This window comes from Mesorhizobium sp. P160187, from assembly GCF_057766425.1.
Window position 1 is genome coordinate 615,465 of record NZ_JBYMDX010000004.1, and the last position, 53,541, is coordinate 669,005.

Consider the following 53,541-nt stretch of genomic DNA (forward strand, 5'->3'; position numbering starts at 1 on the left):
AAGCATCAGATGACGCCCAGGGCAAGAAGCGCCGTCGCGGCAAGCGCGGCGGCAAGCGCAATCGTCGCGAAGACGGCACGGAGACCGAAGCCGGCGAAACCGCCTCGGTGGCCGAGGCCGCTGAAGTCGGAACGGCCGCAAGCGAGCCCGTAGCAGCCGTAGCGGTTGAAGAAGCAGCGGCTCCCGCCGCGGCGAACGACGACGCTCCAGCCGAAAAGCCGAAGAAGAAGCGCGCTTCAAGGGCAAAGAAGGCTGTGGTGGAAGTCGCCGATGAGACGGCGGCCGAGGCTGCACCGGAAGCTGCCGTCGAAGCAGCCGCCCCCGCTGCGGCCGATGCCGCCACGGAAACGACCGACGACGAGCCCGCCAAGGCTCGCCCGTCACGGCGCAAAGCCGTGGCCGCGGATACCTCCGCGGTGCCGGTGGTTTCCTCCAGCGTTGCCGACGAGGCAAAGGCCGAGGAAAAGCCGAAGCGCGCCGGCTGGTGGCAGCGGAAGGGCTTTTTCTAAGCTATTCAGCCGATTAAGATAGGTTCCTGACAAAAATCCCGCGCCGTTCAAACCACGGCGCGGGATTTTTGCATGCACGAATGACGGAAGGCGTCAGGGGGCGAAAATCGACCAGTTCATCATCCTGGCCAGTTTTTCCAAGGCGATCGACCCCAGCTTGGAATTGCCGTTGGCGTTCAAGCCCGGCGACCATACGGCGAGCGAAGCAACACCCGGCACGATCCCCAATATGCCACCGCCGACGCCGCTTTTGCCGGGAATGCCGACACGGAAGGCGAAATCGCCGGAACCGTCATAGTGGCCGCAGGTCAGCATCATGGCGCCGATGCGCCGCGCCCGCTCGGCAGACACCACGGAGTGCCCGGTTGCCGGGTTTCTGCCGCCATTGGCGAGGAAGCGGCCGGCCAGCGCCAATTGCCGGCAGCTCATGGCGATGGCGCAATGGTGGAAGTACACGCCCAGCGCCAGCTCCGGTGCATGGTTGAGATTGCCGAATGATTTCATGTAGTTGGCAAGCGCGAAGTTGCGATAGCCGGTGGCGCGTTCGGAAGCCGCGACCTCGCGGTCGATGATGATGGTTTCGTCATCGGCAAGGAACTGGATGAAGCGCAGGATTTCGCCGATCGCCTCGCGCGGCTGGTGGCCGGCAAGCAGTATGTCGGACACGACGATGGCGCCGGCATTGATGAACGGATTGCGCGGAATGCCGTTCTCATGCTCGAGTTGCACGATCGAGTTGAACGGATTGCCCGACGGCTCGCGTCCGACACGCTGCCACAGCGCGTCGCCGACATTGCCGAGCGCCAACGTAAGCGTAAACACCTTGGAGATGGACTGGATCGAAAACGCCTGGTCGGCGTCGCCGGCGACCAGCACGCGGCCGTCATTGGTCACGGCGGCAATGCCGAATTTCTTCGGATCGACCTTGCCGAGCTGCGGAATGTAGGTGGCGACGTCACCGCAATCGGTGCGCTCGGCCATCTCGGCGGCGACATCGGCCAGCGCTTGTTCAAGATCCGGCATGCTCGTCCCCGCTTTTCAGCCAGCGCTCGATGCGCGCCATCGCCTCGACCATGTCGTCATGGCTGCCGGCATAGGAAAAGCGCATCGTGCGGTGGCCCTGAAGTGGATCGAAATCGCGGCCGGGCGTCGCCGCCACATGCGCCCCGGCCAGCATCTTGCGCGCAAAGGCCATGCTGTCATTGGTATGCCGGGTAACATCGCAGAAAGCGTAGAAGGCGCCGTCCATCGGCGCCGCCAAGGGAAATCCGAGTTCCGGCAGGCGCCGCATCAACAGCTCGCGGTTCCAGGCGTAGCGCGCCTTTACCGCTTCCAGCTCTTGCGTCGCCTTGAAGGCTTCGATCGCCGCGATCTGCGACAGTTCCGGCGGCGAGATGTAGAGGCTCTGGGCGATGCGCTCGATCGGCCTCACCAGAGCTTCCGGCAGCACCATCCAGCCGATGCGCCATCCGGTCATGCAATAATATTTCGAGAAGGAATTGATCACCGTCACGCCTGAGCCATGGGCCAGCGCCGTGGTGTCGGGCGCGGCATAGGCCAGCCGGTGATAAATTTCGTCCGATATCACCGCGATGCCGAGTTCTTCGGCTGTCCTCACCAGTGCCGACAACTCGTCGACGGGAATGACCGCACCTGTCGGATTGGCCGGGCTGGCGAACAACACGCCCTTCAGCGGTTTTTCCCGGTGCGCCGATTTCAAATGTTCGGCATGAAGATAGGCGTCGCTGCCGAGCTCGATCTCGACGATCTGGATACCGAGCGCGGCCATGATGTTGCGGTAGGCCGGATAGCCGGGTGCTGCGATGGCGACGCGGTCGCCGGGATCGAACATCGCCAGGAATGCCAGATTGAAGGCGGCCGACGATCCCGTGGTCACGGCGATCCGGTTCGGCGCGACATCGATCCCGTAATGGTCGCCACAATGCGTCGCGATCGCCTTACGCAGATCCGCCAGACCGAGCGTGTCGGTATAGCCGATGCGTCCGATCCTCAGCGCATTTGCGGCTGCTTCCCTCACGCCCACGGGCGCCGGATCGGATGGCTGGCCGACGGCCATGGACACGACAGGCACGCCCGTCGCCTTCAGCCGGTTGGCTTCGGCCAGAATGTCCATGGCGTGAAACGGCTCGACTTCACCGCGGCGCGACAGCGAAACTACCATTTGACCTCAATCTTTCCGTCCGGCCCGCCGCTCAAAGCCATCAACCGGCGGCAGCGCCGCACAAATGCCCGATTGATGTGAGGATCACAAGTTCGCCTAGTTTCGGTGCCGTGACTTTTCATCGTTCGCCCGCTCGTTTACCAGTGGACCTCATGCTGAGCCGACCCAAATCGACGATGTCCAAATCTTCCATCGGGAAGACAGCGCGCGGCTTCGCGACGCTTTTGCTTGCCGCCGCCGTCGCTGTCACCGGCTCGGTGACGGCCTTCGCGCAGGCGGTGCCGGTCGTGCGCGATGCCGAGATCGAGGCGCTGGTGCGCGACTATGCGCGGCCGATCTTCAAGGCGGCCGGTCTTGCCAATGACGGTGTCGATATCGTTCTGGTCAACGATCAGAGCTTCAACGCCTTCGTTACCGGGCGCCGGCTGTTCATCAACACCGGCGCGCTGATGCAGGCCGAAACGCCCAACGAGATCATCGGCGTCATCGCCCACGAGGCCGGCCACATCGCCGGCGGCCATCAGCAGAAATTGCGCGACCAGCTCGAGCGCGCCAAGACCATGGCCATCATCGCCACGCTGCTTGGCGCCGGCGCCATCGTTGCCGGCGCCACCACCAACAGCCGCGGCCTTGCCGGCGCCGGCATGGGCGTGGCTGCGGGCGGCGGCGAGATGGCGCAGCGCAGCATTCTTGCCTACCAGCGCACCGAAGAGTCGACCGCCGACCGCTCTGCCATCACCTATCTCAATGCCACCGGCCAGTCCGGCATGGGCATGCTGAAGACCTTCGCCCGCTTCCAGAGCGCGCTGTCGCTTTCCGGCACGCAGGTCGATCCCTACCGCATCAGCCACCCGATGCCGCAGGAGCGCATCGCCAATCTCGAAGTGCTGGTCAAGCAGAGCCCTAACGTCGACAAGGTCGATCCGCCGGCACTGCAGCAGCGGCACGACATGATGCGCATCAAGATCGCCGCCTATATGGGCGGCCAGGCCGCCGCCACGCGGCTGATCCGCAAGGCCCCGGGCAGCCTCGCCTCGCGCTATGGCGAAGCGCAGATGGCCTATCTCTACGGCAATCTGGGTGCAGCACTGACCAAGGCCAATGCATTGATCAAGGAACAGCCGAAGAACCCCTACTTCCAGGAAATGCGCGGCGACATACTGATGAAGGCCAACAAGCCCAAGGACGCCGCGGACGCCTATGCCAAGGCGGTCAGCCTCGATCCGGTGAGGTCGGGCCTGTTGCCCGTTTCCCTCGGCCAGGCGCTGATGGCCATCGGCACGCCCGACTCGCTGAAGAAGGCGGTGGTGCAGATCAACAACGGTCTCGGGCGCGACAAGGAAAACACGGTCGGATACCGCTATCTCGCCCAGGCCTATGGCGAGCTTGGCAACATTCCGGCGGCGGAACTCGCCACCGCCGAGGGCCACTTTTATTCCGGCGATTACACGAATGCGAAAATTTTCGCCATGCGCGCGCAAAAAGACTTGAAGCGCGGCGAGCCCGGCTGGATTCGGGCGCAGGACATCATAAACTACAACCCTTCAGGCAAACTCAAGAAATGAACCTTTCGGTCGCCCGCGGCGACTAGGATAGACCGGAACCGGTAAAGAGGATGAGACGATGAACAAGGCAATATTGCTCGGCACGACGGGAGTGGCGGCTGCTCTTGCCATGCTCGCTTTCGGGTTCGTCGCCGGCAGTCCGCAGGTGGCCAAGGCCGGCACGGCGCAGACCGTGCAGACCGCCTCTGCCGACACCAAGATCGATCGCACTGAGGTCGAGGGCATTATCCGCGACTATCTCCTGAAGAACCCCGAAGTGCTGCTCGAAGTGCAGGAGGCGCTCGAGGCCAAGCAGAAGGAAGAGCAGCGCATAGCCAGCCTCGGCGTCATCGAGAAGGCCAAGTCCGAGATTTTCAACTCGACCTTCGACGGCGTCGTCGGCAATCCGAAGGGCAAGGTCACCATCGTCGAATTCTACGACTACAATTGCGGCTTCTGCAAACGCGCCATCGACGACATGCAGGCTCTGACAAAGGCCGATCCGGAGCTGCGCTTCGTGCTCAAGGAATTCCCGATCCTCGGGCCGGATTCGCAAAAGGCCAGCGTCGTCTCGATGGCTTTCCACCTGATGCATCCGGAGAAATACGGCGAGTTCCACAACGCCCTGCTCGGCGGCCAGGGCCGCGCCACCGAGGCGGCGGCCATCAAGGTTGCGCTGTCGCTAGGCGCCGATGAGGCGAAATTGCGCGAGAAGATGAAGGACCCGACCATCACCGAGGCCTTCTCCAAGACCTTCGACCTCGCCAACAAGCTGGCCATCACCGGAACGCCGTCCTATGTCGTCGGCAATGAAGTGGTGTTCGGCGCGCTCGGCCAGGAAGTGCTGGCCGAAAAGATCGAGGCGGCGAAAGCCGCGCTCTGATCTTGCACGCGAGCCTTCTCACGGGCACATTTCCGCCTGTTGTGGACAGTGAAAGATCGCACTTGTGCTCTTTCCGCGGGCGGCTATGCCCATTATAGAAGGCCCTGCGCGCCGGCTTGAGGCCGGCGTCGGAAAAGGTCGGCATTTTTGAAAACGATTTTCGTCCTGAACGGCCCCAACCTGAACGCGCTCGGCAAGCGCGAGCCGGGCATCTATGGCGGCAAGACGCTTGCCGCGATCGCCGACGACTGTAAGCAGGCGGGCGCCGCCCTTGGCCTCGAGATTGATTTTCGCCAGTCGAACCATGAGGGCGACCTCGTCGACTGGATCCAGGAAGCCGGCGACAAGGCAGCCGGCATCGTCATCAATCCGGGTGCCTACAGCCACACCTCGATTGCCATTCACGACGCCATCCGCGCTGTCGCGCCGCTGCCCGTCGCCGAAGTTCACCTCTCCAACATCCACGCGCGGGAACCATTCCGCCACGTCTCCATGGTCGCGCCGGTCGCTGTCGGCATGATCTGCGGGTTCGGGCCGCTTGGCTACTCGCTGGCGCTGCAGGCGCTGGCGGCACGCCTATGACCGGCCCACAAACAGAAGGCTCGAAAATGTCGATAAAGAAGACCGGTGTTGACCAGCAACTGATCCGCGATCTCGCGGGCATACTGAACGACACCAATCTCACCGAGATCGAAGTCGAGCTCGGCGACCTGAAGGTGCGCGTGTCGCGCCAGGCGCCGGCCGTCCACGCCATCGCCGCACCGCAGGCCGGTTATGCTCCGGCAGCGCAGCAGCCCGCGGCGGGCGCGGCTGCCGCACCAGCAGTGGCCGATCCGTCCAAGAACGCGGTCCCCTCGCCGATGGTCGGCACCGCTTATCTCGCGCCCTCGCCCGACGCCAAGGCCTTCATCGAAGTCGGCCAGAAGGTCAAGGAAGGCCAGACGCTGCTGATCATCGAAGCGATGAAGACGATGAACCAGATCCCTTCGCCGCGCGCCGGCACGGTGACGGCGATCCTGTTCGAGGACGGCCAGCCGGTCGAGTACGGCATGCCGCTCGTCGTGATCGAGTAGAGCGGGCCGGATGTTCCAGAAGATCCTCATCGCCAACCGCGGCGAAATCGCGCTTCGGGTGCTGCGCGCCTGCAAGGAACTCGGCATCCAGACCGTGGTCGTGCATTCGACCGCCGACGCTGACGCCATGCATGTCAGGCTCGCCGACGAAAGCGTGTGCATCGGTCCGCCGCCGTCGCGCGACAGCTATCTCAACATCCACCAGATCGTCGCAGCCTGCGAGATCACAGGCGCCGATGCCGTGCATCCGGGCTATGGCTTCCTGTCGGAAAACGCCAAGTTCGCCGACATTCTCGCCGCCCACAACATCACCTTCATCGGCCCGTCGGGCGACCACATCCGCATCATGGGCGACAAGATCGAGGCCAAGCGCACCGCAAAGCGGCTCGGCATTCCGGTTGTGCCGGGCTCCGACGGCGCCGTCACCGATCAAAAGAAAGCCAGGCGCATTGCCGCCGAGATCGGCTATCCCGTGATCATCAAGGCATCGGCAGGCGGTGGCGGGCGCGGTATGAAGGTCGCCCTTACCGAGGCTGACCTCGAGATCGCCTTGCAGACAGCGAGCACGGAAGCGGGAGCCGCCTTCGGCGACGATGCCGTCTACATCGAGAAATACTTGGAAAAGCCGCGCCACATCGAGGTGCAGGTATTCGGCGACGGCGCCGGCCGCGGCGTGCATTTCGGCGAGCGCGACTGTTCGCTGCAACGCCGCCACCAGAAAGTCTGGGAAGAGGCGCCCTCGCCGGCCCTCAACGCCGAGGAGCGCGCCCGCATCGGCAATATCTGTGCCAAGGCCATCGCCGACCTCGGCTACTCCGGCGCAGGCACCATCGAATTCCTGTACGAGAATGGCGAGTTCTACTTCATCGAGATGAACACGCGGTTGCAGGTCGAGCATCCGGTGACGGAGGCGATCACCGGCATCGATCTCGTCCACGAACAGATCCGCGTTGCCTCCGGCGGCGGGCTTTCGGTGCGCCAGGAGGACATCAAGTTCAACGGCCACGCCATAGAATGCCGCATCAATGCCGAGGACCCGCGCACCTTCACGCCTTCGCCCGGCACGATTACGCATTTCCACACGCCTGGCGGTCTCGGCATCCGCGTCGATTCCGGTGTCTATTCCGGCTACAAGATCCCGCCCTATTATGACAGCCTGATCGGCAAGCTGATCGTGCACGGCCGCAACCGCGTCGAATGCATGATGCGGCTGCGCCGGGCGCTCGACGAATTCGTCGTTGACGGCATCAAAACGACGCTGCCGCTGTTTCGCGACCTGGTCGGCAATGCCGATATCGCCAATGGCGACTACGACATCCACTGGCTGGAAAAGTATCTGGCCAAAGAGGAATAGCGCCCGACTTGCCGCTATGATGCCGCGATGACCCGTCCTTACGCTCCCGGCTATCGCATTCCGACCGACCTGTTGCTCAAGGCCTATGCCTCGGGCGTCTTCCCGATGGCCGAGAGCGCTTCCGACCCGGAAGTGTTCTGGGTGCGGCCGGAGACGCGCGGCATCATACCGCTCGATGGCTTCCACACGCCGAAGAGCTTGCGGAAGACAATTCGCAAGCACCCGTTCGACATCCGCTTCGATTTCGATTTCGAGGCGACGATCGACGGCTGCGCCGAAAAGCGCGAGGAGCGCCGCTCGACCTGGATCAACGCGCCGATCCGCGAAGCCTATATCGAGCTGCACCGTCTGGGGCACTGCCATTCGGTCGAGGCATGGCGCGAGGAACGGCTGGTCGGCGGCCTCTATGGCGTCTCGCTCGGTCGCGTGTTCTTCGGCGAAAGCATGTTCGCCCGGGAAACCGACGCGTCCAAGACCTGCCTGTATCATCTGGTCGAGCGGCTGAAGGCGCGCGGCTTTGCCCTGCTCGACACGCAATTCACCACTGAGCATCTCAAACGCTTCGGCGCGGTCGACGTGCCGCGCGTCAAATACGAGAAGATGTTGGCCGACGCGCTGAAGGGCGAAGCCGTTTTTTATCCCTGACCGGAGACCGAGCGGCCGAGCCGGCTCGACCGGTGAAAGGGGTCAGCCCTTCGCGGTTTCCATCGGCGTCTGCGAATGGAACATCATCTTCCAGCCGTTGACACGATGAACATAGCCGGTGCTAACCAACGCGGCGTAGGGCTCGCCGTTTTCTCGTGTCGCATGAGCCTCATAGGTCAGCATGATAATGTCGCTGCCGGGCTCGATGATACCCTTGAGGTCGATCTGAAGGTCGCGCCAGCGGTTGGGCTTGGTCGCGGTCTTGGCCAGATCGGCATTGTCCATTGCCTGTGCCATCTCAGGAAATGCTACCAGGCATTCTGTGTCGACATTGGCGGCGTAGTAAGCTTCGTCGCCCGTCCAGAACCCCTTTTCGAGTTCGAGCAGGTCGTCTTTGCTGGCCGTGATCCGTTTGCTGTCCGACATCAGAATATCCTCCAAGCGCATAAATGCGTCATCGTCCATGGCCCAACGCATAGTTGCCACCACGGTTCCGGAGGATCAGTTGGTGTTGGTCGCGTCAGGTTCCGTAGGGTCCGGCTGTTCGGCGGCCGGAGCAGCGGCGGGCTTTGGCTTGGACGTGTCGACCTTGGGCGTCTCGGCATTGGCCGCGTCGGGCGGCGGCACATCCGACTTCTGCTTGCAGCCCTTTAGCCAGACGTCATAGACGGCGTGCTCGACGGCGTTTAGGCCGGGGCTCTCGGCGAACATCCAGCCGGTGAAGATGCGGCGGATCTTGCGGTCGAGCGTGATTTCGTCGACTTCGACGAAGGAATCGGTCTTCGGCTCTTCATTCTCCGGCCGCGAATAGCAGATGCGCGGCGTCACCTGCAAAGCGCCGAACTGCACGGTTTCGTCGATGTAGACATCGAAGGTGATGATACGGCCGGTGATCTTGTCGATGCCGGCAAATTCGGCGACCGGATTGGTGATGCGATCGGAGATTGCGGGTGCTGCCGCAGGCGCCTGCGCCGCGGCAAACGCTGTCGGGAACATGGCGACAGCGCCAATTGCCGCCAGTCCGGCCATCGATGTCAGGCTGAAAATGTTCATGCGGAGATACCGGTGGTTTGGGCCCGGGTGATTCTGTCACGCCCAAGGCTATTCGCCGTTGTCATATCAGCAAGCAGCTAAACGCCAATTGTGGCGACAAAGGACCGGCCGGCGGTCAAGAACCAGGCGTCCACGCATCGTAGTCGCCCGTCACCTGCGGACGGTGCTGATTGGTGAGCACGGAACCCTTCGGGCGATAAGCCGCCGGTGTTCCCGTGAGGTTCGGCTCATGCGCCTTTTCCCATTCGCGCGGCCGATAGTCGTCGCTTGGCGGCGCCACATCGACGCGGTGATGCATCCAGCCGTGCCAGCCCGGAGGGATCGCCGACGCCTCCGAATAATTGGCGTAGATGATCCAGCGGCGGGTGCGGCCTTCCGAATCGACGCCGCCTTCGTAGTAGACATTGCCGGCCCCATCCTGGCCGACCTTGTTGCCGTGGCGCCAGGTGTGAAAACGGGTTCCCAGCGTCTGGCGGTTCCACCAGGTGAAAAACTGCAGAAGGAAAGTTTTCATTCAGATCCTCGCGGGCGCGCGGCGGTGGCTGTTCCCTGCTTATGGCGTCAGGCCTTGGCGAAGGCAAGGGTTTTGCGGCGCCTGCGGCACTGACGGCATGCCCAAACGCTCGGTCATTGGCCGATCCATTTCGCACCTGCGAACCGACGCTTGCCAAGCCGGCTGCGTCTTCCTAAAGCTCTCATCGCCCGGCGCTGCCGCATGACCCCGAAAATCGAAATCGATTTTCGGAAAGGATCATGCGCAAACCAAAGTGCTACAGCGTCCTTTGCGCGTCCACGGGACGCGCGGCGCTGTAGTCAACGCCGGCTGCGGGAGGTGAGGAATGGCCTTAGCTGTCGCCAGGATCAGTGCGGAGACAATACGCGCCCGCAAGGGCGGCGTGCCGGTCGTATGCCTTACCGCTTACACCTATCCCGTCGCCCGCCTGCTCGACGATCATGTCGACCTTCTCCTGGTCGGCGACAGCGTTGCCATGGTGCTGCATGGCCACAAGACCACGCTCGGCGCCTCGCTGGAGATGATGATCGCCCATGGCCAGGCCGTGATGCGCGGTTCGTCAAAGGCCTGCGTGGTGGTCGACATGCCGGCCGGCAGCTACGAGACTTCGGCCGCGCAAGCCCTTGCCTCGGCGCGCCGCATCTCTGAGGAAACCGGCTGCGAGGCGGTGAAGCTGGAAGGCGGCGTCGAAGTCGCCCTCCAGATCGCCGCAATCGTCACGGCCGGCATTCCAGTGATGGGCCATATCGGCTTGCAGCCGCAATCGGTGGAAAAGGACGGTGGCTACAAGATCAAGGGCCGCACGCCGGAGAATGTGGCCGCGCTCATGCGCGACGCCGACGCGGTCGCAAAGGCCGGCGCGTTTTCGCTGGTCATCGAAGGCACGGTCGAGACCGTTGCCGCCGACCTCACCCGGCACATTACCATTCCTACCATCGGCATCGGCGCCAGCCGCGATTGCGACGGCCAGATCCTGGTCATCGACGACATGGTCGGCCTGACGGTCGACCGGGTGCCGAAATTCGTCAAGGAATACGCCGATTTGCGCAGCGCTGTCGCCGATGCCGCGGCGCGTTATGCGGCGGAGGTGCGCAGCCGCACCTTCCCCGGGCCGGGCCACGTCTTTTCAGCCGCGAGCGACAAGGACAAGGCATGAACCGGCCCCCCATCCGCCAGCCGCTCGTCGTCGACACCGTGCCCGGCCTTCGCGCGCAGATCCGCGAATGGCGGCGCGAAGGCCTGAGCGTCGCCATGGTGCCGACCATGGGCGCTTTGCATGACGGCCATATCTCGCTGGTCGGGGCTGCGCTCGCAACGGCCGATCGCTGCGTCGTCTCCATCTTCGTCAACCCGGCCCAGTTCGCCCCCACTGAAGATCTCGACAAGTATCCGCGGCAGCTGGCCCGCGATCTCGACCGGCTGACCGAGGCCGGCGCACAGCTTGCCTTCACGCCTACGGTTTCCGAAATGTATCCGGCAGGCTTTGCGACGAAGATTTCGGTCGGCGGCCCGTCTTCTGGCCTGGAATCGGATTTCAGGCCGACCTTCTTCGAGGGCGTCGCCACGGTCGTGGCCAAGCTCTTTCTGCAAGCCCTGCCCGACTACGCCATCTTCGGCGAAAAAGACTACCAGCAGCTTTGCGTCGTCCGAAAGCTCTGCCGCGATCTTGACCTTCCGGTGGAAATCGTCGGCGCGCCAACCGTGCGCGATGCGCATGGCCTGGCAATGTCGTCGCGCAACGCCTATCTCGACGCCGCCGAGCTCGACGTCGCGCGACAGCTCAATGTCATCTTGCGCCAGACGGCGGCAGCGCTCGCGGCCGGTGCCGATGAAAACGGCGTGACCGGTAAAGCCACTGCCGCGCTTCTCGAGGCAGGCTTCGACAGCGTCGACTATGTCGCCGCGCGCGAGAGCCTGACGCTCACCTCGTGGCGGCGTGACGGCGATGGCCGCCTGCTTGCCGCGGCGTGGCTTGGCAGAACCAGGTTGATCGACAATGTGGAAGTTTACTCATTTATTCCCTGAAAAATTCCAATTCCGTTCACTTTGATTTGTATCGCAGAGCGGCCCGAGCGCTCTTAGACAACGGCTCATCAGGTACGTTCTGGCCAGCCCGTAAGCGCTCACGATACACCGAACGCCGCTGTGAGACGTTTCACAGACGTAACCAAGCCGGCTATGTTGTGTGCGACCCCAGGCAGAGACAGTGTGTGACCTGCCACTACGCTGCAATCCTTACGAGGCTCTACGTGTCTGTCCAGGCCAACATAGTCGGTCGCGCCCTGCCGCAGATCGTCGAGGCAATCTACGATTCGATTGTCGATGTCGGCCGTTGGCCATCGACGCTTGAATCAATCTGCAAATTGGCGCTCGGCCGGCTTGCCATGCTGGCGGTCGTCGATACGGCGAGAAACTCGGCCCGGTTTTCGACTTCCTGCGGCGATCCGGTTCTGCTTGAGCCGCTGCAGCGCGACTACGCCTGCGAGGTGCCCTTTTTCAAGGCGGTGCCGAAGATGGAAGTCGACATACCGTTGACCGTCGACAGCGTCTACGCCCTGCAAGGCCCTGACGCCCGCCAGAACTGGCTCGAAAGCCGCATCGTGCGCGAGTGGGTGGAACCCAACCGTCTCGACGATTTCTTCTGGGTAGCGCTGATGAAGCAGCCGGCGCGCACCGGCACGCTGATGGTGGTTACCGACAAGGACAGGCCCCAGATTTCAGCCAGGGATATCGACCTGATGTCCAGGCTCGCCCCCCATGTCCGGCGTGCGGTGACCATCGGCGACCTGTTCGAGGCCGAGCGGCGCAAGGCCGACATCTTTCGCTCGATCCTTGAGAGCCTCGACCATCCAGTGCTGATCGTCGCCGACGATATGCAGATCATTTTCGCCAATCCGGCAGCCGAAGCCCTGCTCACCGAAACCGCCTCAGTGTCCTCGGTGCGCGGCCAGCTGTCCTTCGCTTATGCCAACGCCAACACCGCCATCGGCCGCGCCGTCCAGCTCGGCACGCGCGACGAATTCGCGCTCGGACCGTCCGGCATCAACATTCCGCTGGTGAAGGCCATGTCTCCGGCGGTGGCGCATGTCATGCCTCTGGCGCGACGCGACATTTCGGCCCGCATGTCGCCGCGCGCCGCCGCGGCCATCTTCATTGCCGCCGCCGGCGCCGCATCAGTGCCGGCGCTGGAAGCGATCGCTGCGCTGTTCGGACTGACCGCAGCGGAAAAGCGTGTCGCCGGCCATGTCGCCGCCGGGCTGACACGGCGTGAAATCGCGGCTGCCAGCGGCGTCTCGGACGGCACCGTCAAATCACAGCTGGCAACCATCTTCGACAAGACCGCCACCGGCGACCAGCGAGAGCTGGAACTCCTGATGCGCGAATTGACGCCGCCGCTGCGCTCGGCCTGAAGCCATACTCGGAGCCAATCATCAAATTTTTCAACTATTTGCCGGTACGCAGGCGTAATCCACAATACCAAGCCGGCATCGTTGCAATTCGGCCAAAATCATGGTGCGGTTCTGCTCCGGTCCGGAGACGGTGCATCGTGCACGACCGGACGTGGAAAACCATTTCCTGGGCGGTCCCCGAACTTGATACCGACACGAATTGAACGGCTGCTGCCTTACCTCTTCCTGCTGGCCCTGCTTTGCATCGCGCTCGCTTTCCGTCCGCTACTGCCGGTCGACGAGACGCGTTATCTCAGCGTCGCCTGGGAGATGTATCTCGGTGGACATGTCTTCGTACCGACGATGAACTTTGCGCCCTATCTGCAGAAGCCGCCGCTGTTGTTCTGGCTCATCGATCTCGTCTGGAACATCTTCGGTGTGAGCCGCGCGGCGGCGATGCTCGTCATCTTCGCTGCCTCGTCGCTGGTCATCTGGCTGACGACACTTCTGGCCAAAACCCTGTTTCCCGAGCGCCCGGAAATCGCCAGTCGCATCCCCTGGCTGGTGGCCGGCAGCACCGTCTTTGTCATCTATTCGACCCTGATCCTGTTCGACATGCTTTTGACGGCCTGTGTGGTCGCCGCACTGCTGGCGTTGCTGGGCTTCGCCAGGACCGGCAACCGCTGGCAGGCGGTGCTGGCGGGTCTCTTCATCGGGCTCGGCGTGCTGGCCAAAGGCCCGGTCGTGCTCATTCACATCGGCGCGCCCGTCCTGCTCTATCCCCTCTGGCGTGACCGGCGAGCCGGCCTTGCCCCTTTGCAGTTCTTTGCCGGAGCCGGCCTGGCAATTCTCGCCGCCCTTGTCCCGGTCGCTATATGGCTGGCGCCCGCGACCATCCTGACCAAGGGCAGTTTCGTCTACGATCTCGTCTGGAACCAGTCGGCAGGTCGGGTTACCGGAAGCCTGCACAATTCGCATGGCCGGCCGTTTTACTTTTACCTGATGCTGTTGCCGCTCATGTTCGTGCCCTGGGCCTTTATCCCCCCGGTGTGGCGGCTGAGGCCGGTTGCCCGGATACGCAGCCTGATCGACACCAAATCCCCGGATCTGCGTGCCCTGCGCCTGCTGTCGTTCTCGTTCATTGCGGTGCTGCTGGTCTTCAGCGCCATATCCGGCAAGCAGCCGCACTATGTCGTGCCGGCACTACCGTTCGCGACCATTCTGCTGGGCTATTTCATGGCCGAGATTTCAGTCGCCAGGCTGAGGGCGACGGCCTTTGTCATGCTTGCCCTTTTCGCCATCGGCCACGCCGCCGCCTCGGCGACCGTGTTCAAACGCTACGATCTCACGCAGCTGGCGAGCTTCATCGACGAACGAAAGGACGCCGACTGGGCCGTCGCTTACGACTATCAGGGCGAGGTCGGTTTCCTTGGGCGAATAGAGAAGCCATTCGAGAACGCCGACAAGCCTGAGGAATGGCTCAAGTCTCATCCCGGCGGCTACGTCATCGAAAAGCAATCGAAAGATCCGGGCACATCCGAACAGATCGCCTTCCGGCAGCCGGTGGAACGCGGCTATCTGGTCGTCCTGAAGGGACAGCACTGAACGTTTCGCCGGACGCCTATCCCAGCGGCTTCTCGAAGATCAGCGCCGGCAACCCCGAACCGCCGCCGCAATCGGCTGTGCTGCCGACCGGCAAAAATCCCTTCGAACGGTAGAAGGCGATGGCCGGCACGTTGGCCTCTTCCACCTCGACGCGCAACCTGTTCGCCTCGGGAAAGCTGGCTTCGACCTCGTCCAGCAAGGCCTGGCCGATGCCTTGCCGCTGGCAGGCCGGCAGTACATAGAGCTGGTTCAGCAGCACGATCTTCGCATCCGTCGTTGCGGCGGCAAAAGCCATGCCGCCGATACGCTTGCCGTCATCGGCGACCAGGAATTCCGAGTTCGGCCTTGTCAGCCGCGCCTTGAGCGAGGCGATCGAATGCCAGTCGTCGGTAATTTCGGTCACCCGCTGGGCGCCATAGATCGTGTCGTAGGTTGCGTGCCAGGTTTCGACCAGCAGCGCGCGGACGGCGGCAAGGTCACGTTCGCTGGCGGTGCGGACGAACATTGTTCTATTCGATACCGAGCTTGGCCTTGACCAGATCGTTGACCGCCTGCGGGTTGGCCTTGCCGCCGGTGGCTTTCATCACCTGGCCGACGAACCAGCCGGCCATGGTCGGCTTGGCGCGAGCCTGCTCGACCTTGTCGGGGTTGGCGGCGATCACCTCGTCGACCGCTTTCTCGATGGCGCCGGTGTCGGTGACCTGCTTCATGCCGCGGCTTTCGACCAACTGGCGCGGATCGCCGCCCTCGTTCCAGACGATCTCGAACAGATCCTTGGCGATCTTGCCGGAGATGGTGCCTTCCTTGATCAGGTCGATCACGGCACCGAGCTGCTCCGGTGTTACAGGAGCATTTTCAATGCCCTTGCCGGCCTTGTTAAGCTGGCCGAGCAGGTCATTGATGACCCAGTTGGCGGCAAGCTTGCCGTCGCGGCCCGAGGCCACCTGCTCGAAATAGTCGGCGATCGGCTTTTCCGACACCAGGATCGAGGCGTCGTATGTCGACAGGCCAAGTGAGGAGATCAGGCGCGCCTTCTTGTCGTCGGGCAGTTCCGGCAACTCCTTGGCCAGCGCGTCGACATAGGCCTGGTCGAACTCCAGCGGCAAAAGGTCGGGATCGGGGAAGTAGCGGTAGTCATGCGCCTCTTCCTTGCTGCGCATCGAGCGCGTCTCGCCTTTGACGGCGTCGAACAGCCTGGTTTCCTGATCGATCTTGCCGCCATCCTCGAGGATGGCGATCTGGCGGCGCGCCTCGAACTCGATGGCCTGGCCGATGAAGCGGATCGAGTTGACGTTCTTGATCTCACAGCGCGTACCGAATTCGCCGCCGGGCCTGCGAACGGAGACGTTGACGTCGGCGCGCATCGAGCCTTCGTCCATGTTGCCGTCGCAAGTGCCGAGATAGCGCACGATGGTGCGCAGCTTGGTGACATACGCCTTGGCCTCGTCGGCGGAGCGCATGTCCGGCTTGGAGACAATCTCCATCAGCGCCACGCCGGAGCGGTTGAGATCGACATAGGACATGGTCGGATGCTGGTCGTGCATCGACTTGCCGGCGTCCTGCTCCAGGTGCAGGCGCTCGATGCCGATCTCGATGTCCTCGAACTCGCCCTGCCGGTCGGGACCGACCGAAATGACGATCGTGCCTTCGCCGACGATCGGCTGCTTGAACTGCGATATCTGGTAACCCTGCGGCAGGTCGGGATAGAAATAGTTTTTCCGGTCGAACACCGACTTGTGGTTGATCTGCGCCTTCAATCCGAGGCCGGTGCGGATCGCCTGCTTGACGCATTCCTCATTGATGACCGGCAGCATGCCGGGCATGGCCGCGTCGACCAGACTGACATTGGCATTGGGCGCCGCGCCGAAAGTCGTCGACGCCCCGGAAAACAGCTTTGCTTCCGAGGTCACCTGCGCATGAACCTCGAGGCCGATGATGACCTCCCAATCGCCGGTGGCGCCGGGGATAAAACGTTTGGCGTCGGGCGTGCGGGTATCGATAAGGGTCATGGTGGCCTGCGCTTTTGGCTCGCGAAAACTGCGATTTTCGCGAATTTGGGTAATCGGTCTTCGCTAGTGCAAACCGCTTCGCGAGACAAGCGCCCAAAGCAGCGCAGAGCAGCGGGCTGGCTTTTCAGCCGCTTTCGGCCGCTCGGCACCGATAGAATGAACGCCGCCGGCCGGTATTCCGGTCGGCGGTCCTTTCGTCAGGTCAGGCCGTTGCGATATAGGCCCTGATTTCGTCGGCCTCGCGCTCGACATCCTCGATGCGGCGCTTGACCACGTCGCCGATCGACACGATGCCGTCGAGCAGCCCATCCTTTTCCACCGGCAGATGGCGGAAACGGCCTTTGGTCATGATCTCCATCACCTCGTTGACCGTGTGGTTCTCGTTGCAGATCTTCACTTTCGGCGTCATCGCCGAGCGTACCGTTATATCAAGTGCGGCAGCGCCTTCCCTGGCAACGACCCGCACGATGTCACGCTCGGAAAGGATGCCGACGATCTTGCGATCGCCATTGGTGATGACCAGTGCACCGATCTTGTGGTCGGCCAGGATTCGAATGGCTTCGCTGAGCTTTACATTCGGCCCGAGCGTGAACACGTCATGGCCTTTTCTCTCGAGAATTGCCTTAACCGTCATGGCGTCCTCCTCCTCCTGCTTGGCTAGCCAGCTCCCGCCCTGACCGGCTTCACATAAGAGTGAACATCGTGCGCCGTGATCGGTTGCTTTTCAAGTGTGCCAGTGGGGTGGGCCAGTGGGGTGCCCCAATAGAGTGCGCTAGTCGGGGGTGCGCTGGTCGTCGGGGATCTCCCATTCAGGCGCCCGCCAGCGCCGGTCGAACCAGCGCAACCCGAAGAAGCCGGCGACGAGGCCGCCAATGTGCGCTTCCCAGGCGATCTGGCCGGGTTCTCCGAGCCCGAGACCGTAAAGGCCGGTGGCGAGATTGATGACCATCCAGGCGCCGAGAAAATTGACGACGCCGCGCATGCGCAAAACGATTGCGATCGGCAGCACGGGACCGGCAAATGCCGCCCTGCCGGAGGAGCGGTCGGTACGGAACCCGAAGCGAGCCGCCGCACCCATCATGCCCGATATCGCCCCGGAAGCGCCGACCAGCGGTGCTTCGCCATATGGATGGACCGCCCAGAACAGCACCACCGCGGCCAGCCCGGTGGCGGCGAAAAACAAGGCGAACCAGAACCAGCCGAGACGGTTGGCCAGCGGCGACCCGAAGGCGGCCAGCGCAACCATGTTGATGGCAATGTGGGCAACGCCACCATGCATGAAGGCATAGGTGAAAGGACGGGTGAAGAGGAACCAGTCGAAACCGTATTGGCCGGTGTAGAGGACCGGAATGAAGGCGCCGTCGGTGAGCAATGTTATCTGCTGCTCTTCGGTCAGCACATATTGCTGCAGCAGGAAGACGGCAACGCAGATGCCGATCACCGCCAGCACCGCCGGTGGCAGGTTGAACACCGGCTCGCGGCGCGGCGGCGGCGCCTCCTCGGTCTGTTCGGTCTCCAAGGGGCCGGCCGGTTCGCTCATATGCTCTGATCCAGGGATTTGCGTGTCGCGAGCATCTAGGCCATGCCCGGACAAATCACAAACTACGAATCACAAAGCGCGAATCACAAACCGCGAATCAAAAAGAAGCCGTCCAAGGTTTCCCTTGAACGGCTGGTCGAGCCCCCTGCTCCCCTAAAACTATTGACCGAAGTGCTGTTGGTCGTCGCGAAACGACCGCTTCTGGAGTGGTTTTGGTGTGCCATGGCGAGCCTGTGCGCGCAACGTAAACCATTTGTTAACCTTAACGTCCCCGACCCGTGAACAAGTCTTAACGACGCTGGCACGCATCCTGCTCCGGAACGCATGTAGGTCATCGGAGGGCGCCCTTTCTGTTCACCGATGGGACCATCAGACGGCAGAATGCGCGGAGTTTCATAGCATGAACCAGAACGGATCAATCGCGCTGTTCCATTATTGGAATCGCCTGCGTGGTGGACGTCCTGCCCCAAAGCGTTCGGAGGTCGAACCGGCCGACATCAAGGCGCTTTTGGCCGACACCTTCATCCTGGAAAGGGATACGCGCGGCGAAGCGGTGTTCCGGCTTGCCGGCACCAGGCTTTGCGCCGGCTACGGCCGCGAGCTCAAGGGGTTTTCGTTCCCCTCGCTATGGCGTGAGAAGGACCAGCGGCTGGTGTCGCGCCTCATTCACGGCGTTTTCGAGCAGAAATCCGTGGTGTCGATCACTTATGAGGGATTCAGCCGCAACGGCCGTTCCAACCACTTCGAACTGCTTGCGCTGCCGCTCGATGGCGGCGTCGAGAACCCGCGCTGCCTCGGCGTCATCAGCGCCGTGGAAAAGCCGTTCTGGCTGGGCGCCGACCCGATCACCGATGCGCTGATCGATGCCATCCGCGTCATCGATCCCGACAAGGACCCGATGTTCCTGAAAAACCGGCCGGAAATATCCGTTCCGTCGTTGGCTCCCGAACTCGAAGCGCCGGAGACCATCTCGGCGCTCGGTCGGTCGCGCCGTATCCGCCACCTCGTCGTGTTCGACGGCGGGCGCGAGCAATAGTCTCCAAGCCGGCGCTAATCTTAACTATCGGGGGCCCACTTTTCCCCTTTGTTAACCTGCTTGGCTGTAGTTTTTGCCGAGATTCCACGCACGACGCGGGAATGCCAACGGGGTGTAGGCAGTCATGAGGTCAGCGGCGGTCGAATACGCACCGTCCCGCGCCGAAAGGCGTAACTTTCAGCGCGTCCGGGTCAAGATCTACGGGCGCTTCATGCTGGAGGACCGCACCGAGCACCCTTGCCAGGTCGTCGACATGTCGCCGGGCAATGTCGCGTTGCGCACCGAGCGCGTCGGCATGCCGGGCGAAAAAATCATTGCCTATATCGATCATATCGGCCGCATCGAGGGCGTGGTGACGCGCACCTCGCAGGACGGCTTCGCCATGACCGTCATTGCCTCGGATCGCAAGAAGGACAAGCTTGCCGCGCAGTTGACCTGGCTCGCCAACAAGCATGAACTCGACCTGCCGGAAGACCGTCGCCACGAACGCGTGGCGCCGCGCAACCCGACAAGCGTCCTGCAACTCACCGACGGGCGCCAGTATCAGTGCCGCATCATCGACCTGTCGCTGTCGGGCGCGGCGGTCGAGATCGACGTCAAGCCGGCGCTCGGCATCCAGGTCATGCTGGGCACCATGCGTGGCCAGGTGGTGCGTCATTTCGAGGATGGCGTCGCCATCGAATTCGCCGTCATCCAGCGCCCGGAAACGCTCGATTCCGAGTTCAACGCCCCGCGCGCCTGAACGATCGGCAACAGGCAGCAAAAACGAACCGGCCCTGCGCGGCCGGTTTTTTGTTGCCGGCGTTCCGCCTGCCTCTCCAGCTTGTAGCGGCACGCAGCAAATCCACGGCTCCACCCGGAAATCCGCGCCCCGACACCGCGGTTTTACGCCGAGACCTGAACGATTTTATATTAAAATAGGTCAAATTTTACGCGTATTCTATTGAGCTTTTACTCAATGTCTACTTCGGGTTTTTGCGTCAAATAAATCCAGCGCTGTCATTGTCTCCTCAAACGGGGAGACTGACCAATGGCGAAGATTTGGGGCAAGCTGTTGCTCTTGGCAATGGCGATGCAGCTTTCCGCTTGGGGAACGGCGCAAGCAGCAGGACCGGCCTACATGCACACTGGCGGCCGCACGACACAGCCGGTCGGTCACTACGAATTCTGCCAGAAGCTGCCGCAGGAGTGCGCTCAGCGCACGCCGAAGCAGGCACCGGTCGAACTGACCCGCAAGCTGTGGGCGGCGATCGTCGACGTCAACAATTCGGTCAACACCCGGATCGTGCCGCGCACCGATATGGAAATTTGGGGTAAGGAAGAGGTCTGGTCCTATCCCGACAGCGGCTTCGGCGACTGCGAGGACTATGCGCTGGAGAAGCGCCGCGAATTGATGGCGCTCGGCGTTCCCGCCGGCAATCTCTTGATGACCGTGGCGCGCCAACAAAATGGCGACGGCCACGCGGTGCTGACCGTGCGCACCAGCCTCGGCGAGTTCATCCTCGACAATCTGGAGTCCAAGGTGCTGTCCTGGACCGACACCGACTATACATACCTGAAGCGCCAGTCCGACCAGAATTCCGGCGTGTGGGTGACGATCAACGACGGTCGCGCCGACGCGGTTGCCAGCGTCCGCTAGGACGCCATCACAGAGGTCAAGCACATCGAATAATGCGACGTGCCTAACGAGAAAGCCCGGTCGAGTCCCCACCCTCCCCGTCCCCAACGACCGGGTTTTAAGGAGCCGGCCCCGTCCCCGGGCCGGCTCCACCATTTCTGGACCATGATCCCGAACCGGAGGACCGCGTCAGCGAAAGCGAGAAACGATTTTTTCTGCGCTGACCTGCCGTTCGGAAAAGATCATCGTCAAACAGGAATAGAGTTCAGGCCTCTTTCAGCCCGGCCTTGAAGCGCTTGCCGTTGGCGACATATTGCGCGGCCGAGGCGCGCAGCTTGGCGACCGCGGCATCGTCCAGCGTCCTGATCACCCGCGCGGGGGAGCCGACGATCAGGCAATTGTCGGGGAACTCCTTGCCTTCGGTGACCAGTGCGCCGGCGCCGACCAGGCAATTCCTGCCGATCCTGGCGCCGTTGAGCACGATGGCGCCCATGCCGATCAGGCTGTTGTCGCCGATCGTGCAGCCATGCAGCAAGGCGCGGTGGCCGATCGTGCAGCCCTGCCCGATCCTCAGGGGAAAACCGGGATCGGTGTGCATCACCGTGTGTTCCTGGACATTGCTGTCGGCACCGACGACGATCGCCTCGTTGTCGCCGCGGATGACTGCGCCAAACCAGAAGCCGGCATTGCGGCCGACGCTGATGTCGCCGATCAAGGTCGCATCGGGCGCAATCCAGTTGCTGCCGGCATCCTCGAAGCGGGGCGCTTTTCCGTCGATTGCATAGGTCGGCATTTGCAGTCTCCGATTCGTCGCAGGCCGGGACAAACCCTAGAACAATCCGAGGAAAACCGCGTGCCGGTTTTCCCCCGCAATTGCCTCAAGGCAAATACCGCGCCAGCGATTCCACCGAAAGCTGAAGCGCACCAGGAGAGCCAATGCCCCAGGAGGCAATGGCGATCAGCACGATGCCCAGCGCCAGCGCCCAGGCGATCACCGTGCAGCCGCAGGACACCAGCATCAGCATCGAAATACGGCCTTCGCGCCGCGCATCGAGCGCATCGTTGGCGAGCATGAACGGACCGGCGCAAGCGGTCGCGGCCAGCGAGCGCAGGATGTACGCCGGCGACACATAAGGCTCGGCAAAGGCAAGCCGGCGGCCCGCCGCCAGTTCCATCACGGACCCGGTAAGCCCGCAGGCAGTGAGGCCGACGGCAGAAGCGAAGAGAACGGGCAGCAGCAGGCTCATCTTTACCTTCCGTTTACCATGAGATCGCACAGTCGCGTCCAGCGCAGCAAGAGCCGTGCCACGGCATGTGTGCCGCCCAGGGACAGACGGCGGCGACGATGGGGATTGCGATGAAGCAGGCAGCGACCGCCGAAGGGTTCAACGTCGTCGATTCCGTGCTGATGAAGCGGGTGTTCTATGCCTTTGCCGCACTGGCGCTGCTGTCGCTGGCGATCAGCCTTGGCGGAAAATGGTTCGGCCGCTCGATCGCCATGGCCGGCTACACCGACGACACCACAGTCCACAGGGTGGTGATTGGCAACAATGTCATTGCCGTGCCGGCCAACGCCATCCGCTTCCTGCAGGCGCGGCGCGACGGCATCGCTTCGCGCCTCGACCTTTATCTGCGCTATCCCCAGATGGACGGCTACAGCGAAGCCGCACGCGAGGATTTCAACCACACGGGCACGGCCAAGAACATCATCTTCCTGTCGTTCGAACCGCAGATGATGTCGCGCGACATGAGCGGCCGTTTCGTGCCGATCTATAGCGCGCTCATAAGCCAGCCCGGCGCGCCCGGCCCCGGCGGCACGACGATTTACGGTTTTACGGAAAAATCAGGCTATCTCAACGAGGTGCTCGCGGTCGCCGGCCGGGCCGGCAAGGACCCGTTCGTCGCCCGCTGCCTGAGCGGACCGAGCGCCGAGGAATCGCTGGCGCCCTGCGAGCGCGACATCCAGGTCGGCGACAGCCTCAGCCTGACCTACCGCTTTCCCCGGGAGTTGCTGGGCAACTGGCCGGCGCTTGACGCCGCTATCGTCGCCGAGGCCACGCGCGTCCTGAAGACGGGGCGCTAGCCTGCCTCTGTTCGGGCGAAGCGAAGCGGCGCAGAAGTTACGAACGTTGGCGGGACAGCACCCCCCTCTGTCCTGCCGGACATCTCCCCCGCAAGGGGGGAGATTACGCCCCCATCACTACTTTCGCCAATTATCGAGGTTGCAGAAGAAGAGCCGAGGAACTGCCGATCTCCCCCCTTGCGGGGGAGATGTCCGGCAGGACAGAGGGGGGTGGGAAGGATCGCCGAGGCTTGCTCTTCATCTCCCCACTTCGTTGGAGATAGGCAACTCCGATCCCCAGTTCCGCGATCAGGCCAGATCGATGTCGAGGATCGCCATCGAGAAATTATAGTCGCCGTCGTCCTCGTCCTTGAAGACGATGCCGAGGAACTCGTCGCCGACATAGACCTCGGCCGAATCTTCCTTGCGCGGCCGCGCCTTCACCTCGAGTTTGGGATTCTGGAAGACGCGCTTGAAATAGGCGTCCAGCTTTCTGATTTCGTCCGGCTTCAAAAGTCTTCTCCGATCGTCGGGCTTGCTCGTTGGAACGCGCTTCTGGCACGTCGACAATGGCGATGTAAAGGCAAGCCGGCTGGATAGAACGCGAACCCTGGGGCCGGATGATTTCAGGTCGAATCCAAATCCGCCTCTAAATCAAGGAGGTAGAGCATGATGTCGTCCGAAAACCGCCTCACACTTTTCGGCATCATGCTTCAGAGGCAACGGCGCCGGCAACCGGACTTCAGTCCGGCGCGCCGGGTGTTGCAAATCAGATGTCGAAGCTGACGACCTGGTCCATCGATTGCGACGGCAAAAGCTGGTCCATCTGGCGCGAAGGCTGGTCGCAGCCGGTCTCGCCGACGACGCGGGCCGGTACGCCGGCAACCGTCTTGTTGTGCGGCACCGGCGACAGCACGACCGAGCCTGCCGCGATCTTCGAACAATGGCCGATCTCGATATTGCCGAGAATCTTGGCGCCGGCGCCGATCAGTACGCCGTAACGGATCTTGGGGTGGCGGTCGCCGCCGGCCTTGCCCGTGCCGCCCAGCGTCACGCCGTGCAGGATCGACACATCGTCCTCGATCACCGCCGTCTCGCCCACGACGAGGCCGGTGGCGTGGTCGATGAAGATGCCCTTGCCGATGCGGGCGGCCGGGTTGATGTCGGTCTGGAACACCGAGGACGAGCGGCTCTGCAGATAGAGCGCGAAATCCTTGCGGCCCTGATTCCACAGCCAATGTGCCAGCCTGTGCGTCTGGATCGCATGGAAACCCTTGAAATAGAGCACCGGCATGATGAAGCGGTCGCAGGCCGGATCGCGGTCGTAATAGGCCTGGATGTCGACACGCACGATCGACGACCATTCCTTGTCGTCGGCCAGCATCGACTTGAACGTCTGGCGGATGAGGTCGGAGCCGATGTCCTGATGCGCGAGCCGCTCGGCGAGCCGATGGATGACAGCTTCCTCCAGGCTCTCCTGGTTGAGGATGGTCGAATAGAGGAACGCCGCCAGAAGCGGGTCGCGGTTGACCGCTTCCATCGCCTCGTCGCGGACCGAACGCCAGATCGGATCGACCGGCTGGACCATTGTGGGGCGAGAAATGCTGATGCTGTTCATCGACGTCTTGTCCTGCGTCCTGGCCGCTTGCCTATTCTCCGGCGGCACATATAAGCCAGATCATAGCACGATTGAACTCAATTTTCCTTAGTGCTCGGTGAAATGGATTTGGTTCACGGAAATTCAAGCCGCCATGGAAAACGAACCCTTGATCGACGCTCCGCTGAAACGCGCGCTCTCCGCGCTCTATCAAGCTCCGGATCGCCACTATCACAACCTCGCCCATATCGAGGCGTTGCTGGCGCTGGCGGACGAATATCGAGCATCGCTGCATGATTCCGGCGCCGTCGAAGCCGCAATCTGGTTCCATGACGCCATATATGACAGCCGCGCCAAGGACAACGAGGCCAGGAGTGCAGCACTTGCGCAGGACAAACTTGCCGCCCGCACCGATCCGGAGCGCCTCGGCCGCATCGCGGCGATGATCGTCGCCACTGCCACGCATGAACTGCCCAGCCTTCAACCACGGGGCCTTGCCGATGAGAACGCCCTCCGCGACGCAGCGCTTTTCCTCGACATGGACCTGGCGATACTGGGTGCGTCAGCCGACGCTTTCGACGCCTATGAACAAGCGGTCCGACGCGAATATGGCTGGGTCGAGGAGCCTATGTGGCGCGCCGGCCGCGGCGCGATTCTCAAGACTTTCCTCGCGCGCCAGCATATTTTTCACACGCAGGAATTCCGCCACAGGTTCGAGCCCCAGGCCAGGCAAAACCTGGCGCGGTCTCTAGCAACGCTCAAATCCTAATCCGGAAATGTCTCCATGCGCTGCGCATAGGCTTTGAAACCGGCGCGCCGGTAAACCGCTTGCGCGCCAGGGTGATCGAAGGTGTCGGTGTGAAGCCAGACCCTTTGCGGCGCATGCAACCAGACGGCGCGAAGCGCCTGGTCGAGCAGGAATGGCCCAAGCCTGCGGCGGTGGAAGACGGGGATCAGCCCGAAATGAACCAGCTCGACCTCAGGCTGGCCGACGCCGTTGAATTCGCACAGGCCAGCGGCCACGCCCTCGAGGCGCAGCACGTGGATATGTGTCGAGGGCAGCGCCAGCAGGCGCTCGAGGTCTTCCGCCGGCATGCGCAGCCGCTGGTCCCATTGCACGGGCTCGCCGACCGCGTGGTAGAGGCTGATATAGTCGGCCACATCAAGTGTTTCACGCGCCACCGTGGCGCCCGATAGCGGGCAGTCGAAAGCCGGCGCCGAATTCGGTTCGCGCATGTCCATATAGGTGACGAGAAGGTCAACCAAAGCGGCACCGCCTCCGGCTGCAAGCTAGACGAAGATCGATCACCTGAAGGCGCCAACGGACTTGGTGGCCGCCCAAACAAAGAACAGGCCGATCACCAACGACAGCTCGTTGAGGATGATACCGACGATGCCGAGGACACGATTGTCGTTTGAACGTCCCAGTGCCATCAAGCCAAAAACCACGCCGGTGATGTGCGCCAGCGGCGCCGCAACGAGAAACACCACCAGAAAAACCCCGCCGAGGACGTTTTGAGCGGCCAGCGACGCCTCGCCTGGCATCAACGCCAGCGTGACCACCGCCGCAAAATCCATTGCGAACGCCAGCAGGGCCAGGATCACCGAGCGTTTGCCCAAGCTGCTCCGCCCCGCCACGCCGGGCATTGCTATCGTGCTTCTTCCCCATCCGGCCATTACTCGTCCCCGATCAGGTGAAAGCGCCTATCGTCGATGCCATTGCCACAAGCAGCAGGAAGCCAACCGCCAAGGAGCCGCCGTTGAGCAGGATGCCGACGACCCCAAGCACGCGGCTATCGTTCGAACGCACCAGCGCCATCAGCCCGAAAATCAATCCGGCAATATGCGCCAACGGCCCTGCCAGCAGGAAAACCGCCATGAAGAAACCCGTGGCGATGTTCTGGGCACGCTCGGATGCGTGGGTCGGAAGCGCCACCATTGTGGTCAGCGCTATCACACCGGCACCGAAGGCGAGCAGCGCCAGGATGACGGAACGCTTGCCGAACTTGCTTGTCACGACGGCGCCCGGCAGAGCGTCGGCGCGTCTTCCCCATTGTGCCATTGTTTGCCACCCCTCGCCGGCCGCCCAATTCATATCGCCCGAAAATCGCTTACCGGTTAAAGCGGATTTTCGGCATAAAACTCCAAAACCCGCTGCTTGAAGGTCTTGTCGCCCACAGCCAGCATATGGTCGCGGCCATCTATGTGAAACACCTTGGCGTTCGGCATCAGCGCGGCGAGCTCGTCGGGCGAGCCGCCGATATCGTCTGTCGTCCCGACCGCAATCAGCGTTGGTTGGGCGATGCGCGTCATGTCGTCTTCGCTGAGCAGTTCGCGCGACGTGGCGATGCAGGCGGCCAGCGCGCGGCGGTCGCTGCGCGTCTGATCGGCAAAGGCGCGAAACGAGCGACCGCGCGGATGGCTGGTGGCGGCCGGATCGTTGGCCAGCAGCGCCTCGGCGATCGGATCCCAGTCGCCGACGCCGTCGACCATGCCGATCCCGAGCCCGCCGAAGACAAGCGTCGCCACCTTGTCGGGATCCGACAGTGCCAGGAACGCCGCGATGCGCGCGCCCATCGAATAGCCCATGACATGCGCGCGGCCGATGCCAAGATGGTCGAGCAGGGCCGCCGCGTCCGAGCCCATCTTGGCCGGGGTGTAGTCGGCCTCGTCATAGCTTTTCGACGACGAGCCGTGGCCGCGATTGTCGAACGCGATGGCGCGATAGCCGGCATCGTTCAGCGTCTTGAACCAGCCGGGCGATACCCAGTTGACATAGTGGCTGGAGGCAAAGCCGTGGATCATCAGCACCGGATCGCCCGCCCCCAACGCCGGCCGGCGGTCGAGGAAGGCGAAGTCGAACCCGTCATGGGAGAAGAATTGCATCGGGAGCGGCTCAGCCGGCGCCGGGCGTGGGCGCGTTGCCCTTGTCCGATGGCGGCATGCCGGGGCCGGACACCGTGCCGACGGCCGGATGGCGCAGCAGATCGCCATAGTCGATGCCGTTTTTGGCGGCGGTGCCAGCCTTGAGCTCCAGCACGAAGCGCACTGGCACACCCGGCGAGATGACTGCATCGGACAATGGAGTGCCGTGTTTGACGGCCCGGACCTTGCCGTCCTGTCCAACAAAGATCAGGTCGAGCGGCATCGGCGTGTTGTGCATCCAGAAGCCGACCTGCTTCTGCATCTCGAAGACGAACAGCATGCCATGATTGTCGGCCATATCCTGGCGATACATCAGGCCGGCCTCGCGTTCCGAGTCGGTGTCGGCGACTTCGATGGAAAAGGATTTATTGCCCCCTTTCGTCGCCACGACCAAGGGTGTCGGATCGACGGGAAGGATCATCGCCTGACCGTCGGCGATCGTCTGCTGGGATGCGGTCGGCTGCCCGGAATAGAAGTAAGCGCCTGCGGCTACCGCAACGATGACGCAGAGCGCGCCCGCTGTCAGCCAGTTCCTGTACGCCATTGGAAATCCTCGACCAAAGACCATGATCCCTAAAAGTGGTCTCAGGTATTCGGATAAGATCGTGGTGAAACCAAGAAAGAGCCGTCCTGATTTCCTCAGGAGGGCTCGCGTCCTAATGCGCGACCGGCAAGGTGCCCATATCGGGGTGAATCTCGGCAGCCATGAGGCCCTTGTCACCGCGTCCGAAACGCACCAGCACGACCTGTCCGGGCCTGAGCTCGGTGATGCCATAGCGGCGCAGCGTCTCCATATGGACGAAGATATCCTCGGTGCCCTCGCCGCGCGTCAGAAAGCCGAAGCCCTTGGTGCGGTTGAACCACTTAACCAGCGCCCGCTCGAGCCCGCTTTCCGGCGTCACCGCCACATGGGTGCGCTGTTCCTGCATCTCGGCCGGATGGACCGCGGTGGCGGTGTCCATGGACAGCACCCGGAACGCCTGCAAACCACGGTCGCCGTGCTTGACAAGGCACACGACACGCGCGCCCTCCAATGCAGTCTGAAAACCGTCCTTTCGAAGGCAGGTGACATGGAGGAGGATGTCGCCCGAAGAACCGTCATCGGGTAGTATGAAACCGTAGCCCTTGGCCACGTCGAACCATTTGATGGCGCCGGCGATTTCGACAAGGTCGGCGGTATCGCCGCCACTGTCGCGCTTCAGGGCGTCGTCAAGGTTCTCATCCCGCCTCGTGAAAGAGGCCTTATCCCCCATAAGAACGCCCCCTTTTTTCAAGAAAACCGCAAGTGATTCTTGACATTAGATTAACACCGCCGCTTCCGGGGTGTGCAAGACCTGCCGTGCCTTTTTTCACGGTTGAATACAGGAATAGCTGACTTGTTGTTTGCCGGCGTCGCTGCCGACTGCAACGGCGATCCATCAAGGCGGTCAACCGGTCGGCAATTTGCATCGGATTTTGCCGAAATCGGCAACCACTTGTGTCCGGCGCTTTTGTCAGAGCAATCTGATTTTTCCAAAACCGGTGACCACTTTTCCAGTCCGATGCTCGTTGCCCTTCGGCGGGGTGGACCTTATGTTGCCTCGCAACCCAAACATCCCCGAGGAAATCCCATGCGCTACCTCCACACAATGGTCCGTGTCGCCGACGTCGATGTCTCGCTCGATTTCTACTGCAACAAGCTCGGCCTTCAGGAAGTGCGCCGCTACGAAAACGAGCAGGGCCGCTTCACGCTGATCTTCCTCGCCGCCTCCGAGGATGTAGAAAGCGGCATCACTGAGAAGGCGCCGCTGATCGAACTGACCTACAATTGGGATCCGGAGGAGTACAAGGGCGGCCGCAATTTCGGCCATCTCGCCTATGAGGTCGACGACATCTACGCCACATGTCAGCATCTGATGGACAATGGCGTCGTCATCAACCGGCCGCCGCGCGACGGCAACATGGCCTTCGTCAAGTCGCCGGACGGCATCTCCTTCGAACTGCTGCAGAAGGGCCCGGCCAAACCCAAGGCCGAGCCGTGGGCATCGATGCCGAACACCGGCACCTGGTAGCGATCACGCCATCTTGAGCGAGGCGGCCGCGCCGACAAGCCGGCCGCCTTTGCCATTTCGACCAACGGCACCTATTTACCTGCCTGTCGCGCCAGCCAAGCAAAGCCAGTGCCTCATCCAGGAGAATTCGTTCATGCCGACCAGCCGTGCCGATGTCACCACCGCGTATGCCAGCCGCTATTTGCAGCAGTTGTGCAAGCACTGGGCGCACAAATTTCCCGTCGAGTTCGATCCGAACCACGGCACCATCGATCTGTCGCTCGGCCGCACGGTTCTCGATGCCGATGCGGCAGCGCTGCATATCACGGTGTCGACGGATGAAAGCGGATCGCTGGAGCGCATGGAGAGCGTCGTTGCCGATCACATCAAGCGCTTTGCCTTCCGCGAGGAACTGACTTTCGAGTGGAAGCAGGCTCCGGCGACCTGATCTGCTGTCAGCCGCAACGCCGAACGCCGGAAGCTGCCAGCCCCGGACAACGTTATGGCGTCACTTGGTTGCGACGCCATCTGAACCGTCGGAACGACGGATCGCTCAGAACTTGTAGTTCAGGCCGATCTTGATCGTATGGGCGTCGATCTTCACCTTTGCGTCGTTGCCCTCGATATCTGTCAAACGGACCTTGCCGAAGTCGAAGTACTGGTATTCCAGCTTCGTGGTCCATTTGTCGGCGAAGGCCCATTCGACACCGCCACCGATCGTATAGCCAAAGCGGCCTCCGCTCCTCGATGCGCTGCTGTCCAGGTCGGGCACCCCGTCAAAATCGAAAGTATCGCCATAACTCAATTTGTAGTGAGTCGCCGCCGCGCCGCCCTTGGCGTAGATCAGCAGCCTGTCGGTGGCGTAGCCCAGACGTGCCGTCAGATCGCCATAGACGCCCAGTTTCGCCGATCCGAAATTGTCCGGCTCTTCGACGATAGTCCTGTCGCCGTCGAGGCCGAGATAGCCCAGATCGGCTTCGACGCCATAGACAAATGCTCCGAACTGCCAGTTGTAACCGGCCTGAACGCCGCCGAGGAAGCCGTCGGTATCGACGTCATGGGTCTGACCAAGCTCCTCGTCGAAGAAGGAATCCGTCTGGTCGACCGCGTCACCGCGTCCCCAGCCATAGCCGGCGTTGATGCCGACATAGCCACCCGACCAGACAAACCCTGCCGGTACGGTCTCAATCACGTCGGCGGCGAACGCCGCGCCGCAAGCCGAAATCAGGAAAGTGGATGCGAGAAGCAGACCTTTCATGAAACTCCCCAATGCGTCGGAAAGAGCATAGCACAGACATGCAGTATTGATTAAGCTGCCCAGGCCGGATAATCGAAAATTGTTGCATAAAAACAACTGTTTAGCCGAGACTTAATTAGCATCGCAACCGCAACGCAGATTTAAGCGATTCAAAGCGAACGCGCCATCTGCAGCAGCGCCAGCACCGACCGCCAGTTGCGCGCGGTGCCTGGCACTTTCAGCACGCGCGGGATCAGCCCGGCGAACACCGATTTGCCCAGCCCGTCTGGCGCCTTGAGGTAGAGCACGTCGCCCTTGACCTCGAAGCTTTCCGGGCCGGTGCATTTTTCGGCAAGCCTGGCGATCTCGTCCGCCGTCGGCTGGCGCTCCAGCGTGTAGGCGTGAAGCTTGGTCGGATCGCCGGCGACTTCCGGATAAGGATTCTCCTTCACCAACCGTTCGAACCAGGAGAGATCGCGCACCATGATGCGCGAGTGAAAGCCCCATTTTTTCTCGAACGCCGTTTCGATTTGTTTCGCCAGCGTGGCGGCGTCGCCCTTCCTGGCCCGGAACACGACATTGCCGCTCTGTACATAGCTGGCGACGTCGGTGAAACCTAGCGCCTCGAATAACGCCCGCAACTCCGCCGTCTTGACGATGCGGTTGCCGCCGACATTGATGCCGGAAAACAGCGCGACGAAGACAGTGCCGCTCATATGATGAACCCCGCCAGGGTCTCGTTGTCGGTGATGTCCTGATAGTGCACGCCCTCGGCCTCGAAATTCGCCCTCAGCAAATCGAAGTTTCGCCGGTCTTTGGTTTCGATGCCAATAAGCACAGAGCCGAAATTGCGTGCCGATTTCTTCAGATATTCGAAGCGGGCGATATCGTCGTCGGGACCGAGCAGTTCGAGGAAGTCCCGCAGCGCGCCCGGCCGCTGCGGAAAGCGGATGATAAAATATTTCTTCAGCCCCTCGAAGCGCAGCGCCCGCTCCTTCACGTCGGGCAGCCGCTCGAAATCGAAATTGCCGCCCGACACCACCGCGACGATGGTCTTGCCGCGGATTTCCTTGCGCGAAAAATCCTTCAACGCGTCGATCGCCAAGGCACCGGCCGGCTCCAGCACCACACCTTCGATGTTGAGCATCTCGATCATGGTGGCGCAGAGCCGGTTCTCGGGGATCAGCCGCACCGCCTGAGCGGCGAACTCCTTGAGGTGGCGCAACGGCTCGCGGCCGATCTCGGCCACCGCCGCGCCGTCGACGAAATTGTCGACATTGGCGAGCCGGACGCGCTTGCCGCTGGCGAGGCTCTGATGCAGGCTCGGCGCACCGGCCGGTTCGCAAAAGACGTAGCGGGCGTCACGTTGCTGATCGGCGAAATAGTGCGTCACCCCCGCGGCCAGGCCACCGCCGCCGACCGGCAGCATGATGATGTCGGGCATGCGCGCGCCCGGCATCTGGTCGGCAATCTCATAGGCGACCGTCGCCTGCCCCTCGATAATATCCTTGTGGTCGAAGGGCGGCACCATATGCGCGCCGGAACTTTCGGTGAATTCGAAGGCGGCGCGGTAGCAGTCGTCGAAGAAGTCGCCGACCAGCCTGATCTCGACGAAATCGCCGCCGAACAGCCGCGTCTTGTCGATCTTTTGCTGCGGCGTCGTCACCGGCATGAAGACCACGCCCTTCTTGCCGAAATGGCGGCAGACGAAGGCAAAGCCCTGCGCATGGTTGCCGGCCGAGGCGCAGACGAACAGCTCGGCCTCGTTGCCGGCGGCAAGCGCCTTGCGGAAAAAGTTGAAGGCGCCGCGGATCTTGTAGGAGCGCACCGGCGAAAGATCCTCGCGCTTCAACAGCACCCGAGCCCCCGTCTTCTTCGACAGATAGTCGTTTTCCTGCAGCGGCGTTTCGGGAAAGATCTCGCGGATCGCGGCTGCGGCGGTGGCGACACGGGAGGAGAAACTGTTCATGGCGCCGTCACCTCTGGATCGAATGGTTCGAAGGCGAAGCCTATTGCACAATTCGCCGTTTGCAGCCACCGATGCGGCGCGGCCGCTTTGACGCGCCAGCAGGAATCCATTGGAGCCATCTTCATGCCTGTTTCGGCTGTCGCCCTGAAGACCATAGACCTTCCTGAATTCGGCGAACCAACAGTGATGCCGCTAGTTCAGCGGCGGACCTACGAAGCGCGCATCGAGGCTCTGCTGGCGCGCGGCGCCGAGGCCGGGCTCGACGCCTTTGCCGTCTATGGCGACCGCGAGCACGCGGCCAATGTCGCCTATCTCAGTGGTTACGATCCGCGTTTCGAGGAGACGCTGCTGGTCATCGTTCCCGGCAGCCAGCCAAAACTTCTCGTCGGCAATGAGGGTTGGGGCTATGCCGAAATCTGCGACGGGCCTTACCAGCGCGTCCTCTACCAGACCTTCTCGCTGCCGGCGCAGCCACGCGACCGCTCGGCCTCTCTATCCGACACGCTTGCCGCCTGCGGCCTGAAAGCCGGCCAGAAGATCGGCGCCATCGGCTGGAAGCCGTTCGGCCCCGGCGATGGCGGCTTTGGCGAGACGACGCTCGACCTGCCGTCCTTCATCGCCGATACGCTGCGCACACTGGCCGGCGACAGAGGCGCGGTGGTCAACGCCGCCAACCTGTTGATGAACCCATCCGACGGCCTACGCGCCATCAACGAGGCAGACCAATTGGCGTCCTTCGAATTCGCCGCGACCTTTTCCTCGCAGGGCCTGCGCAATGTGCTTGGGAATATTGAGCCCGGCATGAGCGAATTGCAGGCCGCGCGGCTGATGGGGATCAACGGCCTGCCCCTGTGCTGCCACCCGATGCTGTCCGCCGGCAGGCGTGCGCCCTACGGCTTGCCTAGCCCGCGCCTCGACATCATCAAGCGCGGCGATCCCGTCACCATGGCCTATGGCATCCAGGGCTCGCTCAACGCCCGCGCCGGCTTCCTGGTCGAGAGCGCGGCCGAACTGCCGCGCGAGATCGACGACTATATCGACAAGCTGGTCGCGCCCTATTTCGCCGCCGTCGTCGACTGGTACGAGACCATCGGCATCGGGGCTGCCGGCGGAGCGCTTTGGAAAGCCGTGCATGACCGCATAGGGGACCCGTTCTTCGGCGTCTCGCTCAATCCCGGCCATCTCGTCCATATCGACGAATGGATGCATTCGCCGGTGTTTTCCGGCTCGGACATCAAACTGCGGTCCGGCATGGCGCTGCAGGTCGACATCATTCCGGCGACCGGAACCAGCTATTTCACCACCAACATCGAGGACGGTATCGCGCTTGCCGATGAGGCGTTGCGCGAGGAGATCGCGGCCCGCTATCCCGAGGCATGGCGCCGCATCGAGGCGCGCCGCGCCTTCATGGGCGATGTGCTCGGCATCAGGCTCAAGCCCGAGGTATTGCCCTTCTCCAACATCCCTGCGTTCCTGCCGCCATTCTGGCTTTCGCGCAACAGTGCGATGACCGTGGCTCGACGCTGACCACATTTCGGCTGGACACGACTTACTTCTGCCGCACTCTCACTGTCCGGGAGGTGCCGCGGGGGTATATGGGCCTTTTGGCCGGAGTGGAATTTTTGACGTGCGTTTGAAGACGATTTGCATTCTTGCACTTGCCCTGTTGATCGCCGGCTGCGGCGGCCGCAAAACCGAGGAACTGCTCGGCAGCGCCGTCATGTCCACGCCGGTGACCGAAATCTCGGGCAATCACTCGATCTTCATTGCCACCACACGCAAGAAATCCGACGATCCCAACAAAGTTTTCGACGGCGAACGCTCGGCGACGCTGAACTACGCCCGCGTCACCGTCACCGTTCCCGGCATCCACCAGACCGGCCAGATCGAGCGCCGCTCGCGCGGCAGGTCCAACGACCCAGCGAAGTACTTCATGGCCTCCGAGGTCGTCGGCTACGATGCGCAGCCGAAATTCTCCAGTGCGCTCAATGCCGACATTGCCGCGCGCGGCGGCCGCGTCATGGTCTTCGTGCATGGCTACAACACCGGCTTCGACGACGCGGTCTACCGCCTGACCCAGATCGTCCACGATTCCGGCTATCCCGGCACGCCGGTGCTGTTTTCCTGGGCATCCGGCGCCAGAACCACCGACTATGTCTATGACAAGGAAAGCGCCAGCGCCGCCCGCGATCAGCTGGAGGTGACATTGCGCATGCTGCAGCAGTCCGGCGCGCGGCGCATCGACATCGTCGCCCACTCGCTCGGAACCTGGGTGACCATGGAAACGCTGCGCCAGATGGCCATCACCGGCGACCGCGATCTCGGCGGCAAGCTCGGCGATGTCGTGCTGGCCTCTCCCGACATCGACGTCGACGTCTTCAAGAGCCAGATGCGCCGCTACGGCAAGCCGGACAAGCCGTTCATCCTGCTGCTCTCCGACGACGACCGTGCGCTGCGGCTCTCAGGCCTGATTGCCGGCTCGCGGCCACGCGTCGGCGACTACAAGGATGCCGCCGACCTCGCCGCTTATGGCGTCACCGTGGTCGACCTTTCCAAGGTCAAGGGAGGCGACAGCTTCAACCACACCAAGTTCGCCGACAATCCCGAACTGGTGAAGATGATCGGCCAGCGGCTGCGCGAGCATGACGGCTTTGCCAGCGACCAGACGGTGACCGACCGCATCAGCGCGCTCGGACAATAAGGCTGTCGCCTCGCGGCGACCGTCGCCGCGTGAGGTCGCGAATGCCGCTCGGCCCGATCACTTTCAACTGGACCGGACCGGTCTCTGCCTCTACGACATTGAAATCGGCGCCAATGCGCCAGCGGGAGCCCGCTTGAACGAGCGATGGAAGACTGTCCTGGTCCTTGCGTTCGCGCTAGCTGCCGCCGGCTGCGCCGGCCCGAACACCCATGACCTGTTGAACGAGACGACGGTTTCGGTGCCTGCCTCCGACATCGCGGCCACCCACGAAATCTTCGTCGCCACCACCCGCAAGCAGGCGACCAAGGACCCACGCCAGGTGTTCGATGGCGATCGCTCGCTGACCACCAGCTACGCTCGCGTCGACGTCACCGTGCCGAAGGTCCACCAGGTCGGCGCCATCGAGCGCGCCAAGGGCTCGGCCAATTCGAACCCGGCCAAGCAATTCACCGCCACCGACGTCGTGCGCTATGGCGACGCCTCGCAATTCGCCAAGGCCGTCGGTGCCAACATCACCATGAATGGCGACCGCGCGCTGGTCTTCGTCCACGGCTTCAACAACGGCTTCGACGATGGGGTCTACCGGCTGACGCAGATCGCCCACGACACCGAATATCCGGGTACGCCGATCTTGTTTTCGTGGGCTTCGAGCGGCAAGACCACGGGCTATATCTACGACAAGGACAGCGCCAACGCCGCGCGCGACGACCTCGAAGCGACGCTCAGGATGCTCGCCAAGACAAAGGTCAAGAGCATCGACATCATCGCGCATTCGATGGGAACCTGGGTGACGATGGAAGCGCTGCGCCAGCTCGCCATCACCGGCGACCGCGATCTCGACGGCAAGCTCGGCCGTGTCGTCCTGGCATCGCCCGATATCGATGTCGACGTCTTCAAGAAGCAGATGATCCGCTACGGCAAGCCCGACAGGCCGTTCGTCATCCTGCTTTCCGCCGACGACCGTGCTCTGAGACTGTCCAGCCTGCTATCCGGCGACAAGCCGCGCGTCGGCGACTACGGCAACGCCGCCGACATTGCCAGTTACGGCGTCGTTGTGGCCGACCTCAGCCAGATCAAGGGCGGCGACCGCCTGAACCACGCCAAATTCGCCGACAACCCGTTCCTGGTGCAATTGCTCGGCGACCGTCTGCGCGCTCCAGCCGGCCTGGCATCGGACGAACCCACGCAGGGCCAGATCGACAATCTCGGCCGAGGCCTCGGCAAGGCAGTCGGATCCGTCGCCGAGATCATCATCACCACGCCATTCAAGGTGCTGACCATCGCCACCGGCGGATGAGAGCCAAGCACCGGGGCTGATCTCAGATAAACAAACCTACCTTCTGGAACGTCGTCACGTCGATCAGGCCGACATCGGAAATCCTGAGTTCCGGGATGACGACCAGCGCCAGCAGCGAGTGCTGCATGTAGGCGTTGTTGAGCGAGCAGCCCATCTTGCGCATTGCTTCGGTGAGTTTCTCGGCCTTGGCCGCCACGATTTCGGCGCGCTCGTCCGACATCAGTCCGGCGATCGGCATTTCGACAAGCGCCAGTTCCTTGCCCTTCGAAAACAGCACCACGCCCCCGCCGACCTCGCCCAGCCGGTTGACGGCCAGCGCCATGTCTTCCTTGTTGGTGCCGACGCAGATGATGTGGTGGGCATCATGCGCCACGCTGGAGGCCATGGCGCAGTCGCCCATATAGCCGAAGCCGGAGACGAAGGCGTTGGTGACGCCGCCTGTGCCCTTGTGGCGCTCGACCAGCGCGATCTGGCAGATGTCGTTGCGGCGGTCCATGGCGACCAGCCCGTCCTCGACCGGCAGGTCGGCCTCCAGTGCCCGCGTCGGCGCCTGGTTTTCGATCACGCCGATGACCCGCACCCGCACCTCGTTGGCGCCCTTGGGCGCCGCAATGTCGAAATCGCCTGGCTTCAGCTTCTTGCCGAGCTTGACGGTGTTCTTCGCCGATTTGGGGTAATCGTAGGCCGGAATGTCGATCTCGAGCTTGCCGCCCTTGGCCAGCCTGATACCGCGGCCATAGACCTCGTCGATGGTCATGGCGGCAAGATCGGAGACGATCAGCAGATCGGCCAGCCGTCCCGGCGCGATCGAGCCCAGTTCGCGCTCCAGCTTGAAATGCTGGGCGGTATTCAGCGTCGCCATCTGGATCGCCGTCACCGGCTTCAATCCCTGTTGGATGGCGTGGCGCACCACCCGGTCCATATGGCCTTCATGCACCAGCGTGCCGGAATGGCTGTCGTCGGTGCACAGGATGAAGTTGCGCGGGTCGAGCCCGCTCTCCGTCACCGCCTTGATCTGCGACGCCACATCGTACCAGGCCGAGCCCAGCCGCAGCATTGCCTTCATACCCTGGCGCACACGGGCGATCGCGTCCTCGGCACGCGTGCCTTCATGGTCGTCCTCCGGCCCGCCGGCGACATAGCCATGGAACGGCAGGCCGAGATCGCGCGACGCATAGTGGCCGCCGACCGTCTTGCCCGCTCTCACAGTGGCGGCTATCTCGCCCGACATGACCGGATCGTTGGCCACGACACCGGGAAAATTCATGACTTCGCCGAGCCCGATGATGTTTTCCCAGGTCATCGCCTCGGCGACATCGGCGACCGTCAGTTCGGCCCCGGCATGCTCCAGCCCCGGCGCGGACGGCACGCAGGACGGCATCTGGACATGGACGTTGATCGGCATGGCGACGGCCTCGTCATGCATCAGCCGCACGCCGGGCAGACCCAGCACATTGGCGATCTCGTGCGGATCGATGAACATCGAGGTGGTGCCGTGCGGGATGACGGCGCGGCAGAACTCGGTCACCGTCACCATGCCGCTCTCGACATGCATGTGCGCGTCGCACAGGCCGGGCACCAGATAGCGGCCGCCGGCATCGACCACCTTGGTGCCCTGGCCGATGGCATGGCTGGCATTCGGCCCGCAATAGGCGAAGCGGCCGCCGGCAACGGCGATGTCGGTGCCGGCTATGATTTCGCCGGAGTGCACGTTCACCCAGCGGCCGTTGCGAATGACGAGATCGGCAGGCTTGCGCCCCGTCGCGACGTCGACCAGATGCGTCGCCATCTCGGTCCAGGGTTTGGGTTTCGTCGCCGACGGCTGCTTGGCCATGAAAGACTCCTGTTTGCCAGACTGTGCCAAGCGGGCAAGGTTTTGGCCAGCGATCACGGACGAAATCCGCTCGATGAGATTCGCCCGGGCGGATGCGCCGCACCTGCTCACCCCGATGGCAGGCATCAACGGTGCAGTCATTCAGTTTGGCTTGTGCCGGCACTTATGTTACCATTCTGGCCATGGTGCCGATTTGCGCCGACGACCCGCCGCGAGGCGGGTTTTTGTTATGATGAGGCCGAGACCTCCTGAGGTGAAGTCATGATCCGGTTCCTGAAAGCATTCGCCTTCGTCACCCTGTTCCTGATCTCGTCCGGCTTTGCATCCGCCGAGGAGCGTTGGCAGACCTTGCCGGAGCCGGCGGCGATGCCCAAACAGGATCAGAGCGGGTATGCGCCGGTCAACGGCATTCAGATGTACTATGCCGTTTTCGGCGCCGGTGATCCGATTCTCCTGATTCATGGCGGCCTTGGCCATGGCGACATCTGGGCAAGCCAGGTGGCGACGATGTCCAAGACGCACAAGGTTATCATCGCCGACAGCCGCGGCCATGGCCGCTCTACCCGCACCGAGCAAGCTTACGGCTATGACCTCATGGCGTCGGACTATCTTGCGCTGCTCGACTATCTCAAGATCGACAAGACCGCTCTTGTCGGCTGGAGCGACGGCGGCATTATCGGCATCGACATCGCGCTGCATCATCCGGAGCGGCTGACAAGGCTCTTTGCGCAGGCCGCCAACGTCACCACCGATGGCGTCGATCCGGGTGTGCTGACCAACAAGACCTTTGCCGCCTATATCGACCGCTCGGGACGCGACTACAAGAAACTGTCGAAGACTCCCGACCAGTACGATGCCTTCGTGGCGCAGATCAGCCACATGTGGGAGTCGGAGCCGGCCTGGACCAAGGAACAGCTCGGCAAGATAACCACGCCGACCGCGATCGTTGCCGGCGACCATGACGAGGCGATCAAGCGCGAACACACCGAATACATGACCTCCGTCATTCCGGGCGCCAAGCTCATCATCCTGCCCAACGCCAGTCATTTCGCCATGCTGCAGGCGCCGGACGAATATAGCCAGGCGGCGCTGGACTTCATCGACGCCAAATAGCGCCCCCGAAATAGAGCACCCCAGCACAGCAACGGGTGCTTCCGATTGTTGAACAATGGGTTCCGTTTTGCGGCGAATAGGATTACCTTCCGGCAAGGCGCCTTCTTAACCGCCTTTTCGGAGAACTCGATGCGCTGTCTGACCATTGCCAGTGCCGGATTTCTGATTGCTCTGGCCGCGCCGGCATTCGCCGCCGACCCGATGGCGGTGCCGATGACCGAACCAGGCTTCGACTGGACCGGCTACTATGCCGGCCTGCAGGCCGGCTACGGCTGGGGCCAGTCCGACATATCAGTGACGGAAGGCGCGCCGTTTTCCATCTCGCCCGACATTGACGGCGGTTTCGTCGGCGGCCATGTCGCCGGCCTGTGGCAGTTCGATCAGGCGGTGCTCGGCGCCGAGGCGGAGCTCAGTTATTCCGCCATCGACGGTACGGCCGTATCAGGCCTTGGCAGCACGTTCCGCACGGACATCAAGTGGTTCGGATCTGTCAACGCCAAAGCGGGCTTCGCCATCGACCGCGTGCTGGTCTACGGCGTCGGCGGCGTCGCCTTTGCCGGCATCGAAACGTCGCAAGTCGCGGGCGCGTCGTTCGCCGGCACACGCACGAATGTCGGCTGGACCTTGGGCGCCGGCGTCGACTATGCGCTGACCGACAAATTCATCGTCGGCGCGCAATATCGCTATTACGATTTCGGCTCCGAGCACTATGACGTGGCGGAACCCTTCAACGATCGCGATCAGGATGTGAAGCTGAACGCGGTCGGTATCAATCTCAGCTACAAATTCTGAGCGTTCTCGGCGACTGAGATTTTCGCGACAACCAATTGTTTTGAAATCACGAACCACCTTTCATGAGTTCGACACTCGGCAAAAGATGGCTTGACGGGTTTTCGCTGGCGTCTGAAAAGGGCTGGCCTGCGGACGTGGCGGAATTGGTAGACGCAAGGGACTTAAAATCCCTCGATCTCTGATCGTACGGGTTCGATTCCCGTCGTCCGCACCAATTGAAATGCTTAGGATTCGTTCTGTACGAACTCACTGGCTACCATAGAAAAGGCTGACGCAGGTAGCCGCAGGGGCAGCCGGGATACAAAGCCGGAAACTGCCATGCTGGATTTTCAAGACTTGGTCGCTCATAGGGAAACTCTGCTAAATCAGCAGTTGAGGCCGAGATGCAGGAAAGCCTAAGCCTAGACTTCAAGACACCTGCGGTCGGAAACAGGGGCCCGCTTTCACACCTCAAGAACAACCAACTAAGGATGGTCGGGCGGCGTTGGCAAAAGCACTGTCAGCCTTCATCAATTCGGCCGGTGGTGTTTTGGTGTTCGGTATTGGCTGCCGTAAGGACATGAGAAATACCCGTCGTCCGGCCTTGACGGTCATTATGAGATCAGGATGTGGCTGCACAACGTCTCAAAGAGCTTTGCGAGCCGGCCACCTATTGGCCAGGGCAATCCTCTTCGAGTGTAAGCCGCAACTCACAGACCTTTTCATATCGATGCCACTGGGGCTTGGCTTTGATAAAATCGCATTGGCAGAGAAGAGGGACAAAACTGAAGAGGTTTTAACACTCTTGCTGGAATACCTGCTGCAACACTCCTGTCGGTAGCGACCGACCGCGCGGCCAGGCCAAGGCACTCCCTTAGGAGCCGGCTGGGGCCGCAGCGGCCTCAACCCGGTGGGCATGCTCCGTCGCGATTTTAAGAAGAGTTGCAGCCGTTTCCTGTGGCGTCCAACCTTGCGCTTCTGACGCAGTCACCAAGGCCGCAAACGCGGCTTCTAATGCGACTTCACAGTTCACCTCACGGTCTGGGCTATCCTCTGGCAATATCGGGGGTTCGACGGATTGGGACATTGTGACTTCTTTCAAAGGGGGAAAACCCGCCGCCCCAGCCTTTTGCCACTAGAAAATTTCAGCAAAGGATCATTCCAGCTATCAGCAGCGTGATTAGAACTGACAACGGCACGGCCAGAAGACCGACCAACTCAACATTTCTTGTGTTTTGTCGCTTGTCCATCTTCGTCGCCCGCATGTCGTTGGCTTTGGCATCTTGCCGTCAACGTGCAGCTGTTGGAACCAACCACAAGTGCCGCTGATCGGAGATTCAGTCGGTGCTGCATATTAGCAACACATTGTGGAACGATCGGGCGGCATCAGCCAATTGCTTTTGAATGCCCTTGCACTTGCTTCGTACGATTCCGTACAGTTTCCCCCATTGGGGAGGCGGCCGATGGACCATGACGAGGAAGGCTACAGCATTGACGCCTTCGATTTCGATGTGGTGTGCGAGACCTTCAGGAGATCCGTTCGGGAGCTGAACCTGGCTGAAGAGCATTGGGTAGACCACGCGAAGGCGCTCCTACGGGAATTCACCGACAGCGCACCTGATGACGACATGATTAGCCGGATCGTCGGGCGCTAGTGGCCTATATACAGCCCTAGTTGGTTAGAATCGTACCCCGGTCCTGCCACGGAAACCTTTTCCAAGGTTTGCCGCGTCATAGAGGCGTCACAGAAGCTCTTGGAACAGATTGCCCAGCGCGGAGGGCCCTATGACGAAAAAGCTCGCCACCGTGAGGCAGCGGGCAGTTTTGGGACAAACAGAAATGGGAACAATGGACCCCCGAATTGCCAACGGGCCATCGCCAATGCCGTCAGAGAGCCCTGCCTGGACGTGTGGCGTCCTGTCCGGCCCTCGCCATTGATTTCGTCGGCAAGCTTGTCTTTGGCCTCGTCATAGGAGTTGGCATCGGGATGGCAATCGCCGGCTGCCAAGGATGCCGGGCCGCTGGCCGACCCATCAGTTAGGCGTCCGTAGCCAGAGCGTTATAAAGCAGCAAACACGCCAGGATAGGAACGGCGCTGCCTAGCAGCTGGTCTGCCGTGAGGCCGGAAAAATAGACAAGATGAAACGTCACCATCGCTGTACCAATCACGGTCGGAACACTGCCGAATTAACCGTTAGCCGACGCTAATGTTCCGCTCTGGACTCACTACTGCTTTGGAAGAATCCTGCCGCAGCGATCAGCGCCCCGCCGACCTTGATCTCAACGTCGGTGCCACAAGGCTTTCCTTCGTTCGCATGGTTCGCAGAGATTAGCACGATCGCATACTCTCATCTCATCCGGCGTCGTCTCCCTCACAAAGCAGCGCCGGTAAGGCTCGGCGACCTTCTTGTTTGTCCCGTGTGCCAAAGGAGGTCGCCGGGCCTGCCGTTGCTCATCTTTGCTGGTGGTTGCTCCTGATGGCTGCGCTTGGCGCCGTCGCCCTACTGCTACCTGCGGGGTAAGGCCGGCGAGCCCTCTTGTCAGGCAGTCCGGCATGTAGGATTATAGTCCTCGTTGCGGCGACCCCTCAATGGAGAGCGCCAATGGCCAGAACCAAACCTTCGGAACAACTTTCCCGGGCTGAAATCGAGCGCTTCCTGGCGGCAGCCGAAGCGCTGCACAAGAGCATCGTCGGGCCGCTCCTGGCCTACCACGGCGAGCACTACCAAGCTCTACGTAAGGTCCATGGACCCCTGTTGAAGTCGATCGAGACCATCACCGGCCAGAAGGCGAAGTTCATCCAGTGGAACGGGACAGGACCGGCACAGCCCCGGGACAAGCCTCCGGGCTAAGTCTCCTCCCGGAAATCCAGCAGCTTGGCATGGCGAAGCTTCTCCTCGCCCTTCAGGAACCGCACGCGGCCGACCAGGCCCGGCTTTAGCCATTCGGCCTTGTCACTTTTGAGCCCTTTCGGCGCCGGCCCGCCAATCTTGCCTTGCACGCAGTCCCATAGGCGCTGGCGCTTGTCCGCCTTGAAGGTGACGTAGGCGCCGCCGGCATAGTGGCCTTTGTCGGCCATCAGCACCATGGCAGGCTTGCCGGGCTCGCGCAGCACGCCGACGATGTCCATCTCCTTTTCGGCATAGCACTTGATCTTGCGCCAGTTCGTCGTCGGACCCGACCGATACTTGCTGCCCTTCCGCTTTGAAACGATACCTTCAAGCCCAGCCTGGTCGACCAGGTGAAAGACGACGTCGCCAGTGCCCGGCATCGCTTCGCTGAACTGGATTCGACCGCCGTCCGGGATCAACGCCCGGAGGATCTCGCGACGGTCTTCCACCGGCGTGTTCCGCAAGTCATGCCCGTTCAGGTGCAAGAGGTCGAATGCTAGCAGATACAGATCGCGCGAAGGCTTGCGGCTGGTCGCGGCTGATTGATGCGCATGGAAGTCGGATAGGCCAGCCTCATTGATCGTAATGGTCTCGCCGTCGATGATGAAGTCTTTCGCCTCGATCGCTTCCGCCTCACCGGCAAGTTGGATGTAGCGGCCCGTCCAATCATAACCGTTCTTGGTGATCAGCCGAATCCCGTCATCATCCTTGATGACCTGGGTGCGGTAGCCATCGAATTTGATCTCATGAATCCAATCATCGCCCATCGGCGGCGTGTCGACCAGTTCGGGTTCCATAGGCTTGATGAATTTCAGACGCATGCACTGACTCTCAGAACTGCGACTTCAATTAGCAATTGCTAAATTAGTTCCGGAACATTTTAGACGAATTGGATGTTTGAAGGGCTATGAAGATCGAAGCCGACCAATGCCGGGCAGCGCTGACGCTCATCCGGCGCACAATGGAAGAGCACTGTCCTCCTGGCGTGCTGCCGAGCGAAGAGATGGTCAATGGGCTCTATGGTCCGGAACTGATCCATGAGGCGGAAGCCATTGCCGCCGGCATCGTCGCAACCATTGACCAGCTGCAATTGCCCGTGATGAAACCGCCGTCCCCTAGTATCAAATAGAGACCGACACAGGGAAGGTCGCTTGGCCGCGCGATCGTGGGCTCGCAACGACCGGCGAGGCGATGCCGGCCTCACCAAGGGTTACAGCCCCTCGACCAGCAGCGAAGGCGGCTCGCGGCAGTGCAACGCCCGAAGTGTTTCGAGACGACGATGTCCACCGAGCGTAGCCAGCGCGCGTTGTGCTGCAAAAGGACCGAGGCAGCGGCACGGCCGCCCGGGCTACTCCAAAGGCGGCTCTTCGCTCTGTGGAGCCAAAACGGTGATATCCATCCTGGCGATTGTCGATGCGGCGCGCCCCTGGGCGCCAGAATCCGTGTCGCCACTTTCCGCCGCCATTGCCTTGGCGCGATGTCCTACGCTGTCTGCGCTTTTGCCTGGCGCAAATCCTTCGCCCGGTTCTGTCTTTGCGGGTTTCGGTCGAGTTTCAGCTGCCTGCCGATGTTGGTTTCCAATCGCCGAGACCATTGATACCTCCCCTTGATGAGGCCGCGACTGTACCTGTCAAGGCTGTAGCGAGGCTGATCACTTAAGTGGTCGGGTTGCGCCCGCTCGTAGTGGCCCTCCGATCACTGGGCTCTCGATGCCTTGGCGCTCGCGGACGTCTGGTCGGGTGGGAAGTTCAAACTCAGCCGCCCTTTGCGGCACCGGTTTCGCCCGACAACTAGGAACGATTTCGGCCGCCATGTGTTACGCAATCATGAATCTCGCGGATCCCGGATCAACAATGGCAACCGATCTTTTCACGATGCAACTCGCTGATGCTCAGCAGCGCATCAAACAGACCGAGTTCGCGCTGGTACTCAGCGAGAAAATGGTGGCTGAGAACCTCGCTTTATCCAGCAGGATACGATCGGCGAGGCGCCGAGTCCTGAAGACCGGAGGGCCTCTGGCGACAGTCGACTCAACAAGCTGAAAGAGTTCTTCAAATGATCTCGACCCAGTCCGGACGTGGGAGAGCTTGCCGGTAACCTTAGCGGTAATCGGCCGAGTCGCAGCAGGAAGCGCGCTGAAAACTTGCTCCATGAAGACTGCGGCGTCGCTATGAATCTCGCCTTTGTGTTGCCGAATCCGATCTGCGCAAAGGCGCGTGGTCGAGACCAGGCAGCGGCTCACGAAGATTGATCCCAGCAGGGCAAATTGACCGCTACGGCTCAGTTGAGGCAGCACTTCGAAATCACGGCTATTGACCTGCTGAGCTATCAGTTTCCCTCGATCTCTAATCGTATGGGTTCTCCGCACCATCCTTCGCTCTTCGAGCTTCGGGGTGGCAGGCCACCCAGTAGCCGTCAAACGTCGAGATAGCCGGCGGCGACCAGCGTTGCCTTATATCGCCGGGCAAATCGGCTGGGCAAACGACTGAGGTAAGCTGACGCGCCAATATCCCAATGCGCGCCCAGTTCGCGGTCGAAGGCAGCCGGGTCGAATTGCAGCAAGCCGCTGCGTGGGTAGACCGTGAATTCTCCGAAGATCGGCTCCCCCTCCTCCTCGTAGAAATCGACACGCACCATGTCGAACTCGCTGCCGAGCGCCTCGGCTGCCTCGATCATCCGCGCCAGGCTCTTGGGAGGGGGAATTTCCAGGCTCGAGTCGATCGCGCCCTGGGCAATGTTCAGCGGGCGCCAATCGCGATCCAGGTGGGCGGTATTCTTGACCGTGGAACGGAAGGCGACGACGACGATGTAGGCGACGCGGCCAGCCAGCACACAGAATTTGTAGTCGACCGGGTCATAGCCCTGGTCCTTGCCCACAAGTGCTTCGACGAAAACCCGCCGCTCTATGTGCGCATAGCTGCGCTCCAGCTTCCGGGCGCCATAGGTTTGGCCAAGGTATTCCGTCATCTCGGCAATGATCACCTCCCGGTCGGCGTTGGCCGGATCGCGAACGATGACATTCATGGCGCAACCGTGGTTGCATTTGACGGCGTAGGGGATTTTTAGGTCATCGAAGGGGATCTGGCGCGGATCGTCGCCCTGCCACAGCACCTCAGGGATGGCGAGCCCGGGAAGCCGCTCCCTGACGATTTCCTTGGACTTGAGCTTGTCGAGAAGACCGGTAAAGCGAGGATCGTCATCGAAAATCTTGCGCCAGTGGATCTTTTCCGTGAACGTCACCGGGGCTGCAAAATTCGGCAGATGCCGCATCCGCTCAAGGAAACGCTGGGTCAACCGGCGGTAGCGGACAAGCAGCGCGGCGTTCAGCAACAGGAGAGATGCCCGCGCGCTGTTTCGCTTCAGCCATGCCTTTGCGCCACGCGCCATTCCGGTGTCCTTGCAACCTGCGCAACTTCATCCGCGAAGTGGACGTGCCACCCTGCCCGCAGCAGTGAGGCACGTCGAGCTTCGCCGAGCTAGCCCTTCATCGGGTACAGTTTCAAATGCTGGATCAGGATGATCGTCTTGGCGTCGATGATGCAGCCGTCTGAAATGCCGGCCAGCGCTTCATCAAGAGGCATTTCCAGAACCTCGATGTCCTCGCCCTCGTCGGCCGCGCCGCCGCCGGCCGAGATGCGGTCGGCGGGTGAATAGCGCGCCACAAAGAACCACAGCCGTTCGGTGACGCTGCCTGGGCTCATATAGGGGGAAAACAGCCGCTCGATGTTCTGTAAGCGATAGCCGAGCTCTTCCTCGGCCTCCTTGAGGATGGCGGTTTCGGGATCGTTTTTGTCGAGCAGGCCGGCGCAGGCCTCGATCAGCGGTTCGCGGTGGCCGGTGACGTAGGCGGGGTAGCGGAACTGCCGCACCAGAAGCACCGTCTGACGCTCGGGATCGAAAGGCAGGATCACCGCGCCGTCGCCACGGTCGTAGGTCTGGCGAATCTGCGTCTCCCACTGCCCGTCGCGCCGGCGATAATCGAGGACGGTCTTCTTCAGAACCGCCCAGTCGTCGGACAGGACTTCCTCCGAGCGGATGCGGATACGATCTTCCATGATGAGCTCCAAGCTGTCGGCGCCATGGCGTAACCGCGAACGGTTTTGCGCGCAACCGAAACGGCGAAGCTTTCACCGCCTCGTGTCTGGTGCCGGCAACTGCCATCGCCTAAATAGCTGCAGTCCCTCTCCGGAGTTTTTTGATGACCGCAGCGCTTTTCCAGCCGATCGCCCTCGATGGCCTGACCTTTCCGAATCGTATCGCGGTGGCGCCGATGTGCCAGTATTCCGCCGAAGACGGCTCGGCCAGCGACTGGCATCTCTATCACTGGATGAACCTGGCGATGTCGGGCGCCGGCATGGTCACCGTCGAGATGACCGACGTCGAACGGCGCGGCCGCATCACCCATGGCTGCCTCGGCCTCTATTCCGACGACAACGAGGCGGCCGCCCGGCGCACGCTGGATGCAGCAAGGCGCGTCGCCGCGCCGGAAACGAAATTCGGTATTCAGCTTGCCCATGCCGGCCGCAAGGCATCCAACCGAAAGCCCTGGGAGGGCGGCGGCCCATTGCAGCCGGGCGAGGATCCCTGGCAGACCGTCTCAGCCTCGGCCATCGCCTATGACACCGGCTGGAATGTGCCGCATGCGCTGGAGGAAGATGAAATCCTGCAGCTTGTCGAGCGCTTCACTCAAGCCGCGAGGCGGGCCGAGCGCGCCGGCTTCGACTTCCTCGAGCTGCACGCCGCGCACGGCTATCTGATCTTCCAGTTCCTGTCGCCGCTTTCCAACCAGCGCACCGACCGCTGGGGCGGCTCGCTGGAAAACCGCATGCGTTTCCTCATCGAGATCGCCAAATCGGTGAGGAAGGCAGTTCCAAACCTGATGCTTGGCGCCCGCCTGTCGGTGAAGGACTGGGTCGATGGCGGCTTCGAGGTCGACGAGGCGATCGAGGTGGCCAAAGCCTTGAAGGCGCTTAATGTTGCCTATATCTGCTGTTCGAGCGGCGGCAATTCGCCGTTGCAGAAGCTGCCGACCGGCGCCGGCTATCAGGTGCATCTGGCCGAAGCGGTGCGCAAGGGCGCCGGCATCCCGACACGGGCTGTCGGCCTGATCGACGATCCCTCGCAGGCAGAGGCGATCGTCGCCGACGGCCGCGCCGACATGGTGGCGCTGGCCCGCGCCTTCCTCGCCGATCCGCGCTGGGGCTGGCGCGCCGCCGCCACCTTCAGCGAAAAAATCCATCCCGCGCCGCAGCTTGCCCGCTCGGTGACGACGATGCAGCATTGGATGAGGGGCTGAACAGGCAGTGCCGACGGATGCGCCAAAAAGCATCTGCTGGACAGATGCCGCAGCTTCGCTTTAATCCGCCCGCAATATTCCCTGGGGGTAGGCCGCCTTGGCGGCCGGGTTGGGAGCAAAGTCCATGGCATCAAGGGCAATCTATCCGGCAGCCGCCGCTCTGGTGGTCGCACTGTCGTTCGCCGCGTCGTCTCCGGTCGGCGCGCAATATTGCGAAGGCACGGTGCACGGCCTGTCCAGGCACTACGATCTGGATACCGGCAGCGGGTTTCTCGCCGTGCGCGCACGGCCGAACTCGTCGTCGCGCATGATCGGGCAATTGTTCAACGGCGACCACACCGAGATTTTCGACCGCCGGGGCAACTGGTACCAGGTCGAAATCGGCGGACGGACCGGCTGGGCCAACGCCCACTGGCTGCGCAACGACTGCGGTTACTGAGACCAACGATTGCGGTTGGTGAGACGTTTGGGCGCAGGCTGACGGCCATTTTTGCAACCATATTGGCTGCTTTGCGTTGCGGCCATCATGGATAACAAACCTTTTGAAACCCCGGTCGTGGTCGAACTCGGCCATGTCGGCAAATATCGCCAGATCCGCAGCACCCAGGAAGCGGCAGAGTGTCTGATGACGGTGTGGCCGCTCAATCGCGGCCCGCGCCATCGTGATGCTCTCGACACTTGCCTCAAAGTGCTGGAAGGTTATCGTTCGACGGCCGATGCACGCAGGGCTTTGATCGAAGCGGCCAAGGAATTGGAAGTGCTGGTTCCCGAAGACCGGCTGCCAGACGCCAAATTGCATTGAAGCGCAGATGGCATTGAAAAACGGGCCGCATTGAGCGGACGGACGAACCGGAGGATTTCATGGCGAAGCTGACTTACAAGATCGTCGAGCACGACGGGGGCTGGGCCTACAAGGTCGGTTCGACATTCTCGGAGACATTCCCGACCCACCAGGATGCGCTGCGCGCCGCCGAGATCGCCTCGGCCGAACAGCAGATCGCCGGCGCCACGGACGGCATCCAATATGAGGATGCCGAAGGCAAGTGGCACGACGAACTGGCCGACGGCCGCGACCGGCCGCAGACCGAAGTTTCCGACTGATCTTTGCCCCTCAGCTTTCGCTGCCGGCCTGGATGCTCGCCTAAGCAATCCGTCGGGAATTGCGTCAAAACAAACAGGCGGTACATCCTGCCGGTTAGTCGAAGCCGCGGCTTGATCACTTGCCGCAATATTGATCGTTCACGTTGGGCCTCACATTTCCATAGGGTCCTGACGGGTCGGAGGCGCACGGCCCCGTAGCGCCGCCATAGCCTTGGCTGCCGTCGGCATTGATGCTGCCGGTGGTGCTCTGGTCGACGGTCGATGACTGCTCGTTCCCGAACGGCCACCAGCTGTGATGGTTGGAATACGTGCCGTCCGATGACTGCGCCATCGCCGATGTGGCAAGACCGATCGTCAGCACGGATGCTGCAAAAACTTTCCTGTACATTGAATTACTCCGTATCCGCCGCCTTGGGTGCGACACGGGGTAAACCGGATATCAGCCGAATGGTTCAGTGAAATTGTTGTGAGGCTGTGGTGAGGTCTTGGCCGGCGAATGCCCGCTCGGCAATGCGCTTGATGAAGGCGATGACGCGGTCCGGCTCGACGAATTGCGGCATGTGGCCGAGGCCTTCGACCGCCTCGAAATCGAGGCCTTCGATCCTGTCCTTCATCGGCTCCCCATGTATGCGCATGGCGATGACGCGATCGGCTGTCCCGAAGAAAATCCCGGCCGGCATGGCGATCTCTCCATAGCGCTCTTCGATGCGGCCAAGATCCTGTTCGACCGCTACGAAATCGGTGGAGGTCGCATGGAAATGGCTTGGCCTTAGCCCGAGCCATCCGCCGCCATCGATCATGTAGTCGGCGGGAACGGCCTGGGGCGAGAAGATGAACTCCAGTGTCTGCCGCGCATATCTGAGGCTTGTCGGTATCGCGACGGTGTAGGCCATGATCCAGCGCCAAAGCCGCGAACGGATATAGAGCAGGCCCGCTTTCTCGCGGACGCCGGCTTCCAGATGCGTCAGCGGCGCCAGCAAAGCGATGCCGGAAATCGCGCCGGGATGTTCCACGGCCAGGGTCAGCGCGACGGCGCCGCCCAGGGAATGCCCGACCACAAGCGGCCTTTCCAGCGCGAGCGTTTCGATGAAGCGCCCTATGATCTCGGCCTGCTCAGGCAAGCGGCCGGTGGCTCCTTTGGCCCGCACCGAATAGCCCGATCCCGGCTGGTCGAGCGCGATCAGCCGGCAACCGGGGCCGAAGCGGTTGAACAGCGTGTGCTGGAACTGATGAAGCTGGGCGCCAAGTCCGTGCACGAACAGGATCGGCCGTCCCTCGCCCGTTTCGACATAATGGATGCGGCTGCCGTCGATCTCGACGAAGTTTCCGCTGGCCGGCACCAGCCTTTCGGCCTTGGCGGCAATCCAGAGCGTAGCGGCCACCAGACAGGCCACGATGACGAGAGCCAGCACGGACAGGCCGGCGACAAGCCAAAGCAGAATCGATACCAGCATGTTTTCACCCGGGAAGCGGACCGGCGCGCACCATCACCCACTGACGAACGCTCGGCAAGGCAGATGGCGGCTTGTGTCGGCATTGCCGCCAGTTCGATGGCGCGCTATCTCAGGCGACCTTCTTTCTGCCTCAGGCGACCTTGTCTGCCAACGGGCCTGTTTGCCGGAGCCTTCCATGCCTGAAATCGTCACTGCCGCCATGCTTGTCATCGGCGACGAGATTCTGTCCGGCCGCACCAAGGATAAAAATATCGGCCACCTCGCCGACATCATGACGGCCATCGGCATCGACCTGAAGGAAGTGCGCATCGTTCCCGACGAGGAGGACGAGATTGTCGCTGCGGTGAATGCCGTACGCGCCCGCTACACCTATGTCTTTACCACCGGTGGCATCGGCCCGACGCATGACGACATCACCGCCGATTCCGTTTCCAAGGCTTTTGGGGTGCCGTGCGAATACGACGCCAAGGCCTATGCCATGCTGGGCGAGAGCTATGCCGCGCGCGGCATCGAATACACCGAGGCCCGCAAGCGCATGGCGCGCATGCCGCGCGGCGCCGACCATATCGACAATCCGGTCTCCGTCGCGCCCGGCTTTCGCATCGGCAACGTCCATGTCATGGCCGGCGTGCCGGCGATTTTCCAGGCCATGCTCGACAATGTCGTGCCGACGCTGAAGGCCGGCACCAAGATGCTGTCGGCCACCGTCCATTGCCCGTTCGGCGAAGGCCTGATCGGTGGTCCCCTGGGCGATATCCAGAAGGCGCATCCCGACACCATCATCGGCTCGTATCCGAAATATGGCGACGGCAAGTTCTGGACGGAGCTGGTCGTCCGCGCCCGCAGCCAGGAGGCGCTGGATTCGGCACGCAAGGACGTCGAGGCGATGGTGGCCGGCTTCACCGCCGCCAATTGACCCTGGGTTCGCGGCCCATCGCCGGGCCGGAACCAAGCACCGCACTCCCACGTTTTCCCTCGGGCGCAGCACGCGCCGGCAGATTTGAGGGATTTCGCATGCGCTTCAAGACCATCGTCGCCATATTGCAGAACGAACAGGACGCCGAACGCGTGCTCGACTGCGCCATCCCGCTTGCCGACCGGTTCGAGAGCCATCTCATCGGCATCCATGCCGAAGCGCTGCCCGTTCCCTACACCTCGGCAACCGGCTTCCCCGACACCGAGTTCCTGCAGGTCTCCGCCGACATGAACCGCGAGCGCGCCGAGAAATTGCAGGCGCTTTTCGTTCGGCAGATCGAGAATTCCGGCCTTTCCTTCGAATGGCGCAGCCTCGAGAGCTTTTCCGGCGACAGCGCGCTGACGGGTATTTCCAGCGTGCGCGCCGCCGATCTGATTATTGCCGCGCAGCGCGAGACCGGAGGCGACCAGAGCGCCGATGTCGACACGCTGGTTTACGATGCCGGCCGGCCGGTGCTGGTGGTGCCGCATGAGGGGCCGTTGGTCACCACATTCAAACATGTGCTGCTGGCCTGGAACGGCAGCAAGGAGGCGGCGCGTGCCGCCTTCGACGCGCTGCCCTTCATCATCGAGGCCGAGAAAACCGACATTCTGGTCATCGATCCGCCGGATACGCTGGATGACAACCCGGAAGCCGCCGGCGCCGAGATCGCCGCGGCACTCTCCAGGCATGGCGCAACGGTCAGCGTGTCGGTGCAAAAATCGGGTAATGCTTCGGTCGATGACGTCATCCAGACCCGGATCGCCGAGACCGGAGCCGACCTTCTGGTGCTCGGCGCCTACAGCCATTCCTGGCTGCGTCAGCTTTTGTTCGGCGGCGTCACGCGCACCGTGTTGCGCAGCGTGCCGGTTGCGGCCTTTTTGTCGCGGTAACTCCACAGACTGGCCCCGCCCTTGCCAATGCCCTGACTTTCCAGTTAATTCCGCGCGCATTCCACAATGGTGCGCGCGGAGTGCAGAATGTCCCTTCCCGAAAAAGCCTTTCCGGTCTCCTGGGACCAGTTCCACCGCGATGCCCGGGCGCTCGCCTGGCGGCTTGCCGGCGCCAACAAGGGACAGTGGAAGGCCATCGTCTGCATCACCCGTGGCGGCCTGGTTCCCGCCGCCATCATCTCGCGCGAACTCGGAATACGCGTCATCGAGACGGTCTGCGTCGCCTCTTATCACGACTACACCAGCCAGGGGCAGTTGCAGGTGCTGAAGGAGATCACCCCGGCGCTGCTCGCCGATGATGGCGCGGGCGTGCTGATCATCGACGACCTCACCGACACCGGCAAGACGGCAGGCATCGTGCGCGCCATGATGCCCAAGGCGCATTTCGCCACCGTCTACGC

At 62.2% G+C, this 53,541-nt stretch carries 62 protein-coding genes and 1 tRNA gene (2 of these 63 running past the window's edge); 35 read left to right on the top strand and 28 right to left on the bottom strand.

The window, feature by feature from the left end; all coding sequences use genetic code 11:
* A protein-coding gene (locus AC3CCE_RS20015; protein ID WP_352625803.1) for an Rne/Rng family ribonuclease crosses the window boundary here: on the top strand, positions 1-509 show its 3' end. 2,404 nt of this gene lie to the left of the window's left edge; 509 of the gene's 2,913 nt are visible here — the last part of the coding sequence; its start codon lies off the left edge, out of view; the stop codon is at positions 507-509.
* A 93-nt stretch (positions 510-602) separates the two neighbouring features.
* On the opposite strand, the gene AC3CCE_RS20020 is transcribed toward AC3CCE_RS20015, so the two are convergent.
* Complete coding sequence (locus tag AC3CCE_RS20020) at positions 603-1,532, bottom strand: glutaminase (RefSeq protein ID WP_023691223.1); 930 nt, start codon at positions 1,530-1,532, stop codon at positions 603-605.
* Complete coding sequence (locus AC3CCE_RS20025) at positions 1,519-2,691, bottom strand: pyridoxal phosphate-dependent aminotransferase (protein ID WP_023725769.1); 1,173 nt, start codon at positions 2,689-2,691, stop codon at positions 1,519-1,521. The genes AC3CCE_RS20020 and AC3CCE_RS20025 overlap by 14 nt, the downstream gene beginning before the upstream one ends.
* 152 nt (positions 2,692-2,843) lie before the next feature.
* Here AC3CCE_RS20025 and AC3CCE_RS20030 point away from each other — a divergent pair, with 152 nt between their 5' ends.
* The 6 genes from AC3CCE_RS20030 to aat all read left to right on the top strand — a co-directional run bounded on the left by AC3CCE_RS20030 (position 2,844) and on the right by aat (position 8,190).
* Positions 2,844-4,256: a M48 family metalloprotease gene (locus AC3CCE_RS20030; RefSeq protein ID WP_023691221.1), complete on the top strand. Its 1,413-nt coding sequence runs from the start codon at positions 2,844-2,846 to the stop codon at positions 4,254-4,256.
* Between the two features lie 58 nt (positions 4,257-4,314).
* Positions 4,315-5,118 carry a DsbA family protein gene (locus AC3CCE_RS20035; RefSeq protein WP_023667484.1) on the top strand — a complete coding sequence of 268 codons (804 nt, stop codon included), beginning with the start codon at positions 4,315-4,317 and terminating at the stop codon, positions 5,116-5,118.
* 147 nt (positions 5,119-5,265) lie between these two features.
* Positions 5,266-5,700, top strand: a complete 435-nt coding sequence (gene aroQ / locus AC3CCE_RS20040) for a type II 3-dehydroquinate dehydratase (RefSeq protein WP_023667485.1) — start codon at positions 5,266-5,268, stop codon at positions 5,698-5,700.
* Between the two features lie 26 nt (positions 5,701-5,726).
* The gene (accB, locus tag AC3CCE_RS20045) at positions 5,727-6,191 is read left to right on the top strand and encodes an acetyl-CoA carboxylase biotin carboxyl carrier protein (RefSeq protein ID WP_023681496.1); all 465 of its coding nucleotides are present in this window, start codon (positions 5,727-5,729) and stop codon (positions 6,189-6,191) included.
* 10 nt (positions 6,192-6,201) lie between these two features.
* Positions 6,202-7,545, top strand: coding sequence for an acetyl-CoA carboxylase biotin carboxylase subunit (gene accC, locus AC3CCE_RS20050; protein WP_352625801.1), 1,344 nt, complete (start codon positions 6,202-6,204; stop codon positions 7,543-7,545).
* Positions 7,546-7,572: 27 nt separating this feature from the next.
* Positions 7,573-8,190 (top strand): leucyl/phenylalanyl-tRNA--protein transferase, encoded by a 618-nt coding sequence (gene aat / locus AC3CCE_RS20055; protein WP_023681498.1) that lies wholly within the window; start codon positions 7,573-7,575, stop codon positions 8,188-8,190.
* Between the two features lie 42 nt (positions 8,191-8,232).
* Here aat and AC3CCE_RS20060 read toward each other — a convergent pair whose 3' ends face one another.
* From AC3CCE_RS20060 to AC3CCE_RS20070, 3 genes are all read right to left on the bottom strand, one after another.
* Entirely contained in the window at positions 8,233-8,616 is a 384-nt protein-coding gene (locus AC3CCE_RS20060) for a hypothetical protein (protein WP_023667489.1), read from the bottom strand.
* Positions 8,617-8,691: 75 nt separating this feature from the next.
* Positions 8,692-9,243 carry a DUF2155 domain-containing protein gene (locus tag AC3CCE_RS20065; RefSeq protein WP_023681499.1) on the bottom strand — a complete coding sequence of 184 codons (552 nt, stop codon included), beginning with the start codon at positions 9,241-9,243 and terminating at the stop codon, positions 8,692-8,694.
* A 115-nt stretch (positions 9,244-9,358) separates the two neighbouring features.
* A complete protein-coding gene (locus AC3CCE_RS20070) occupies positions 9,359-9,757 on the bottom strand; it encodes an NADH:ubiquinone oxidoreductase subunit NDUFA12 (RefSeq protein WP_023710575.1) in 399 nt (132 codons plus the stop codon).
* 325 nt (positions 9,758-10,082) lie between these two features.
* Here AC3CCE_RS20070 and panB point away from each other — a divergent pair, with 325 nt between their 5' ends.
* The 4 genes from panB to AC3CCE_RS20090 all read left to right on the top strand — a co-directional run bounded on the left by panB (position 10,083) and on the right by AC3CCE_RS20090 (position 14,751).
* Positions 10,083-10,913, top strand: a complete 831-nt coding sequence (panB, locus tag AC3CCE_RS20075; RefSeq protein ID WP_023681501.1) for a 3-methyl-2-oxobutanoate hydroxymethyltransferase — start codon at positions 10,083-10,085, stop codon at positions 10,911-10,913.
* Positions 10,910-11,782 (top strand): pantoate--beta-alanine ligase, encoded by an 873-nt coding sequence (panC, locus tag AC3CCE_RS20080; protein ID WP_444849040.1) that lies wholly within the window; start codon positions 10,910-10,912, stop codon positions 11,780-11,782. Before panB ends, panC begins: the two co-directional genes overlap by 4 nt.
* A 224-nt stretch (positions 11,783-12,006) precedes the next feature.
* Complete coding sequence (locus tag AC3CCE_RS20085; RefSeq protein WP_023738939.1) at positions 12,007-13,167, top strand: helix-turn-helix transcriptional regulator; 1,161 nt, start codon at positions 12,007-12,009, stop codon at positions 13,165-13,167.
* 183 nt (positions 13,168-13,350) lie between these two features.
* On the top strand, positions 13,351-14,751 hold the full coding sequence (locus AC3CCE_RS20090) for an ArnT family glycosyltransferase (protein WP_050485847.1): 1,401 nt from the start codon (positions 13,351-13,353) through the stop codon (positions 14,749-14,751).
* 16 nt (positions 14,752-14,767) lie between these two features.
* On the opposite strand, the gene AC3CCE_RS20095 is transcribed toward AC3CCE_RS20090, so the two are convergent.
* The 4 genes from AC3CCE_RS20095 to AC3CCE_RS20110 form a co-directional block, all read right to left on the bottom strand.
* Complete coding sequence (locus tag AC3CCE_RS20095) at positions 14,768-15,256, bottom strand: GNAT family N-acetyltransferase (RefSeq protein ID WP_352513670.1); 489 nt, start codon at positions 15,254-15,256, stop codon at positions 14,768-14,770.
* A gap of 4 nt (positions 15,257-15,260) precedes the next feature.
* Positions 15,261-16,760, bottom strand: coding sequence for an Asp-tRNA(Asn)/Glu-tRNA(Gln) amidotransferase subunit GatB (gene gatB, locus AC3CCE_RS20100; RefSeq protein ID WP_352513669.1), 1,500 nt, complete (start codon positions 16,758-16,760; stop codon positions 15,261-15,263).
* A 202-nt stretch (positions 16,761-16,962) separates the two neighbouring features.
* Positions 16,963-17,394, bottom strand: a complete 432-nt coding sequence (locus tag AC3CCE_RS20105; protein ID WP_023667498.1) for a CBS domain-containing protein — start codon at positions 17,392-17,394, stop codon at positions 16,963-16,965.
* 138 nt (positions 17,395-17,532) lie between these two features.
* The gene (locus tag AC3CCE_RS20110; protein WP_352513668.1) at positions 17,533-18,300 is read right to left on the bottom strand and encodes a rhomboid family intramembrane serine protease; all 768 of its coding nucleotides are present in this window, start codon (positions 18,298-18,300) and stop codon (positions 17,533-17,535) included.
* 400 nt (positions 18,301-18,700) lie between these two features.
* Between AC3CCE_RS20110 and AC3CCE_RS20115 the strand changes: the two genes are divergently transcribed.
* The 3 genes from AC3CCE_RS20115 (at position 18,701) to AC3CCE_RS20125 (ending at position 20,975) form a co-directional block, all read left to right on the top strand.
* On the top strand, positions 18,701-19,336 hold the full coding sequence (locus AC3CCE_RS20115; RefSeq protein WP_023695380.1) for a PAS domain-containing protein: 636 nt from the start codon (positions 18,701-18,703) through the stop codon (positions 19,334-19,336).
* A gap of 124 nt (positions 19,337-19,460) precedes the next feature.
* On the top strand, positions 19,461-20,078 hold the full coding sequence (locus AC3CCE_RS20120; RefSeq protein WP_023667501.1) for a PilZ domain-containing protein: 618 nt from the start codon (positions 19,461-19,463) through the stop codon (positions 20,076-20,078).
* Positions 20,079-20,366: 288 nt separating this feature from the next.
* Complete coding sequence (locus tag AC3CCE_RS20125) at positions 20,367-20,975, top strand: transglutaminase-like cysteine peptidase (protein WP_352513667.1); 609 nt, start codon at positions 20,367-20,369, stop codon at positions 20,973-20,975.
* A 244-nt stretch (positions 20,976-21,219) separates the two neighbouring features.
* On the opposite strand, the gene AC3CCE_RS20130 is transcribed toward AC3CCE_RS20125, so the two are convergent.
* Entirely contained in the window at positions 21,220-21,747 is a 528-nt protein-coding gene (locus AC3CCE_RS20130) for a gamma carbonic anhydrase family protein (protein WP_352513666.1), read from the bottom strand.
* 85 nt (positions 21,748-21,832) lie between these two features.
* Entirely contained in the window at positions 21,833-22,201 is a 369-nt protein-coding gene (locus AC3CCE_RS20135) for a DUF6949 family protein (RefSeq protein ID WP_352513665.1), read from the bottom strand.
* A gap of 110 nt (positions 22,202-22,311) precedes the next feature.
* Here AC3CCE_RS20135 and AC3CCE_RS20140 point away from each other — a divergent pair, with 110 nt between their 5' ends.
* Positions 22,312-23,037 (top strand): hypothetical protein, encoded by a 726-nt coding sequence (locus AC3CCE_RS20140; protein WP_352513664.1) that lies wholly within the window; start codon positions 22,312-22,314, stop codon positions 23,035-23,037.
* 288 nt (positions 23,038-23,325) lie between these two features.
* On the opposite strand, the gene AC3CCE_RS20145 is transcribed toward AC3CCE_RS20140, so the two are convergent.
* Together AC3CCE_RS20145 and cysE are read right to left on the bottom strand one after the other, a co-directional pair.
* Complete coding sequence (locus tag AC3CCE_RS20145) at positions 23,326-23,529, bottom strand: DUF3126 family protein (protein ID WP_006200852.1); 204 nt, start codon at positions 23,527-23,529, stop codon at positions 23,326-23,328.
* Between the two features lie 256 nt (positions 23,530-23,785).
* Positions 23,786-24,634 (bottom strand): serine O-acetyltransferase, encoded by an 849-nt coding sequence (cysE, locus tag AC3CCE_RS20150; protein WP_023667506.1) that lies wholly within the window; start codon positions 24,632-24,634, stop codon positions 23,786-23,788.
* Positions 24,635-24,767: 133 nt separating this feature from the next.
* Between cysE and AC3CCE_RS20155 the strand changes: the two genes are divergently transcribed.
* Entirely contained in the window at positions 24,768-25,382 is a 615-nt protein-coding gene (locus AC3CCE_RS20155) for an HD domain-containing protein (protein ID WP_352625794.1), read from the top strand.
* Here the strand turns inward: AC3CCE_RS20155 and AC3CCE_RS20160 are convergent.
* From AC3CCE_RS20160 to AC3CCE_RS20185, 6 genes are all read right to left on the bottom strand, one after another.
* On the bottom strand, positions 25,379-25,879 hold the full coding sequence (locus tag AC3CCE_RS20160; protein WP_352625792.1) for a GNAT family N-acetyltransferase: 501 nt from the start codon (positions 25,877-25,879) through the stop codon (positions 25,379-25,381). The two genes, AC3CCE_RS20155 and AC3CCE_RS20160, sit on opposite strands and share 4 nt — an antisense overlap.
* Before the next feature lie 39 nt (positions 25,880-25,918).
* Positions 25,919-26,233 carry a hypothetical protein gene (locus tag AC3CCE_RS20165; protein WP_352625790.1) on the bottom strand — a complete coding sequence of 105 codons (315 nt, stop codon included), beginning with the start codon at positions 26,231-26,233 and terminating at the stop codon, positions 25,919-25,921.
* A gap of 70 nt (positions 26,234-26,303) precedes the next feature.
* Positions 26,304-26,675, bottom strand: coding sequence for a hypothetical protein (locus AC3CCE_RS20170; RefSeq protein WP_352625788.1), 372 nt, complete (start codon positions 26,673-26,675; stop codon positions 26,304-26,306).
* A 56-nt stretch (positions 26,676-26,731) separates the two neighbouring features.
* Positions 26,732-27,499 carry an alpha/beta fold hydrolase gene (locus AC3CCE_RS20175; RefSeq protein WP_352625786.1) on the bottom strand — a complete coding sequence of 256 codons (768 nt, stop codon included), beginning with the start codon at positions 27,497-27,499 and terminating at the stop codon, positions 26,732-26,734.
* Between the two features lie 10 nt (positions 27,500-27,509).
* Complete coding sequence (locus AC3CCE_RS20180) at positions 27,510-28,082, bottom strand: DUF192 domain-containing protein (protein WP_352625784.1); 573 nt, start codon at positions 28,080-28,082, stop codon at positions 27,510-27,512.
* 112 nt (positions 28,083-28,194) lie between these two features.
* Entirely contained in the window at positions 28,195-28,791 is a 597-nt protein-coding gene (locus tag AC3CCE_RS20185; protein ID WP_031194802.1) for a cold-shock protein, read from the bottom strand.
* A 357-nt stretch (positions 28,792-29,148) separates the two neighbouring features.
* Here AC3CCE_RS20185 and AC3CCE_RS20190 point away from each other — a divergent pair, with 357 nt between their 5' ends.
* Together AC3CCE_RS20190 and AC3CCE_RS20195 are read left to right on the top strand one after the other, a co-directional pair.
* Positions 29,149-29,589 carry a VOC family protein gene (locus AC3CCE_RS20190; RefSeq protein ID WP_023821383.1) on the top strand — a complete coding sequence of 147 codons (441 nt, stop codon included), beginning with the start codon at positions 29,149-29,151 and terminating at the stop codon, positions 29,587-29,589.
* A gap of 133 nt (positions 29,590-29,722) precedes the next feature.
* The gene (locus AC3CCE_RS20195) at positions 29,723-30,016 is read left to right on the top strand and encodes a DUF2218 domain-containing protein (RefSeq protein ID WP_023681521.1); all 294 of its coding nucleotides are present in this window, start codon (positions 29,723-29,725) and stop codon (positions 30,014-30,016) included.
* 105 nt (positions 30,017-30,121) lie between these two features.
* Here the strand turns inward: AC3CCE_RS20195 and AC3CCE_RS20200 are convergent, their stop codons facing one another.
* The 3 genes from AC3CCE_RS20200 to ilvA form a co-directional block, all read right to left on the bottom strand.
* On the bottom strand, positions 30,122-30,826 hold the full coding sequence (locus tag AC3CCE_RS20200; RefSeq protein ID WP_352625781.1) for an outer membrane protein: 705 nt from the start codon (positions 30,824-30,826) through the stop codon (positions 30,122-30,124).
* 149 nt (positions 30,827-30,975) lie between these two features.
* Positions 30,976-31,521: a DUF1697 domain-containing protein gene (locus AC3CCE_RS20205; protein WP_352625779.1), complete on the bottom strand. Its 546-nt coding sequence runs from the start codon at positions 31,519-31,521 to the stop codon at positions 30,976-30,978.
* The gene (gene ilvA / locus AC3CCE_RS20210; protein ID WP_023715803.1) at positions 31,518-32,774 is read right to left on the bottom strand and encodes a threonine ammonia-lyase IlvA; all 1,257 of its coding nucleotides are present in this window, start codon (positions 32,772-32,774) and stop codon (positions 31,518-31,520) included. The genes AC3CCE_RS20205 and ilvA overlap by 4 nt, the downstream gene beginning before the upstream one ends.
* A gap of 123 nt (positions 32,775-32,897) precedes the next feature.
* Here ilvA and AC3CCE_RS20215 point away from each other — a divergent pair, with 123 nt between their 5' ends.
* From AC3CCE_RS20215 to AC3CCE_RS20225, 3 genes are all read left to right on the top strand, one after another.
* On the top strand, positions 32,898-34,301 hold the full coding sequence (locus AC3CCE_RS20215) for an aminopeptidase P family N-terminal domain-containing protein (RefSeq protein ID WP_352625777.1): 1,404 nt from the start codon (positions 32,898-32,900) through the stop codon (positions 34,299-34,301).
* Between the two features lie 100 nt (positions 34,302-34,401).
* On the top strand, positions 34,402-35,475 hold the full coding sequence (locus AC3CCE_RS20220; RefSeq protein ID WP_352625775.1) for an alpha/beta hydrolase: 1,074 nt from the start codon (positions 34,402-34,404) through the stop codon (positions 35,473-35,475).
* Positions 35,476-35,608: 133 nt separating this feature from the next.
* Complete coding sequence (locus AC3CCE_RS20225; protein ID WP_023725749.1) at positions 35,609-36,772, top strand: alpha/beta hydrolase; 1,164 nt, start codon at positions 35,609-35,611, stop codon at positions 36,770-36,772.
* Between the two features lie 22 nt (positions 36,773-36,794).
* On the opposite strand, the gene ade is transcribed toward AC3CCE_RS20225, so the two are convergent.
* Positions 36,795-38,606, bottom strand: coding sequence for an adenine deaminase (ade, locus tag AC3CCE_RS20230; RefSeq protein ID WP_352625773.1), 1,812 nt, complete (start codon positions 38,604-38,606; stop codon positions 36,795-36,797).
* Between the two features lie 261 nt (positions 38,607-38,867).
* Here ade and AC3CCE_RS20235 point away from each other — a divergent pair, with 261 nt between their 5' ends.
* The 6 genes from AC3CCE_RS20235 to AC3CCE_RS20260 all read left to right on the top strand — a co-directional run bounded on the left by AC3CCE_RS20235 (position 38,868) and on the right by AC3CCE_RS20260 (position 43,342).
* The gene (locus AC3CCE_RS20235) at positions 38,868-39,719 is read left to right on the top strand and encodes an alpha/beta fold hydrolase (protein ID WP_352625771.1); all 852 of its coding nucleotides are present in this window, start codon (positions 38,868-38,870) and stop codon (positions 39,717-39,719) included.
* A 129-nt stretch (positions 39,720-39,848) separates the two neighbouring features.
* Positions 39,849-40,511 carry an outer membrane protein gene (locus AC3CCE_RS20240; RefSeq protein ID WP_352625769.1) on the top strand — a complete coding sequence of 221 codons (663 nt, stop codon included), beginning with the start codon at positions 39,849-39,851 and terminating at the stop codon, positions 40,509-40,511.
* 128 nt (positions 40,512-40,639) lie between these two features.
* Positions 40,640-40,725 (top strand) — tRNA-Leu (locus AC3CCE_RS20245).
* Positions 40,726-40,995: 270 nt separating this feature from the next.
* On the top strand, positions 40,996-41,331 hold the full coding sequence (locus tag AC3CCE_RS20250) for a hypothetical protein (RefSeq protein WP_352625767.1): 336 nt from the start codon (positions 40,996-40,998) through the stop codon (positions 41,329-41,331).
* A gap of 622 nt (positions 41,332-41,953) precedes the next feature.
* Complete coding sequence (locus AC3CCE_RS20255) at positions 41,954-42,145, top strand: hypothetical protein (RefSeq protein WP_023667524.1); 192 nt, start codon at positions 41,954-41,956, stop codon at positions 42,143-42,145.
* 948 nt (positions 42,146-43,093) lie between these two features.
* A complete protein-coding gene (locus AC3CCE_RS20260) occupies positions 43,094-43,342 on the top strand; it encodes a hypothetical protein (RefSeq protein ID WP_023691191.1) in 249 nt (82 codons plus the stop codon).
* On the opposite strand, the gene AC3CCE_RS20265 is transcribed toward AC3CCE_RS20260, so the two are convergent.
* On the bottom strand, positions 43,339-44,202 hold the full coding sequence (locus AC3CCE_RS20265) for an ATP-dependent DNA ligase (protein ID WP_352625764.1): 864 nt from the start codon (positions 44,200-44,202) through the stop codon (positions 43,339-43,341). The genes AC3CCE_RS20260 and AC3CCE_RS20265 overlap by 4 nt on opposite strands.
* 86 nt (positions 44,203-44,288) lie before the next feature.
* Here AC3CCE_RS20265 and AC3CCE_RS20270 point away from each other — a divergent pair, with 86 nt between their 5' ends.
* The gene (locus AC3CCE_RS20270; RefSeq protein ID WP_023681532.1) at positions 44,289-44,510 is read left to right on the top strand and encodes a hypothetical protein; all 222 of its coding nucleotides are present in this window, start codon (positions 44,289-44,291) and stop codon (positions 44,508-44,510) included.
* A gap of 1,286 nt (positions 44,511-45,796) precedes the next feature.
* Here AC3CCE_RS20270 and AC3CCE_RS20275 read toward each other — a convergent pair.
* Both AC3CCE_RS20275 and AC3CCE_RS20280 read right to left on the bottom strand, forming a co-directional pair.
* Entirely contained in the window at positions 45,797-46,768 is a 972-nt protein-coding gene (locus AC3CCE_RS20275) for an ATP-grasp fold amidoligase family protein (protein WP_352625762.1), read from the bottom strand.
* An 89-nt stretch (positions 46,769-46,857) separates the two neighbouring features.
* A complete protein-coding gene (locus tag AC3CCE_RS20280) occupies positions 46,858-47,436 on the bottom strand; it encodes an NUDIX domain-containing protein (protein ID WP_352625760.1) in 579 nt (192 codons plus the stop codon).
* Positions 47,437-47,579: 143 nt separating this feature from the next.
* On the opposite strand from AC3CCE_RS20280, the gene AC3CCE_RS20285 reads away from it, so the two are divergent.
* From AC3CCE_RS20285 to AC3CCE_RS20300, 4 genes are all read left to right on the top strand, one after another.
* A complete protein-coding gene (locus AC3CCE_RS20285) occupies positions 47,580-48,677 on the top strand; it encodes an NADH:flavin oxidoreductase/NADH oxidase (RefSeq protein WP_352625758.1) in 1,098 nt (365 codons plus the stop codon).
* 124 nt (positions 48,678-48,801) lie between these two features.
* On the top strand, positions 48,802-49,116 hold the full coding sequence (locus AC3CCE_RS20290) for an SH3 domain-containing protein (RefSeq protein ID WP_023691186.1): 315 nt from the start codon (positions 48,802-48,804) through the stop codon (positions 49,114-49,116).
* Between the two features lie 84 nt (positions 49,117-49,200).
* A complete protein-coding gene (locus AC3CCE_RS20295; RefSeq protein ID WP_488377214.1) occupies positions 49,201-49,479 on the top strand; it encodes a DUF982 domain-containing protein in 279 nt (92 codons plus the stop codon).
* A gap of 59 nt (positions 49,480-49,538) precedes the next feature.
* Positions 49,539-49,778 (top strand): DUF2188 domain-containing protein, encoded by a 240-nt coding sequence (locus AC3CCE_RS20300; protein WP_023667535.1) that lies wholly within the window; start codon positions 49,539-49,541, stop codon positions 49,776-49,778.
* A gap of 115 nt (positions 49,779-49,893) precedes the next feature.
* On the opposite strand, the gene AC3CCE_RS20305 is transcribed toward AC3CCE_RS20300, so the two are convergent.
* Together AC3CCE_RS20305 and AC3CCE_RS20310 are read right to left on the bottom strand one after the other, a co-directional pair.
* Positions 49,894-50,166, bottom strand: a complete 273-nt coding sequence (locus AC3CCE_RS20305) for a hypothetical protein (protein ID WP_023667536.1) — start codon at positions 50,164-50,166, stop codon at positions 49,894-49,896.
* A 64-nt stretch (positions 50,167-50,230) separates the two neighbouring features.
* Positions 50,231-51,232, bottom strand: coding sequence for an alpha/beta fold hydrolase (locus tag AC3CCE_RS20310; RefSeq protein WP_352511606.1), 1,002 nt, complete (start codon positions 51,230-51,232; stop codon positions 50,231-50,233).
* A gap of 175 nt (positions 51,233-51,407) precedes the next feature.
* On the opposite strand from AC3CCE_RS20310, the gene AC3CCE_RS20315 reads away from it, so the two are divergent.
* The 3 genes from AC3CCE_RS20315 to gpt form a co-directional block, all read left to right on the top strand.
* On the top strand, positions 51,408-52,148 hold the full coding sequence (locus tag AC3CCE_RS20315; RefSeq protein WP_023681539.1) for a competence/damage-inducible protein A: 741 nt from the start codon (positions 51,408-51,410) through the stop codon (positions 52,146-52,148).
* A gap of 98 nt (positions 52,149-52,246) precedes the next feature.
* Positions 52,247-53,080, top strand: coding sequence for a universal stress protein (locus tag AC3CCE_RS20320; protein ID WP_023735339.1), 834 nt, complete (start codon positions 52,247-52,249; stop codon positions 53,078-53,080).
* An 87-nt stretch (positions 53,081-53,167) separates the two neighbouring features.
* Positions 53,168-53,541, top strand: partial view of a xanthine phosphoribosyltransferase gene (gene gpt / locus AC3CCE_RS20325; RefSeq protein WP_023667540.1) — the 5' portion only. It continues 127 nt past the right edge of the window; the window shows 374 of its 501 coding nt (coding positions 1-374); the start codon lies at positions 53,168-53,170; its stop codon lies off the right edge, out of view.

What these genes read in the sequence shown, in the direction of transcription:
- AC3CCE_RS20290 (WP_023691186.1), top strand. Translation starts at nt 48,802, where the DNA reads ATGGCATCAAGGGCAATCTATCCGGCAGCCGCCGCTCTGGTGGTCGCA.
- AC3CCE_RS20235 (WP_352625771.1), top strand. Translation starts at nt 38,868, where the DNA reads ATGATCCGGTTCCTGAAAGCATTCGCCTTCGTCACCCTGTTCCTGATC.
- AC3CCE_RS20215 (WP_352625777.1), top strand. Translation starts at nt 32,898, where the DNA reads ATGCCTGTTTCGGCTGTCGCCCTGAAGACCATAGACCTTCCTGAATTC.
- panB (WP_023681501.1), top strand. Translation starts at nt 10,083, where the DNA reads ATGGCCTTAGCTGTCGCCAGGATCAGTGCGGAGACAATACGCGCCCGC.
- AC3CCE_RS20035 (WP_023667484.1), top strand. Translation starts at nt 4,315, where the DNA reads ATGAACAAGGCAATATTGCTCGGCACGACGGGAGTGGCGGCTGCTCTT.
- AC3CCE_RS20130 (WP_352513666.1), bottom strand. Translation starts at nt 21,747, where the DNA reads ATGCCGACCTATGCAATCGACGGAAAAGCGCCCCGCTTCGAGGATGCC.
- AC3CCE_RS20105 (WP_023667498.1), bottom strand. Translation starts at nt 17,394, where the DNA reads ATGACGGTTAAGGCAATTCTCGAGAGAAAAGGCCATGACGTGTTCACG.
- AC3CCE_RS20270 (WP_023681532.1), top strand. Translation starts at nt 44,289, where the DNA reads ATGAAGATCGAAGCCGACCAATGCCGGGCAGCGCTGACGCTCATCCGG.
- AC3CCE_RS20125 (WP_352513667.1), top strand. Translation starts at nt 20,367, where the DNA reads ATGGCGAAGATTTGGGGCAAGCTGTTGCTCTTGGCAATGGCGATGCAG.
- AC3CCE_RS20195 (WP_023681521.1), top strand. Translation starts at nt 29,723, where the DNA reads ATGCCGACCAGCCGTGCCGATGTCACCACCGCGTATGCCAGCCGCTAT.
- ilvA (WP_023715803.1), bottom strand. Translation starts at nt 32,774, where the DNA reads ATGAACAGTTTCTCCTCCCGTGTCGCCACCGCCGCAGCCGCGATCCGC.
- AC3CCE_RS20240 (WP_352625769.1), top strand. Translation starts at nt 39,849, where the DNA reads ATGCGCTGTCTGACCATTGCCAGTGCCGGATTTCTGATTGCTCTGGCC.
- AC3CCE_RS20115 (WP_023695380.1), top strand. Translation starts at nt 18,701, where the DNA reads ATGAACCAGAACGGATCAATCGCGCTGTTCCATTATTGGAATCGCCTG.
- AC3CCE_RS20205 (WP_352625779.1), bottom strand. Translation starts at nt 31,521, where the DNA reads ATGAGCGGCACTGTCTTCGTCGCGCTGTTTTCCGGCATCAATGTCGGC.
- AC3CCE_RS20275 (WP_352625762.1), bottom strand. Translation starts at nt 46,768, where the DNA reads ATGGCGCGTGGCGCAAAGGCATGGCTGAAGCGAAACAGCGCGCGGGCA.
- AC3CCE_RS20310 (WP_352511606.1), bottom strand. Translation starts at nt 51,232, where the DNA reads ATGCTGGTATCGATTCTGCTTTGGCTTGTCGCCGGCCTGTCCGTGCTG.
- aat (WP_023681498.1), top strand. Translation starts at nt 7,573, where the DNA reads ATGACCCGTCCTTACGCTCCCGGCTATCGCATTCCGACCGACCTGTTG.
- AC3CCE_RS20070 (WP_023710575.1), bottom strand. Translation starts at nt 9,757, where the DNA reads ATGAAAACTTTCCTTCTGCAGTTTTTCACCTGGTGGAACCGCCAGACG.
- AC3CCE_RS20065 (WP_023681499.1), bottom strand. Translation starts at nt 9,243, where the DNA reads ATGAACATTTTCAGCCTGACATCGATGGCCGGACTGGCGGCAATTGGC.
- AC3CCE_RS20025 (WP_023725769.1), bottom strand. Translation starts at nt 2,691, where the DNA reads ATGGTAGTTTCGCTGTCGCGCCGCGGTGAAGTCGAGCCGTTTCACGCC.
- AC3CCE_RS20265 (WP_352625764.1), bottom strand. Translation starts at nt 44,202, where the DNA reads ATGCGTCTGAAATTCATCAAGCCTATGGAACCCGAACTGGTCGACACG.
- AC3CCE_RS20200 (WP_352625781.1), bottom strand. Translation starts at nt 30,826, where the DNA reads ATGAAAGGTCTGCTTCTCGCATCCACTTTCCTGATTTCGGCTTGCGGC.
- AC3CCE_RS20260 (WP_023691191.1), top strand. Translation starts at nt 43,094, where the DNA reads ATGGCCAGAACCAAACCTTCGGAACAACTTTCCCGGGCTGAAATCGAG.
- AC3CCE_RS20120 (WP_023667501.1), top strand. Translation starts at nt 19,461, where the DNA reads ATGAGGTCAGCGGCGGTCGAATACGCACCGTCCCGCGCCGAAAGGCGT.
- gatB (WP_352513669.1), bottom strand. Translation starts at nt 16,760, where the DNA reads ATGACCCTTATCGATACCCGCACGCCCGACGCCAAACGTTTTATCCCC.
- AC3CCE_RS20170 (WP_352625788.1), bottom strand. Translation starts at nt 26,675, where the DNA reads ATGGCACAATGGGGAAGACGCGCCGACGCTCTGCCGGGCGCCGTCGTG.
- AC3CCE_RS20185 (WP_031194802.1), bottom strand. Translation starts at nt 28,791, where the DNA reads ATGGGGGATAAGGCCTCTTTCACGAGGCGGGATGAGAACCTTGACGAC.
- AC3CCE_RS20030 (WP_023691221.1), top strand. Translation starts at nt 2,844, where the DNA reads ATGCTGAGCCGACCCAAATCGACGATGTCCAAATCTTCCATCGGGAAG.
- AC3CCE_RS20175 (WP_352625786.1), bottom strand. Translation starts at nt 27,499, where the DNA reads ATGCAATTCTTCTCCCATGACGGGTTCGACTTCGCCTTCCTCGACCGC.
- accB (WP_023681496.1), top strand. Translation starts at nt 5,727, where the DNA reads ATGTCGATAAAGAAGACCGGTGTTGACCAGCAACTGATCCGCGATCTC.
- panC (WP_444849040.1), top strand. Translation starts at nt 10,910, where the DNA reads ATGAACCGGCCCCCCATCCGCCAGCCGCTCGTCGTCGACACCGTGCCC.
- AC3CCE_RS20095 (WP_352513670.1), bottom strand. Translation starts at nt 15,256, where the DNA reads ATGTTCGTCCGCACCGCCAGCGAACGTGACCTTGCCGCCGTCCGCGCG.
- accC (WP_352625801.1), top strand. Translation starts at nt 6,202, where the DNA reads ATGTTCCAGAAGATCCTCATCGCCAACCGCGGCGAAATCGCGCTTCGG.
- AC3CCE_RS20020 (WP_023691223.1), bottom strand. Translation starts at nt 1,532, where the DNA reads ATGCCGGATCTTGAACAAGCGCTGGCCGATGTCGCCGCCGAGATGGCC.
- AC3CCE_RS20255 (WP_023667524.1), top strand. Translation starts at nt 41,954, where the DNA reads ATGGACCATGACGAGGAAGGCTACAGCATTGACGCCTTCGATTTCGAT.
- AC3CCE_RS20110 (WP_352513668.1), bottom strand. Translation starts at nt 18,300, where the DNA reads ATGAGCGAACCGGCCGGCCCCTTGGAGACCGAACAGACCGAGGAGGCG.
- cysE (WP_023667506.1), bottom strand. Translation starts at nt 24,634, where the DNA reads ATGAACAGCATCAGCATTTCTCGCCCCACAATGGTCCAGCCGGTCGAT.
- AC3CCE_RS20190 (WP_023821383.1), top strand. Translation starts at nt 29,149, where the DNA reads ATGCGCTACCTCCACACAATGGTCCGTGTCGCCGACGTCGATGTCTCG.
- AC3CCE_RS20140 (WP_352513664.1), top strand. Translation starts at nt 22,312, where the DNA reads ATGAAGCAGGCAGCGACCGCCGAAGGGTTCAACGTCGTCGATTCCGTG.
- AC3CCE_RS20280 (WP_352625760.1), bottom strand. Translation starts at nt 47,436, where the DNA reads ATGGAAGATCGTATCCGCATCCGCTCGGAGGAAGTCCTGTCCGACGAC.
- ade (WP_352625773.1), bottom strand. Translation starts at nt 38,606, where the DNA reads ATGGCCAAGCAGCCGTCGGCGACGAAACCCAAACCCTGGACCGAGATG.
- AC3CCE_RS20135 (WP_352513665.1), bottom strand. Translation starts at nt 22,201, where the DNA reads ATGAGCCTGCTGCTGCCCGTTCTCTTCGCTTCTGCCGTCGGCCTCACT.
- AC3CCE_RS20315 (WP_023681539.1), top strand. Translation starts at nt 51,408, where the DNA reads ATGCCTGAAATCGTCACTGCCGCCATGCTTGTCATCGGCGACGAGATT.
- AC3CCE_RS20155 (WP_352625794.1), top strand. Translation starts at nt 24,768, where the DNA reads ATGGAAAACGAACCCTTGATCGACGCTCCGCTGAAACGCGCGCTCTCC.
- AC3CCE_RS20305 (WP_023667536.1), bottom strand. Translation starts at nt 50,166, where the DNA reads ATGTACAGGAAAGTTTTTGCAGCATCCGTGCTGACGATCGGTCTTGCC.
- AC3CCE_RS20285 (WP_352625758.1), top strand. Translation starts at nt 47,580, where the DNA reads ATGACCGCAGCGCTTTTCCAGCCGATCGCCCTCGATGGCCTGACCTTT.
- AC3CCE_RS20320 (WP_023735339.1), top strand. Translation starts at nt 52,247, where the DNA reads ATGCGCTTCAAGACCATCGTCGCCATATTGCAGAACGAACAGGACGCC.
- AC3CCE_RS20060 (WP_023667489.1), bottom strand. Translation starts at nt 8,616, where the DNA reads ATGTCGGACAGCAAACGGATCACGGCCAGCAAAGACGACCTGCTCGAA.
- AC3CCE_RS20180 (WP_352625784.1), bottom strand. Translation starts at nt 28,082, where the DNA reads ATGGCGTACAGGAACTGGCTGACAGCGGGCGCGCTCTGCGTCATCGTT.
- AC3CCE_RS20300 (WP_023667535.1), top strand. Translation starts at nt 49,539, where the DNA reads ATGGCGAAGCTGACTTACAAGATCGTCGAGCACGACGGGGGCTGGGCC.